Here is a 57069-nt window from a genome sequence, read left to right as displayed (position 1 = left end):
TTGAAGCCGGCGATGGAATTTTGCAACAATTCATCCGTCCGAGAGATATCAAACACAGTGAGCACAGTGCCAAAACAGCGTAAAAACGCTTAGAGAATACGTGGATAAATCCTAGTTCTTTCATAAATTTACCACCGATATTGGAATTTTTTCGATATAGTGTATAACTATCGATTAGGTCAAACCCCACATTCAATACGGGAATTGACTTACTTTAAGTTTAAAAACAAGTGAATATGTTATGATTCACTCGAACTTTTTAATTTCTACTGAGGATTAAGATATGAAAACAAAGCTACTGCCTTTAATCGCTTTTGTTTCTGCCGCAGCGATGATGCCAGCTGCAAATGCCGCTGAAGATACCAGCGGTTATGTCACTGATGCAAATGGCGCCATCGTTAAGGATAGCTCAGGCCAATGCGTACGTAGCAGCACTTGGACACCTGAAAAAGCGATTGCCAGCTGTGAAGCCAAAACGGCTGCTCCAGCTGCAGCGGCAACAACCGAAGCACCAGCAATGACTGCGGCCGCTCCGGCAGCAGCGGCCGCCGCGCCTAAGTACACTTCCGAAACCATTATGGATAACGGTATGGGTGCTTATGTTGTTGACAGCCAAGGACGTATCGTTCGTGATTCAATGAACCGTTGTGTTCGCTCTACAAGCTGGAGCAAAGATAGCGCTATCGCGAAGTGCGAAGGCTGGGTAGAAGAAAAACCAGCTCCTGCTCCGACTCCTGCTCCGGTTGCAGCACCTAAGCCTGAAATCAAGCCATTCCCGGCTCCGGCTCCTGAAGTTAAGCCAATGCCGGTTAATGAACCGATTCACTTCCAAGGTTTCTTCGATTTCGATTCAAACAACCTGAACGCAAAAGCGAAAACTCAGCTGAACGACTACGCCGACTACATGAAAGCAGTTGACGATGTCACACTGAAGATCACTGGTCACACTGACAGCGTTGGTGCTAAAGCTTACAACCAGGTTCTATCTGAGCGCCGTGCAAACGCAGTTAAAACTTATCTTGAAGAGCAAGGCATTGCCGGTGACCGTATGACGGCTATCGGTATGGGTGAATCTTCACCTATCGCCAGCAACAAGACTAAAGACGGTCGCGCTCAGAACCGTCGTGTAGAGATCGAAATCGTTAAATAATTAACCGTTTCTTCTACATAAAAAATACCCGCATTAAGCGGGTATTTTTGTTTCCGGGATACCTTTTTTAATTCGGATTAATCAGCCAGCCATAATCGCTTTGGCAATCAGACTCACACCAACTAGAATCGTCACTACTTCAAAACTGCGTTTGACCAGGCGGTTGCCTTTAACAATGGCAAAATGCGCGCCTAAATATCCACCCAAAAGCGAACCGACAATCAAAGCCGGAAGCCAGCTCCACTCAATCTCGCCAAGGATTCCCAGCGTCAAGGCACCGGAACCATTCCAGAAAATTCCAACCAGCACCAGCGTATAAGCAACCGCAGATTTATAATCCAATCCAAACCAGCGCACCAGCCAGAGCGTTACAAACAGTCCCGTTCCCGAAGTTAAAGAGCCGTTTAAAGCCCCGATAAAAAACAGCACCGCTCCGCCGATTACATAGCCGCTTAAATCACGATGCTTGGTATCGATGACCTGACCCAGTTCCGGTTTAAACCAGGAATACAGACCAAGCCCCAAAGTTAACACCCCAAGCGCACCCTGCGATATACGATCATCCACCTGCAGAATGACACTGGCACCAAGCACAACTCCGGGCAGCCCCAGCGCCAGAATGAAAGCGGCAAACTGCCAGTCCATACTCGAGGATTTCATATGCCTTGCCGTCGCCCCCAAACCGAGAAAAACGCTGGCAACCTTATGAGTCGCTAAAGCAACACCGAACGGCAACCCCAAAAAAAGCAACGCCGGCAACTGCAACAGCCCGGCTCCGCCGCCGGCCAATGCAGAGAAGAGATTGGCAATCAACGAGATAATCAATAAAACAAACTGGTCAAAAATATCCATCTAAGCTTAGATAACTCAATATAAAACGATCGGCAGGACTCACTGCCGCCCCCGATCAACAAATAAAAAAGGGGCGAACTTTCATTCACCCCCGACAAACCTTCTCCGCTAGGCCTAAGCCAAGTGGCGCCTAAGGTCAGCTTTACTCTTTTGCTTCCGAAAACAGATGAACATCCATCTGCGGATAAGGAATCGAAATGCCCGCTTCGTCGAACGCCATCTTGACCTTTTCGTTCATCTCCCACTTTACTTTCCAGTAATCAGCGCTGTTCACCCATGGTCGAACAATAAAGTCGATGCTGCTGGCGCCAAGCTCACCTAAAGCGATTACCGGCTCCGGCTCGGGAAGAACGCGCTCATCCTCGGATACAAGACGCTGAAGAATCTCCTTGGCCAGTTTAATATCATCGTCATAACTGATCCCGAAAACCATATCAACGCGGCGCGTGTCGCGGGCGGAATAATTGGTAATGGAATCACTGTAAATGGAGCCGTTCGGAATAATGATCTCTTTATTGTCCCCGGTACGCATAACGGTGTTGAAGATATGAATTTTTTCGACAACGCCCATAACCCCGCCAGCTTCGACAAAGTCTCCGGTTTTAAACGGTTTCAAAACCAGCAGCATCACGCCGGAAGCGAAATTCTGTAACGAATCTTTCAGCGCCAGACCCACGGCCAAACCGGCCGCACCGACCAAGGCCACCAGCGATGTGGTATCGACTCCGAGCTGACTCAATACTGCAATAACCAGAACCAGCAGCATAAACGCCTTGCTCAAAGAGAGAATAAACTCCGAGAGCATCGTATCGACTTTGCTCGAACGTTTGAAAACTCTTTCCATCAGAGAGAGTATGAAACCGATGACAATGCGTCCAAGCAGGAAAATCGCAATTGCCAGCGCGATATTGGTTCCCCATGGAATCGCAACGTCGTTGACCAAATGGTTTAAATCGAAATCAAAGTTCATCTCTCCTCCGAACTTTTATGAACAATCAAATTTATTCTGCCGTAATCAGGGTACCGACGCCTTCATCAGTGAAGACTTCCAGCATAACCGCATGCTCAACGCGCCCATCGACGATATGCGCGGCATTCACGCCGTTTTGCACCGCATCCAGAGCACATTGAATTTTAGGCAGCATTCCACCGTAAATAGTACCATCCGCAATCAGGCTGTCTACTGTCTGGGTATTTAACCCGGTCAACAGATTACCTTCTTTGTCCAGAAGTCCTGCAGTATTGGTCAGCAACATCAATTTTTCAGCTTTCAACGCCTCGGCGACCTTACCGGCGACCAGATCCGCATTGATATTGTAGGAATGGCCGTCCGCACCGACACCCACCGGAGCGATAACCGGAATGAAATCGCCTTGAATCAGCATTTCAATGACACTGGTGTTGATGCTCTCGACTTCACCTACATGCCCGATATCGATAATTTCCGGCGCCGACGCAGTCGGGTCGTCTTTGGTCAACGTCAGTTTTGTGGCTGTAATCAGGTTACCGTCCTTACCGGTCAAGCCGACAGAATTACCGCCGTGCTGATGAATCAGATTGACGATTTCTTTGTTGACCAGTCCACCCAGTACCATTTCAACGATATCCATCGTTTCGGTATCGGTGACGCGCATTCCCTGAATAAACTGCGATTCCTTACCGATTTTCTCCAATAGATTACCGATCTGCGGTCCGCCGCCATGCACCACGACCGGATTCATGCCGACCAGTTTCATCAGCACGATATCACGGGCAAAGCCGGCTTTAAGATGTTCGTCGGTCATTGCATTTCCGCCGTACTTGACGACGATCGTCTTGCCGGAAAAGCGTTGGATATAAGGAAGCGCTTCGGCCAAAACCGAAGCGATATTCTGAGCCTGTTCTTTATTTAAATTCATGGTCTTTTGTACTCGCATCCGTCTAATCTCTGAAGTTGTTAAACTGCAACGGCATATCGATATCTTCCAGCCCTCTGAGCAGCTGCATTACGGTCTGAAGATCATCGCGTTTTTTCCCGGTAACGCGAACACTCTCGCCCTGGATAGCTGCCTGAACTTTGATTTTACTGTCCTTGATCGCCTTAACCACTTTTTTGGCGATCGCGGTATCCAACCCTTCGCGCATCACAATATCCTGCTTGGCGCTTTTCAACTGAAGTGTCGGATCTTTCTCTTCCATGCATTTCACATCGATATCGCGGCGGTTCGCTTTCTGAATCAGAATATCCAACATCTGCTTAAGCTGAAAGTCCGATTCGGTACTCATGGTGACCGTCGTACCGTTCAAAATAAACTCGGATTCGGTTCCTTTAAAATCGTAACGTGTCGTAACCTCTTTATTTGCCTGGTCGACAGCGTTCTGCAATTCGTGTTTATCCAATTCGGAAACAATATCAAAAGACGGCATTTCGCCTCCTATTCATTTAAAATTCACCAAACCATTAATTTTACCATGAAGCTTGAAAGAGTTTTTCAAGAGGCCGCGACTTAGCGGAAATTTCAAGCATAGGAGTCCCATGACACTGCCAATCTCCCGTACCGCTGAGCAAATCGCCCCTTTTCGAGTCATGAAAATACTGGGGCAGGCCAAAGCACTTGAAGCCCAGGGCAAGGATATTATTCATATGGAGATCGGAGAACCGGACTTTCCGTCTCTTGCCTGCGTCCATAACGCGGCTATGCAGGCGGCGGAGCAAGGACTGACGCACTACACGCCGACACTGGGCCTCCCGTCTCTGCGTAATAAACTGGCGCAGTTTTACCAGCGTTTTTATCAAGCCAAGGTTCCGGAGGAGAATATCGTCATCACTCCCGGTTCATCTTCAGCCCTGCAACTGGTTCTGACCGCCATCCTTAATCCATCGGATCAGGTTTTGATGGCCGATCCGACCTATCCGTGCAACCGCCAGTTCGTCGAATTACTGCATGGCAAGGTCAAGGCCGTACCGGTCGAAGCAGATACTCAGTACCAACTCTCGCCGGAGCTATTGGAACAGCACTGGTCAGAAGAGGTCAAAGCGGTGATGGTTGCCAGCCCGGCCAATCCGACCGGCACCTTGATTGAACAGGATGCCTTGCGCGACATGGCGCAATTTCTAAGCGAGCGCGACAGCTACCTGATCGTCGACGAGATTTACCAGGGACTGGTTTACGACCGCCCGGCTGAAAGCATTCTGGCCCAGCGCGACTTGCCGGAAAATGTGATTGTCATTAACTCTTTTTCCAAATTTTTCGGCATGACCGGCTGGCGTCTGGGCTGGACGGTAGCCCCCGCGCATCTTGTCGATGTACTGGATCGCCTCGGGCAGAATCTCTATCTCAGTGCTCCGACGCCGTCGCAGTATGGCGCTTTGGCGGTACTGGAAGAAGACGCCTTGGCCGAACTGGAGCAGCGGCGACAAATTTTTCAGCAACGTCGCGACCGTCTGCATAACGCCATGCAACAAGCCGGTTTCAATCTGAAAACCCTGCCGCAAGGCGCCTTTTACCTGTACTGGGATATTTCGCAGTGGAGTCGGGATTCTGAACAATTCTGTGCCGACCTCCTGCAAGCCACCGGTGTAGCGATCACTCCAGGCACCGATTTCGGTTCCAGCCAGGGTAACCACTATGTCCGTCTGGCCTATACCAATGAACGGATTGAGGAAGCCGTGCAGAGGATTCAAGCTTTTGTTCAAACTTTACAAGCCTAATTTATTGAATCTGCCGGAGAGAGTGGGCTATACTCGGAAAAAGTTCTGGGTGGTGGCATCCGGATAAACACAGAGAACGGAAATGATGCAAGCGGTAAAAGGAATTATTCTGATTATGCTCGGTTTGAGCATTCTGCTTCGTCCGGTATTAGCGGAAGCCGTTCTGCTGCCCGACGTTCAGACATCTTCCGAATCGCCTGCTGAGATGCACTCAGCTCATGTTCATATGATGTCGTCTGAAGGCCATACTGTTCACTGCGACATGCACGAAGTACAGCAAGCGGATTCCTGCTGCGACCACCATAATCATTTCCAATCCGGTCCATGCCCGGACTGCGGCGATCATTGTGATTGCGTCAAGCATTTGCATATCGGGTCAATTACGCTACCCGAAGCGACCTCTTTTTCTTTAAGTATTACCGTACAAAAGTACGAAATCACATCTGCGCCTGCTCTACGCAGCGGCACACCCAATCTGCCTGAACGCCCGCCCCAAAGCCTGTAAACCGAAAACAGACCTTACACCGCCAATCCACCTTAGAAGATGGTAGCGGCTCTCTTTTCTTGATTTTAAAGGGCTTTAACTATGTCAGCACGAATTATCGGTGTGCTTTTTTGCGCACTCAGCCTGAATGTCTTTGCACAACAGGATACACAACAACATGCTCATTCCTCTGAAGAGCACAATGGACTTGATACACTCGGAGCGGAAAAATCCGATCATGCACCGGATACGCTATACAAATACGTCTGTCCGATGCATCCGCAGATTATCCGCGACCACGAAGGCACCTGCCCGATCTGCGGCATGGATCTGGTGCGACAGGCTTTTGAACAGCAAAGCAATCAATTACAGATTGCCAGCGGGCAATCCATGCAGGGGGACATCAAACAGGGATTTGCAATCCGTACCACCCGGGTTCAGAACACGACTTTGTGGAAATACATCCCTACCTTCGGCACCGTGGTCGCCGACGAATCGAAAGTGATTCATGTACACCCCCGAGCCAGTGGCTGGATCAGCCATTTAGCGGTTCGCGACAACGGCGAAGCGGTTAAAAAAGGGCAACTGCTGTATAAAGTTTACTCTCCGGAAATCGTTTCCGCACAGCAGGATTTCCTGCTGGCGCTGAAAAAATCACAATTGCGCCGCGGCGGAGGCGAGATTCTGGAAGCGCTCAAAAACCGTCTGCGTTTTCTGGGCATCAGCAGCGGCACCATCAAAGCGCTGGAAAAACGTAAAACGCCCTATAACGAGATACCCGTCTACGCCGAGCAGGACGGAGTGGTCGTCAACCTAAGCGTACAAAACGGCATGTATGTCCAGCCACAGACTGAGCTAATGAGTCTGCAGGATCTATCGACCGTCTGGCTGGAGGCCGAAGTGCTGCCTTTGCAGCAGGCTTGGCTGGCCGAAGACCTGACCGCAAACGTCACCTCCGATGCTTTTCCGGGACGACGCTGGGAGGGACAGATCAGCTACATTTACCCGGTGACCGATAAGAAAACCCAGGCCACCCGCGTACGAATCCCGCTGGACAACCAAGACGGCGCCTTAAGACCGAACATGTTGATGGATGTGGAAATTTTCGGCGGCCCGAAAATGAATGCACTCGCGATTCCGTTGGAAGCCGTGATTGACGACGGCCGGCAGAAACGCATCGTCAAGCGTCTGAACGACAATCAGTTTGAAGTGGTCGAGATTATCACCGGAATGCAGTCGCGCGACATAGTCGAAGTCCTGTCCGGACTGCAGGACGGTCAGGAGATTGTTACCTCAGGGCAGTTCCTGATCGACTCGGAAAGCCAGATCAAAAGTAATCTGCGCCGTCTTCTGAAAACGCAGTAGGAGATCGGAATGCTGAATCAGATTATCGAATACTCCATCCGCAACCGTCTGCTGGTAATTCTGGTGAGTGCGGCGATCGCCATTGTCGGATGGCAGTCGCTGCATAAAACGCCGTTGGATGCGATTCCGGACCTGTCAGACGTACAGGTCATTATCAAAACCAGCTATCAGGGACAGACGCCGCAAGTGGTTGAAGATCAGATCACCTACCCTGTCTCCAGCCTGATGATGTCGGTTCCCAAAGCCAAGGCCGTGCGCGGCTATTCTTTCTTCGGCGACTCTTATGTTTATGTCCTCTTTGAGGATGGAACCGATCCTTACTGGGCCCGTTCACGCGTTCTCGAATATCTGTCGCAGGTTAAAAACAGTTTGCCGGATGCAGTCCAACCCACTCTCGGACCGGACGCTTCCGGGGTCGGCTGGGTCTACCAGTATGCACTGGTTGATCACAGTCATCGACACGATCTGGCTCAGCTGCGTTCGTTGCAGGACTGGTTTCTCAAATATGAACTGCAATCCGTTGCGGGTGTTTCCGAAGTAGCCTCTCTCGGCGGGCTGTTGCGCCAATATCAGGTACAGATCGACCCGAATAAACTGCGCGCCTACGGCATCAGTCTGCAACAGGTACAGCAGGCGATTAAAAACAGTTCGGCCGAGCTCGGTGCCTCCGTCGTGGAACAGGGCGAAGCGGAATATATGGTCGCCTTCAAAGGCTACGCCACCCGCCTCGAAGACCTGCAACAGCTGAGCATCGGGGTGGAATCCTCGGCCGGCATCCCTCTGCTTTTAGGCGATATCGCCAAGGTGAAATTCGGAGCCGAATCGCGCCGGGGGATTGCCGAACTCAACGGTGACGGTGAAGTGGTCGGCGGCATCGTCGTCATGCGCTCCGGAGAGAACGCGCTCGAGGTTATCCAAGCGGTTAAAAACAAACTTGAGTCACTGAAAAAAGGTCTCCCTGAGGGCGTTGAACTAGTCGAAACCTATGACCGTTCGGCTCTGATCGAGCGCTCGATCGACAACCTTGGAGACAAACTGCTGGAAGAGATGCTGGTGGTCGCTCTGGTTTCGATTCTGTTTCTGTTCCACCTGCGCTCTGCGCTGGTCGCAATTGTCAGTTTACCGCTGGGGATTCTGGGCGCCTTTATCATTATGAACTGGCTCGGTATCAGCGCGAATATCATGAGTCTGGCAGGGATTGCTATCGCCATAGGAACCATGGTCGATGCCGCCATCGTGATGATCGAAAACACGCACAAGCAGATGGAACAGTTCGAACAGCAGAATGCGCGCCTTCCTGATCCGAAAGAACATTGGGCGCTGGTTCTCAAAGCTTCAAAAGAAGTCGGCGGCGCCCTGTTCCTGTCGTTGTTGATTATCGCCATGAGCTTCGTACCGGTCTTCGCCCTGCAGGAGCAGGCAGGCCGCTTGTTCACGCCTCTGGCTCTGACTAAAACCCTGTCCATGGCGGTGGCTGCCGGTCTGGCGATCACCCTGGTTCCGGTTCTGCTGGGATATTTCGTGCGCGGCAAACTGCCTAAGGAATCGAAGAACCCGCTCAACCGCTTTCTAATCGCGCTTTATCACCCTGTCATGGCTTTTCTTTTACGGTGGCCGAAAACCGTGATTCTGCTGGCGACACTTTCAATGGCAACCATTATCTATCCGTGGCAACAGCTTGGTTCGGAATTTATGCCGGAACTCGAAGAAGGCGATCTGCTGTATATGCCGACCACCCTGCCGGGACTGTCTATCGGGAATGCTCAGGCCCTGCTTCAGCAGACCGACCGGCTGATAAAACAGTTTCCGGAAGTCAAAAGCGTTTTCGGCAAAATCGGCCGTGCCGACACTGCGACCGATCCAGCGCCTTTAACGATGATTGAAACGACTATCCAGCTTAAGGACAAAAGCCAGTGGCGCGACGGCATGACGCTGGATAAGCTGATTGCCGAACTGAATCAGACGGTCAAACTCCCGGGCGTGACCAATGCCTGGGTGCAGCCGATCAAAACCCGTATCGATATGCTTTCGACCGGAATCAAAACCCCGATCGGCATTAAGATTTCAGGTGACGACCTCAGTCAGATTGAAAACATCGGTAAATCGCTCGAAGCGATTCTCTCCAAAATAGACGGAACGCTATCCGCTTACTCCGATCGCTCTGAAGGCGGACGCTATATCGAAATCCTGCCGCGCCGCAAACAGCTCGCGCTGTATGGACTGCAGGCAGGAGAACTGGCCGATATCGTCGCTACAGCCGTGGGTGGTAAAAAACTGCAGACGACACTCGAAGGCAGAGAACGCTACAGCATCAATTTACGCTATCCACAAACCTGGCGCGATTCGGTACAGGGGCTGCAGGAACTGCCGATCGTTACGACTCAGGGACGTCAGCTGCAACTCGGCATGGTCGCCGACATTGTCATCAAACTCGGCCCGCCGATGATTAAGTCGGAAAATGCCCGCCTTAACGGCTGGACCTTTGTCGACCTGCAACCCGGAACGGATCTGGCAGGCTACATAGAAAGGGCACAGAAAATCGTCAATGACGAGCTTCAACTCCCTGCCGGTTACAGCCTAACCTGGAGCGGTCAATATGAGTATCTGCTCAAAGCACAGCAGAGTCTGCAGCAGATCGTCCCACTGGCGCTGCTGATCATCTTCGTTCTGCTGTATGCGATCTTTAAAAACATGCTCGAAGCCTTGATGATCATGCTGGTAGTGCCTTTCGCTCTGCTCGGTTCCGTGTGGTTTATCTTCTGGCTTGGATTCGATTATTCCATTGCCGTCGCGGTAGGGATGATCGCTTTAGCCGGGGTCGCCGCCGAGTTCGGCGTCGTCATGCTGCTTTATCTCAAACAGGCGATCGAGCAGGCGCAGGCAGAAAACCGCCTGCACAACACCGAACAGTTGCGGGCGGCCATTTTGCAGGGCGCCGTACAAAGAGTGCGCCCCAAAGCCATGACCGTCAGTGTCATCGTGCTTGGTCTTCTGCCGATCATGTTTGGCCAGGGAACCGGTTCGGACGTCATGCAACGCATTGCCGCACCGATGATCGGCGGCATGATCTCGGCCCCGCTGGTTTCCATGATTCTGTTACCGACGCTTACCTATCTGCTGATGCTGTACCGCCTTAACAAGGGAACGCTACAGACTACGGAACAGAAAGGAGTTTAAAATGAAAAAAGACTTTATCCACTTAATGATCTCCGCGGCACTCGGCATCCTGGCAGGACAGGCGCACGCTTCGACCGCGGAGCAAAAGCAAGATTCCACGCTTGTACAGCTATGGCAACTGGCCGAACAGAACCATCCTCAACTGAGTTACCTGAAAGCCGACCAGGAACTCTCTTTTGGCAAGCTGCAGGAGCTGGAAGCTCAGCTTCAGCCTCAGGTCAAACTCGCCAGCGAACTCAGCTACACGGTTACAGACAACAAAGATTATCCGCGCTTCGCCAACCGACTGACCGTCAATTATCCGCTGTTTGACCCCATGCTCGAACGTGGCAAGGAGATTGCCTTAAGCGACTACCAGGCTCAGGAATATCTGTTTGCCGCCGGTGAACAGCAAATCCGTCTGGCTGTCGCCCAGACTTTCTATGCCTACTGGCAAAAGCAGGCGCAATGGGACTACCTCCATCAGGAGAAGGATTTTCTGATTGACCTGCTGTTTCAGATCGAAGAGCGCATGCAGTTGGGTCTTGAAGCGCTGGATGACCTGGCGCAGGTGGAAAGTCGCCTGCACAATAACCAGAAACAGCGTCAGCAGCTGAACAGCGAACTGGAGACCTTTCAAAACAACTTGCGCGAACTGGTGGGGATCGCCGATCGGCCGGAAATTCCTCTTCCGTCTTTACAGGCACCGCAGGAGACTGCTCCCGCGCCCTTGAGCGAAGAAGACATACTCGAAAAATATCTGTCGGCGCAGCAATTGGCCGATTTTTCCAGCGACCCCGATCACGGCTGGCTCTCGCTGGTTGAACAAAATCCCAGAGTTAAAGCGATTGACCAGCAAATCCTGAGTGCGGAGCAGAAAATCCACCAGCAAAAAGCGTTTGAGACGCCGAAAATCGAGGCGTTCAGCTCACTGGTCTACAACGAATCGGATAAACAGTTTTATGACGATATGGCCGGAATAAAAACCGGCATCCGCATCGAAGCACCGATCTATCTGGCCGGTGAAGACAAGGCAAGGGTTGCTCAGGCTCGCGCCGAACTGCTGAAATTACAGGCGATGCGCCGTAAAGAGATAAACGCTTTCAGCACCCGGGTGCACAACCTGTGGCAGCAGTTGAACAGCCGTTACCAACAACTCTCCATTCAGCAAAAAGCGCTCAAAAGCACACGCTGTTATCTCGAAGCGATTGAACAGGCGTTAAGCAGCGGAGACAGCGACATTATCGAACTGCTCGATGCCCAACGCCAAGTCGATCAGGTTCAAAGCACCTTCCCCGAACTGGAAGCCGAAATCGGCCTGCTGGAAAAACAGCTTCTATGGAGCTTTGGACGACTCGACCTCGACCGCTGAGGATTCTTAAGCGCAAGACCTTAAGTCGCGGCGGCCCATCTGTTGCGTAAACGCTGCTTATACCATTCATGGTTCAGCAACAGCAGAACCGGAAACGGAATCAGCAGCAACAGATACGCCAAGGGTACCGTCGCGGTATTGAATACGGTCTGCACCGGTGGTGCATACAAAATCAGCAGGACAAAAAGAATCTCGGTTCCTACCCCGAACCAGATCATCTTGTTGACGCCGCGTAAATTCCAGATCGAATCCTCCCAGGATCTTAAGGTGAAGACATTGGCCATCTGACAGGTAATGGCACCAAGCAGAGTCATTGTCATCGCCTGGCGGTGATATTCATCGGAGATGTCCAGATTACCGTATTGCCACCCCGACAGAAACAGAAAGCCGAGGAATGCGAACATTGCCGCAGCACCTTCGAATACCCCGTTCATAAAGTACCCGCGCTTGAAGACCTCCCAGTCGAGAATACGCTCGTTTTTGCCGACCGGCGGACGTTGCATAATATGTTTTTCCGGCTTCTCCGATCCTAAGCCCAGACCGGGAAGCTGATCGGTTCCCAGGTCGATCAATAGAATCTGGATAACGGAAAGCGGCATCGGAATTTTAAGGAAGAAAGAGAGTACATAAGGCACAATCTCCGGCACATTCGAACTGAGAATATAGGTCGTCAGCTTCTTGATATTGAAGTAAACCGTACGTCCCTCTTCAACCGAAGCGACGATCGAACGGAAATTGTCGTCCAGCAGAATCATATCGCCGGATTCCTTGGCAACATCGGTTCCCGAGCCCATAGCAATACCGATATCCGCCTGCTTCAAAGCCGGAGAGTCGTTAACGCCGTCGCCGGTCATGGCAACGACCTCTCCATTTTCCTGCAGCAACTGTGCGATGCGCAATTTCTGCGCCGAAGCCATGCGCGCAAACAGCAGGTGCGACTCGCTAAGTTTTTCGCGCAGCACTGTATCGCTCAGGTTATCTAAGTCGTGCCCGGTCAGCACTTCATCGATTTGCAGACCGATTCTTTCCCCGATCGCGCGCGCCGTCACAGGGTTATCACCGGTAATCATCATGATTCGGATGTGTGCCGAATAGCACTGTTCGATCGCTTCCTTAACTCCGCTTCGCGGCGGATCCATCAAGCCCAGCAAACCTAAAAAGACCAGATCGTTTTCGCCGTCGCCGATTTTTTTGGCGATGGCCAGCACACGGTACGCCTGCTCGGCCATTTTCTGGTTTTGCGCATTAATTTCCGTGATCTTACGCTCATCCAAGGTTTCAATCCCGTTGGCTGTTTGCCACTGCGTGCATAGCGGAAGCACCGCCTCCAAAGCGCCTTTTACCGTCAGAATCTCATCGCTGGCATTGGCCGGTTTAACCAGTGTAGACATCATCTTGCGATCGGAAGAAAAGGCATACTCTTTAACCTTTTCCCAGCCCTCAATCGACGCTGCGGATTTCTCAGCCGCCACCAGCAAAGCGATCTCTGTCGGGTCTCCGAATGCATTTTTGGCGGCATAGTCGACATTAGCACGGGTATTTACCGCAGCCACTTGTAGCAGAGCCGAAAGCATCTCGTTACCCTGTCGATCCGCTCCGGCAAAGCGCCATTCGCCTTTTTCAAAGTAACCGTTGCCGGAAACCGAACAGTGACAGCCGTCGGCAAGCCAGGCCATCTGCACCGTCATCTCGTTCTGAGTCAGGGTTCCGGTTTTGTCGGTGCAGATCACGGTTGCAGAACCGAGCGTCTCAACCGAATTCAGGTTTTTAATCAACGCCTGTCGCCGCGCCATACGCTGCGAGGCTAGCGAAAGCGACAAGGTGATCGTCGGCAATAAGCCTTCCGGAACATTGGCGACAATTAACGACAGCGCGAAAATCGCTGAAATCAACAATCCTCGATCAGAGAACCATCCCAGAAGGAAAAAGACCACACCGGCCGCCAGAGCGAGGACGGTCAGAATGGCGGTCATATGCTTGATCTCTTTTTCGATCGGCGTTTCCGTTTTACCGACTTCCGCAGTCATACGCGCGATTTTACCGAATTCGGTGGCCTCACCGGTCGCCGACACCACCGCCAGGCCGTTGCCGTTGGTGATGGATGCGCCGGCAAACACCATATTTTTGGCATCCAGTTCGCGCCGTGCATCCCCCGCTTCCAGTTTGCGTAGCGACGGCGTAGATTCCCCGTTCAGAACCGACAAATTCAGATACAGGTCATTGGCTTCAAAAAGAATCGCATCGGCAGCCACCTTATCCCCTTCGCTCAGAATCAGAATATCGCCGGGCACCACCTGGGTTGCATCAATATTGACGGTCTTGCCGTCGCGTAATACGGTTGCTTCGGAGCGCACCAGCTTAAGCAGTGCCTCCATCGCTTTGTCGGCTTTGAACTTCTGCCAGAAGGTAAAGGTCGCGTTGATAAAGACCGCGGCAAATACCGCATAAGCAAGAATATCGTTGCCTTCGCCCGGTTGAAAATAATCGGCGACCAGCGCCAGCACGCCGGCCACTTCAAGCAGAATCGGGAAAAAACTGATGTACTCTTTCAGATATTCAATGCGATAGTCTTTCTTTTTACTCTGGGCAATCTGGTTTTGCCCGAAGTCGCGCAGACGACGCATGATTTCGCCATTGTTCAGCCCTTGTGGAGAACTTTTCAGATGGGCAAAGACCCTTTCAACCGGTTCGCGAAATAGCATGGAATTATCCTTTCCAGGGGTAGAAAGTAATTGAATTGACACTGCTATGGTCACCGATCCTGTTCAGCGTGGCGGCCGGATAGACGCCCGAACGGAATACCACCAGGTCAATATTGTTTTCCACCATATAGCGCAGCAACGCTTCGGGGTCCATCGGCTTCAGAGCATTAATCACTTCCAGCTTATCGGCGGAGATTCCGCTTAGGGTCGCAATCTGCATAAAGGGGGCTGCCTGATATTTCAGGCCGGATTTGGTCGAAGCTTTGGCAAAAGCTTTTTCGGCAGAAAGATAGATTCTCCCGGACCCTTCATTGACTTTCAGAAGCCCTAGCCACATCGCATACACATGCGGATTGATATACTCGCTGGAAACCAGCATCAGCCGCTTGGCACTGCGTACATGAGAAACGTTTTTGACTTTGACGACAGCGATATCGGTCTCAATTCCGGAAGCCACAATATTTTCGCTGAAAGAGCGCAGGCGTGATTCTCTGCGGGTGGCGCAAAACAAAGTATCCACGGCATAGAGCTGGCAATAATGCTGCAGTTGCGGAACCACTTCCCCTTCGAGACGGACAAACTCGAATTCCACCTCATTCGCATTCGCCAGCTCCTGCAAAGCGTTCACCGACTGCTGCACCCGTTCTTCGGACTCTCTGCCGTTATCGACAAACAGTGCCGTAAAAGGGAGCTGCACCGCCTGCGCATAAGTAAAAGCGTAAAAACTTGCAGCTTCCGACAACAGAGAACCGTTAATCATTGACACCACTCGCATACCAGCCCCTTTTAAAGCAAAATCAAAGCTTTAAGCTAGCACCCGCAGCGATGCTTGCCTAGGCGGAAGCAAGGAAAAACACATAAGAAAATGCTAAAACTTGATAGCAATTAACTTACTTAATAAACCGTTATAAACATAGAAAAATCCTGCACAGAGCAGTGCAGAATAGAAAGACTGACGAGCCGTAATCACACAGGATGCTCAAAAGCGGGAACTGCCGTTCGGGGCACGCCTCATCGAGAAAGCAGACAGAAACGGGCGCTAAGGTAAACGCCCGTCCCGATTAAAATAAAATGCAGTTTATTTTGTGCCGGTATGCCCGAAGCCGCCCTGACCGCGTTCGGTTGCATCGCCGAATTCCTCAACCTCGGTAAAAACCGGTTGCAGAACCGGCACGATGACCATCTGCGCGATGCGCTCGCCAATTTCGACAGTATAGGCGGTATCGCCACGATTCCAGCAGGAAACCATCAGCGGCCCCTGATAATCGGAATCGATCAAGCCAACCAGATTCCCAAGAACGATACCGTGCTTGTGCCCCAATCCGGAACGCGGCAGCAGCATCGCCGCCAGACCGGGGTCGTCCAGATGGATCGCCATACCGGTCGGAATCAAGACGGTCTGTCCCGGCTCGATGGTCATCGCTTCATCAATACAGGCACGCAAATCAAGCCCTGCGGATCCTTTGGTGCCGTAATGCGGCATGTCGATCTCTTTGCCCAAACGCGGATCAAGGATTTTATATTGCACTTGAATAGTCATCGGTTACTTCCTCTAAGCGGTTACATGCAGCGGAATAATGCACTCTCCGCTGTTTTTCAGTGCCATGATTTTAGCAAACACCGAGTACTCTCTGACAGATAAACAGCGGCGATAATCAAAAACGGCAGCAGAGCAACAGGCAATTCCAGCATGGATCCGGTTCGAAACGGAAACGGGGATTTGAATGCGGTTTTAGACGGATAAAAAAGCGGCACCCCTCGGTGCGTCAACCAATCGGCAAAGATATGACTGCCATAACCGATATTAAAGGCCAATAGCGCCTGATAAGCAGCACCATTCAAGGAAAATAAGGGCGTCGTCAGTAGAACAAGTGCAATCAAGGAATGGGTCCAGGTTCTGTGCCCCAGAAGCGATAGCGGTAAAAACAGCCCGCGAATCAGCCAGAAACGCTTCAAAACCGACTGGCGCGCGTCGAGATCCGGTACCAGCGCACCGAGAATGACCAACGGAAGAAAAGCGTAGACCTCCGGATAGCCGAACCCCAGACACGGACTGCCCAACAGATAGAGCCCTGTGCCAAAGACCACATGCGAAGCTGCCAGCATCCTATTCCCTTACGAGTGCAAAAAGCAGCGCATTATAATGGCTTATCCAAAATCCTGTTACACTTTTCAAGAAAAAGTCGCCATAAAGCAAAAGCCCCGCAGCTAAATAACCGCAGGGCTTTTTTCAATAGACCGGTTTAATCGGTAATCAGGCTTCTAAAGCGGCACTGACAATCGATTTCGCCTCCAGCAGAATTTCTTCCAGATGCGCCTGACCTTTAAAGCTTTCCGCGTAGATTTTGTAGATGTCTTCGGTTCCCGATGGACGGGCGGCAAACCAGCCGTTTTCGGTGGTGATTTTCAGACCGCCGATCGCCGCCCCGTTACCCGGTGCATGCGTCAGTTTTTCGAGAATTTCCTCGCCGGCCAGCGTCTTGGCCTGAACCATCTCCGGCGACAGGTTTTTCAAAATCGCCTTCTGCTCACGATCCGCCGGCGCGTCGATTCGCGTATAAACCGGCTCCCCGAATTTTTCGGTCAATCCCTGGTACAGCTGTCCGGGATCCTTACCGGTGACCGCGGTAATTTCCGCCGCCAGCAGGTTCAGAATAATACCGTCCTTGTCGGTACTCCACGGACCGCCGTCCAGACGCAGGAAAGACGCGCCTGCGGACTCTTCGCCGCCGAAACCGAAACCACCGGTCTGCAACCCTTCGACAAACCACTTGAAGCCGACCGGCACTTCACACAGATTCAAACCCGAAGCTTTGGCGACACGGTCGATCATTGAGCTGGAAACCAGTGTCTTGCCGACCGCCGCATTCTCAGGCCAATCCGGACGATGACTGAACAGATAATCGATTGCCACCGCCAGATAATGGTTCGGGTTCATCAGACCCGCAGATTTAGTTACGATCCCGTGACGATCCACATCCGGATCGTTACCGAAAGCAAGATCGTAATCATCTTTCAGATCGATCAATCCCGCCATGGCATACGGCGAGGAACAATCCATTCGGATTTTGCCGTCTTTATCGACATGCATAAACGAGAAAGCCGCATCAACCTGACGATTGACGACGGTGATGTCCAGACCGTAACGCTCGGCGATCGGTTCCCAGAACTCAACCGCCGCGCCGCCCATCGGATCCACCGCCAGCTTCAATCCGGCGTCCTTGATCGCCTGCATATTGATCACTTTTTCCAAACCATCAATATAGGGCGTCATCAGATCGGTCGGTTCAACAAATTCCGAATCCATGGCACTGGCAAGATCCATGCGCTTAACATCCGCCGAACCATTGGCAATAATCGCATTGGCCCGTTCCTGAACCCAGTCGGTCACATCGGTATCGGCCGGCCCGCCGTTCGGCGGATTATATTTGAAACCACCATCCTGCGGTGGGTTGTGCGACGGGGTAATAATCACACCGTCCGCAAAACCGCCCTGACGTCCTTCGTTGTACATCAAAATGGCATTCGAGACGACCGGTGTCGGCGTATAACGCCCGTTACTCTGAATAATCACCTTAACCTGATTGGCCGCGAAAACTTCTATCGCGGTTGCATGCGCCGCTTCAGACAAGGCATGCGTATCCATGCCGATAAACATCGGACCGTTGATGTTTTCCAAACGTCGATAATCGACTATCGCCTGACAAACGGCCGCGATATGGGTGTCATTGAAGGTCTTCTTAGACGAGCAGCCGCGATGACCGGAAGTCCCGAAACTGACCGCCTGCGCCGGATTGGAAACATCCGGCAACAAACAGTAGTAATCGGTCATTAACTTGGGGATATTTTCCAGGATCGAAACAGGGGCTTTTTTACCCGCTAATGGCGATAGTGACATAGACTGGTCTCTGCGTTATTTTGAAAATTGATTTTGAATTCTCGTCCCGACGAGTGGGGAAACAATCATCTATATTGGCTTTTTCCCTTGCCAGATGCAAGAAAAATGCCTTGCTCCCGACGCATAAATGCCCTCTATATACGGTCATTTTCCGCAGCTGCAAAACGGTACCGGTCCATTTCGGCGCCGTTGACGCATTCCATATCCAATACACAGATTAAGTTTGCGGGCCCCACCGAAGAGTAAAATTACTCTACTCTTGACGCTTTTTATGGCCCTCTTTACTCTTAGATCAGCAAAACACTTCAGGTACGCTGTTTATCCGGCTTTTGCCGTAAAACAACAGGACTCTGAATAAGGTGGATTCTGCCTGCTTAGATCTGACGGTCCGGGCGCGACACAAATGAATCGATCAAAGGTTATTGCAAAATAAAACTGCGTTTTATTTATTTTTATAGTCTCTATCCTCTGACTAGGCAGACTGCTTAAACCTCAAAGCGGCCTGCTCTCTTTTCCCGTTTTTGATCCCCGTCTCCGATAGGCAAGGCAGCGTTTTTACACTAGAATGCTTGCAATCCATTAAAGAGAGACGCCCCCTTATGAGTCCCGTGATTAAAAAAGCATTACGCAACAGCGCCCTGCTCGCAGTTATTATCGGTGCGCTCGCTCTTTATCAGGGAGAAACCCTGCTGACTGCCGTTTTAAGTTTGATTTTCAGTTTTGCAATTATGCTGCCGGCATTCTGGCTCTCATTCCGGCTGACCGATAAGACACGCAAAAAACCGCTCAAAGACGATTAAAAACAAACCGTCAAACTCATTTAAGGATTATGTATTGCCAAAAAGCGGGAAAGTCGCCGAAAATGGATAAAGTTTCGACAGGAGAACCGCTATGTTCAAAACGCTTTCTTTTCACCGCATTCCATCCATTCTTGCCGTCGGCGTACTTAGCTTGGGACTCGGCGCCTGTAGCACTCCGGCACAGAAAGATTATAACCCGGAGGTGGATTTCAGCCGTTACCAGCAGTTGAACTATCTGCCGGAAGATAAAGCGCCGAATCCAGCCATTATCAGCTTCAAAAACCAGCATCCGCTACTGGCGCAAAGAGTCAAAACAGCCATTCAAAACAGCCTGCAAACAAAAGGTATCGGCGTTGAGAAAGACCCGGCCAACGGTTACATCAGCTATCATCTGGAAACGGAAAAATATCTGGTGCAGGATCCGGTTACCTTTCATGTCGGCGTTGGAACCTTTGGTCGTCACGGCGGTTTAATGTTTGGCGGCAGCGAACCTTTGATTGAAGAGCAGGAGTACAGACTGGTGATCGATATCTACAACCCTTTGTATGAAGTGGTCTGGCGCGGAAAAGCCGAATTCGATCCGGATCTGGCCGACACTCCGCAGGAATCCGAACAGCAGATTCAGGCTTTGGTCGATAAGATTCTACTCAACTTCCCGCCAAAACCCCAATAACCGGATCTAAGAAGACTTACGCACGGTCAGCAACACGCTGCCAAGCAGTATCGGAATCGCTCCGACCAGTTGCGACCAGTGCGGACTCTGCTGTAAAAACCAGTCACTCCACAGCAGAGTCAGCAAAGGGGTAAAGGCAAACATGGCACTGACCTTGGTGATCGGCAGCAGGTGAATCGCTTCGATCCACAGCACCTTGGCCATGACCAAAATCATGACCCCGACAAACGCCAGCTGCCAGAACTGTGAAAGCAGAAGATCCCAGCCGGGCGAAGGTTCCAGCAGCGATGCCAAAAAGTACACAAACGGCAAGGCGATGACCGAACGGATCATCAGAATCGATTGACTGGAGACATGCAACCGCGCCTGTTTCTGATATAAATTCGCAACCGGCGCAATCATCGCCGCCAACAGAACCAAAAAATCCCCCAACCTGAATTCCAGCTCCCCCGGAAAAAGCACTATCATGGCGCCAAGCATCATCATCAGCGCACCGATCAGATGGAGAAACCCGAGCTTCTCCTCTCGCCGTCTGCCTAAAAAAAGATAACCGAACAGAACCTGCAGAAACAGGATCAATGCCACATTGGTGGCGCTGGTCAACTGCAATGCGATGAAAAGCAGTATGTATAGGCTGGTGATGAGAAAGCTGGTCATAAACAGCGGCCAATACGCGGCCTTCTGACGAAGATCATGGAGTTTACCGCTGCGCCACCACCACAAAAACAGAACCATCGACGCCAGAACCAGACTGTAAAAATAACTGTGCAGAGAACCGAGCGCGACAACACTCATCGCGGCCACCACCGGGAACCAGGACTCCAGCAGCGTAAGCGCCAGACTGTAGGTTTCCCCTTTGTAGTGGCGGAAAAATTTTGGACAGCAAAAATTCAACAAAACGCCTTCCCAAGCAATGATTCTGAGCGCTATTCTAACGGTAAACTCGGTTTCACCTGAGAATAAACTTGCCCGTGAATCTGCCGGAAATCCGCAAACGAATCTTCTATGTCATAAGCCTGCATGTGTTCCGGTGCCCGGTGACGCCACTGTTGCCGCAGCGGCTTGTCGGAAAGCACATCAAGCAGCGCTTTTACCCATAAGTCGACCTCGTCGGCCGGCACAACCCGTCCGGTCTGGTTTTCCAGCACCAGACTTTGCGGGCCACCGATATCGCTGACCAGACACCCCAGACCGCTGGCTTGCGCTTCCATTACCACCTGTCCGAGGGTATCGGTCACAGAAGGAAAAATAAACAGATCCGACGAAGCGTAAACTTTGGACAGCGACTCGCCGAGTAGCGGCCCGAGAAAATAGCCATGAAAAGGCCGCATCTTATCGGTCCATTTACGATAGCGCCCCTCGCCGACCATCACCAGATCCGCCTTGAGCGGAAGATTACGCGCAATCAATGTCTGCTGAAACGCTTGCCAAAGCTCACACAGGAAGGGAATGTTCTTTTCAACATTAATCCGTCCGACATACAGGACTTTTAAGCGTTTATCGCTTAACCCGAATTCCTGCCACACCGACCGATCTTCATGCCGCGGATGGAATTTGCGCAGATCCGTCCCCGGCCGAATCACCGCCATCCTGTCGCGCGGCATGTCCAGATCGTTAGCCATCACTTCGGTGTAGGCGATCGAACGCGATAAAACCTTTTCAAAAGGCCGGTAAAATTTGGCCATCACCCGGTCGGTTCGCCGTTTCAGAAAGTGCACTCCGGTCAGATCATAGATATACGCCGGAAAATCCGTATGATAGGTTCCGATCAACGGAATGCCGAGTTTTTCCGCCTGCCGTTTGGCTTGCCAGCCGAAAGGTCCCGGCGTCGAAATATGCACCAGATCCGGCTTAAGTTCGAGTAGAAGCGCACGAATGCGACGACTGTTCGCCCAGACCAGATCCAGCTCCTGATAAAACGGCATCGGCAGACGCATCCTCGCGGGAAGATTGCGGATATTATCCAATTCCGGCAAAGGCTTGGCCGTTGAAGTGATCAGGTGCAGCTGCCAGTGATGTTCCAGCGCCAAGCCACCCATATCACTTATAAAACGGGACACGCCGTTCAAATCGCCCAATGTATCGGTAAAGAGACAGACCCGCATGACAACTCCCAGCTTAAATAACCGGTTTTAGTCTAGAAAAATCCCCGGCCGGACGGGTGACACTCATTTGACAAACTCACGACATCTCAATGACAGAGTTTAATGATCAGCATTAACTTCCGTAATCCGAGCTTTTCCTATCCTGTGTATGATGAGTTAATTCGCTGGCTCTTTCGGTAGATCATTATGTTTATCAGTATTTTCGACATTTTTAAAATCGGCATCGGCCCTTCCAGCTCTCATACGATGGGTCCGATGGTTGCCGCACGCCGTTTTATCGGCGAATTCGCCCGCCGTGAGAAGGAACAAAATGCGCTTTCCGAACAGCAAAGCGTCGCACGCATCCGCTGTCTGCTAAAAGGCTCGCTGGCCTTTACCGGACATGGCCATGCAACCGACAAAGCCGTTTTGCTCGGTATTCACGGTTATCACCCTGCCGATCTGATTGAAACCGATATCCCCGGATTGTTGCAGACCCTTGAACGCCCGACGCCGATTGTGTCACTGGCGCCGTTGAAGATTGCATTCAATCCGCAGGAGGACATTGTTTTCGATTATGACAATCCCCTGCCGCAGCACCCGAACGCCATGGTTATCGAAGCGCTGAATGCGCAAGGCCACCCCCTGTTCAGCGAAACCTATTTTTCGATCGGCGGCGGTTTCATCAGTACACTGGCTGAAATCGACTCAATACAGGCACCGATAAAGGGCGAGCCGGCCGCGCACTCGCCTTACCCGTTTAATTCTTCCGAATCGATGCTGAAGATGGCATTGGACAACAGGCTCACAATTGCCGAAATGAAGCGCAGCAACGAACAGCAGCATCTGTCTCCGCTCATCGACGAGAAAATTCAGCACATCTGGCTCGCCATGCGTCGTTGCGTAGAGTCGGGATTGCAAGCGGAAGGAATATTACCGGGCGGGCTGAAAGTGAAGCGGCGCGCCAAAAATCTCTATCAGCAGCTCATCAAGCATGACAGCAATGCCAATGTAAATGATTGGCTGTGTGCTTATGCGATGTCCGTCAACGAAGAAAATGCCGCCGGCCACATGGTGGTCACGGCACCAACCAATGGCGCGGCGGGCGTTATCCCTGCGGTACTGTATTATCTGGTGCAGCATGAAAATGCCGATGACCGACAGATTCAGGACTTTCTTTTGACCGCCGCCGCAATCGGCGGCCTGATCAAACACCGCAGTTCCATCTCGGGTGCTGAAGTCGGCTGTCAGGGGGAAGTCGGTTCGGCTTCGGCAATGGCCGCGGCCGGGCTTTGCGCTGCCAAAGGCGGCTCTCCACAGCAGATCGAGCAGGCGGCGGAGATGGCACTGGAACATCATCTGGGCATGACCTGCGATCCGGTCAAAGGACTGGTACAAATTCCGTGCATCGAACGTAACGGTTTCGGCGCAATCAAAGCCTATACGGCGGCGTCGATCGCTTTGCGCGAGAAAGGGGAAAATCTAATGTCGCTGGACAGCTGCATTGCCGCCATGAAAACCACCGGCGAAGAGATGTCGCATAAATATAAGGAGACCTCTCTCGGCGGTCTGGCGGTCACCTGGGTAGAATGTTAGACAGACAATCAGGAAGCCTCGATGACCTCGGCAATATAATCCAGTAACGCAACAGCCTGCTGTGCTTTCGAGGAGGTCGCCAACGCTTTCTCCGCGCCTGCGGTTATCAGGATCAGACGGTTCTCATCACTCTCGAAACCGAGGTTTTCGCCGACCTGATTGGCACAAATCATATCCAGATTTTTACGCTGCAGTTTATCCTGCGCGTAACCGATGACATTCTGCGTTTCGGCGGCGAACCCAACCACAAACGGTTTCGGATTCTGCCCCGCGACCCAGGCGACGATATCCGGATTTTTAACCAGTTCCAGCGTCAATCCTTCCTGCCCGGTCTGCTTTTTGATTTTCTGCTCACTGCTCTGCGCCACGGTATAATCGGCCACGGCAGCCGCACTGATAAAAATCGCATTTTGCACATAGTGCTGCTGTACGGCAGCAAACATCTGCCTGGCGGAACGCACATCGATACGCTCTACCCCTGGCGGGGTCGGAAGGTTTACCGGACCGGCAATCAAAGTCACCCGGGCGCCGAGTTGACGCGCCTGCTCGGCAATCGCAAAGCCCATTTTGCCTGAGCTGCGGTTTCCGAGAAAACGTACCGGATCCAGATCTTCAAAAGTCGGCCCGGCAGTAATCAGTATTTTTTTATCTTTCCAGAAGGCAACGGTCGGCGTCGCCGCACTGTTTGCCTCGGCCAGCAACGACTGCCAGTAGGCGAAAATCTCAACCGCTTCCGGCATGCGTCCAGCCCCGACTTCGCCACATGCCTGCTCGCCTTCCGCAGGCGGAATCAATTGAATGCCGCGCTGTTTCAGAACTGCAATATTTTCCTGCGTCGCCGGATTTTGCCACATCAGACGATTCATAGCCGGAGCCATTAAAATCGGGCGATCGGTCGCCAATAATAAGGTAGTTAGCAAGTTATCCGCCATCCCTGCACGCACCTTTGCCAGCGTATTGGCGCTGGCAGGCGCCACCACAATCCAGTCCGCCCAACGGGCCAGATCGATATGACCCATACCGGCTTCCTGATTTTCATCAAAGAGGCTGTCTCGTACCGGGCTGCCGCTTAATGCCTGGAAGCTGAGCGGCTGAATAAACGCTTTGGCACTCTCGGTCATTACAACCTGTACCTGATGACCCGCTTTAATAAACTGGCGACACAGTTCAAGAGATTTATAGGCGGCAATGCCACCGGTAACCGCTAGCAGAATTTTCATTTTCAGTTCAGTTTCATTGATTAGACTGTTCATATGATAACCGCTGACCGACCCGATCGGCAGAGATTCTCTGTATAGGAATTAACCCACCCATGAAATATTTCGATTTCTCACGCTTTAATATTCTGCACTTCAGCTTGATTACGTTCACTTTGCTGTTTGTGATTTCCGCAATCGATATCGTCCACGATTTTGAAGATATGGGAACGCTGAATCCTCATGTCATGGTGGAAATGGTGATGGGAATCATCTCTTTTATCGCGCTTGCAGTGGTATTAAATTCCATCTTCCATCAAAGCAGACAACTGGATCAGGTCAATCAAAATCTGAATAAAACGCAGCAGGCGCTCGATGACGCGACCACTCAGGCACTGAAATTGAGAGGCGAGTTTTCCAAACTCATTCAGCACCAGCTGACGGAATGGCAATTAACGCCTAGCGAAAAAGAAGTCGCCTTGCTCCTACTCAAAGGTCTCAGCCTGGAAGAGATTGCTCAAATCCGCAACACTAAAGAAAAAACGGTCCGCCAGCAGGCATCGAATCTGTACAAGAAAGCCGCCGTCTCCGGACGCCATGAATTAACTGCGTTTTTCTTTGAAGACTTACTGTTCCAGGCAGAGTAAACACATTTCGCTTATCGCATCACTCCAAACGCCGTCCCTGTTTCGTAACGATGCAATCACCGCACCTTTCACCCTTTCGTCCCTTACCCATAACGACTAGGCATAAAAAAGCCCGTGACCAAAAGGCCACGGGCTGCCAGTACAACGAAAAGAACCTTAAGCGCTAGGCAAAGGTGTCGCTGAACAGGTTGCCTGCCCAGCTGAACATTGCGCTGTAGTTGCTGCTGCTCGGCCCGCTGGCATAAGGATAGCTGGCCGTACTGACCGGCTGCATCTGACCGGTACCGCTATTGTACTCGTACACTGCGGTCAGCCAGGTCGCTTCGGTACGCGATACCGGGCTATAGCAGGCCGAATTAGTTTTCGGTGCCGGATCCGGGGCCAAACCGTTCAATGAGCGTAATACCGCATCGGCGCAGACCTTGGCTTCGGAGTTTCCGATATGCCCTGCCTTCGGCTGACCGGTTCCCTGCGAATCACCGATGATATGAATAGCTTCCTGTAAAGTCGATTCATAGGTCAGAGGGTTAACCGGCGCCCAGTTTCCGCTATTGAGACCTGCATCGAAAATGATCTGTCCGGCTTTCTGGTTTGGAATTACATTTAAAACATCGGCGTCGATGCTTTGCGTAGCGCCACCGCTGACTTGATAGGAAACAATTCGATTATCCGAATCGACCTCGGTTACTGCGGCATTAGCGACATAATGTACGCCGTATTCGTCGAACTTGGCATGGAAAGTCGCCGCCTCGACGGTAATATCGGCATTTTCGTCCAGCACGGTAATTTGCGTGTTACCGAAACCTTTGGCATTTTTCAGAAAATCCGCCACCACACAGGCTCGCTCGTATGGCCCCGGAGGACAGCGGTACGGCGCTTTAGGGATGGTCATTACAAAATGCTCGCCATCGCCCATCGCATCCAGCTGACTTTTCAGCAGTTCGGTTTGAACCCCGGCCTTCCAAGCGTGCGGAACCTTATCGAAGTCATGACCGGTAGCGGCGATAAACTCAATCCCCGGTGCCAGCACAAGACGATCGTAACTCAGCGTCTGTCCAGTGGACAAGGTAACAGTATGTGCCGCCTTATCAATCGATTCGACCATGGCATGCATCATATTGACGCCGTAAGTCTGTTGGTGACTTTGATAACCGAAAGTCAGGTTCGCGATGCTCTTTTGACCATTCAGTACCAGATTGCTGAGAATCGGCGAGACATAGCCGCTGTTCGGTTCAATCAGCGTCACTTCAACGCCTAAACCACCCCACATTTTCAAATACTTCGCTGCCGTCGCGCCGGCGAAACCGCCTCCAACAACGATCACATGCGGCAGGGTGGCGGCGCGGGTCTGCATCGCCAGAGACGGAGCGACCGCCGCCGTTACCCCGATCCCCAAATATTTAAAAAGCTGGCGACGCGAGAGTGTTTTTCCTTGAATATTTTGCTTATTCTGCTGACTCATAAATCCTCCTAGTCGTCGCTTTCGTCTTCTTCGTCATAGCCATCGCTTTCACTGTCTGACGCAAGGGATGACAGATAGGCTGCAAGATCTTCGATTTCGCTCTGGGTATAACCGATTCCCTGAGCCCCCATAATGTGCGATGTCGGGTATTCGTTCATCTCTTCGACAATTTCCCCGGCGCTTTCGCCGGCGATCGAATCCCATGAAGTGGTTGAATGGCCGTTAGTACCGTGACATTGCGCACATTGGGATGCGAGTAAACGCCCGCGCGTCACCGCATAATTCTCTACAGGGGTATAGGGGCTGCTGCCCGAACTGTTATCGTCTGATCCGTCATTGTCGCTATCGCGGTCATAGTCGTCGTCGATACCGTCGCCATCATGATCGTGATTATCTTCATCACTGCTATCCGGAGTACCGTCATTGTCGTCATCGTCGTCTTCGTGATTGTTCACGCCGTCGTGATCGTCATCTTCATAGTAATCAGGGATATCATCCCCATCGGTGTCGAGCGGATCATTCGAGAGCTGACGAACCATCAAGGCAGTGTTGTTGCCGAGATCATGCGCAAGAGGATCATCGACAACGCCATCGCCGTTACTGTCGATAACATTCTGGCCGCTGATATCGTCTACGCCATCACCATCGTCGTCTTTAGCCAGCGGTACATAGCCGAGATTCAATGCCGAGTTCAGGGCAAAATTACCGCCCGTCTCGCCGTTCGCCTGTAACTGGATTGCCGTAATGATACGGTTCTGAGCACGCTCATTAGTGGTCATAACCAGACGGCAGGCGAGACCGACCGGCAGTTCCAGTTCAAAAGGATGCTCAGCGGTGCCGTTCTGTTCGGAATGGGTGCTGAAATAGCGGCCGTCGGCGCAGAAAGCCTCGATCAAGGTTCCCGGAACGGTTCCGGAAACGGTTGCTGTATCGGCCGACAGGGTGGTTATGTCTGAACTGCTGCCTCCACCGCAAGCAGCGAGCAGCAAGCCCAACGAACTTACCGTCAAAATCGCAGGCCATTTTCGGGCATTAAGATTAGTCATAGCAGATTCCTGATTTATCATTTTGCATAGCGACCATTCCCGGCATAAAAGAACAAACAACACCGAGAGTGATAAACCATGAGTATCCGCCTGAAGAGGATTCACTACAAGGGGACAAATGTCCTATAAGACTTATGTCCCTAATTCAGCAAAAGCCTGCCTACAGGGCGTGGAGGCCGGCTTTAATTAACGTCCTTAAGCAAAACAGGAACGACGGGGGTCGCCAGAAAAAGCTGATCGACTGGCAACTAATCTTGTATGGCATCATCAAATGGTTTGAAAGCGGTCGGTTTACCGTTAGGGTTTAATGCGACGCCGATGTTTTTTGCCCTAAGCATGACTTTATCATCCGCAAGCCGAATCACTTCCTGAATAAACGCATACTTGATCCGCGATTCGCGTTGCATTTTTACCGTCACCTTAAAGGTATCGTTCGGCTTGAGCGAGGCTTTAAAATCCAGTTCGGCACGCACCAGCATCAGATGAATCTGCTGCGCCGTGTAATCGGCAAAGTTAATCCCTAAAGAATGGAGGTACTGATGACGGGCATGCTCGAGATAATTCATATAGACCGCATTATTGACCACTCCCTGCAGATCGCACTCATGATCCCTAACTTGCATTTCGACACTAAACATTATCAATAAATCCCTTTTTCAATTAATATAAGTATTCAAACGACATTTCCCCAACAGTAAATCAGGGAACCGATATGACGATTTTAGACTGGCATCGTCTGGAAAGACCCAGAGAAAAACTACTTGAGTTCGGCGCCCGCAGTTTAAGCGATGCCGAGTTGCTGGCAATATTTCTTAGAGTGGGGGTCAAAGGCATGAGCGCAGTCGATCTGGCTCAATCATTATTAAACCACTTTGGCTCGCTGGATGCCCTCTTAAAGGCCGAACATCAGGAGTTCTGTCAGGAAAAAGGGCTCGGAGATGCGAAATATGTGCAACTCCGGGCCGTTCTGGAAATGGCGCGGCGTCACTTCGAAAGCGGTTTGAAGAAAGGGGATGCCATGCAATCGCCGGAAGCGGTCGCCCGCTTTCTGGCGTTTGAAATAGGTCATCAGAATCGAGAATATTTCGGAATCCTTCTGCTCGATCAGCAACACCGATTGATTCACTACCAAACACTGTTTTCCGGAACGCTTAATCAGGCCAGCATCCATCCCAGAGAAGTTGTAAAAAGTGCGCTGGAGAGTAATGCCGCCGCCGTCATACTGGCTCACAACCATCCGTCCGGCGATCCCAGTCCGAGTGAAGCGGATATTCGAATCACCGAAACACTGTCTCAGGCTTTGCAGTTAGTCGATATCCGCACGCTGGATCATATCATTCTCGGTGATTCCGGCCGCTGGCACTCTCTGGTCCAGCTCGGCAAAATGCCATAAAACGGCGGAACCAAAGGCAAAAGTAACATTACTGTAACTTACTTGCGCCGACCCCAGCATACAAAACGCTCCGGTTTCAAAGAATTCGGATTGTCTCCCCGAATACACGTGGCATCAACAAAAAAGCTTACTCCTTCGGGCTGGTTGTAATTCAATTGCCTTCTGACAGGGCTTTGAAAACAGTGCCATAAATTAAATCCACCCCTGTCATAAAACCTTCCAATAGCTGTCAATTAGCGTTTACTTGTTTGTCACATTCTCACCCTAAGATTCTGTTCCTGCAAAACAACCAACCAAACTTTAGGGATAAGAAAATGAAGCTTAACAAACTACACTATGCCGTAACCGCGCTTCTAGCTGGTTCTTTCATAACGCTTAGTGGATGCAATCAAGACGTTTCTGACGGTGATCTGACCAGCGCAATCATGGATGCGCGTTCATTCGAATCGATTGAGTTCACCAGCACTGCGGCACCGACAACTGCTGAAAAAATGGCGACCACTTATACAGAATCTTCTGCAATCATCACCTATACGGATGGTTCGACCGAGACATTCCCTCTGACGTATAAAAAGCTTTTCGGTACCACCAGCAAGGTTGGATCTAACGCTAATCCTGCTGGTCAGCTATATGATATGGACATGAACCCACTGCAAGATTCACTGGGCATGCCTCTTGTTGCCGAAACACCGGATTCAAACAGTCTTTTGAAAGTCGGTAACAAAATTTATATGGTTTCTCACTTGGAATATGACTGGATTATTTCTGACGGAACTCGCGCGCCGAGCCGTGCACCTATGGGAATGATTCTGACTGAAATGCAACAAGATGCAAAAACAGGTGAGCTAACTGCCGTTGACCAGGCACCGATCAACTTCTCGAATGTTGACGGCCTGTGGATTCCATGTTTTGGTTCTCAAACGCCTTGGAACACCCACCTCGGTTCTGAAGAAGACTACGACATGCAGTACAACCCTCTAAACAGCAGCTACAGCAGAACGGATGCCGCGATTACGGCAATGTCCAATATGTACTTCAACAGCACACAAGTAGCTAACCCGTATCACTATGGCTTCTTCCCGGAAGTAACGGTTCATGAAGATGGCACAACAGATGTCGTCAAACACTACTCAATGGGACGCGGTACCTGGGAAGCAGGGAAAGTTATGCCTGATTCGCGCACGGTTTACTACGGAGACGACGGTACTAACGTTGCACTGTTCATGTATGTTGCCGACAAAGCGGAAGACCTATCTTCAGGAAGCCTATATGCAGGTAAATTCACCCAAAACGGTACCTCCTACAGCGGTGATTTCAGCTGGATTAAACTGGGTTCTGCAACCGATGCCGAAGTGAAAACGCTTGCCGACACCACCACCTTTGACGACATCTTCTACAACGGCACTTTCGACTCTGCAACCGAAACCTGTCCGGCTGTTGACGGTGTTCAAACCACCCGTGTTCGCGCAGGCTCTACCTTTGATGAATGTTTGGCCGTTAAGCCGGGCATGGAAAAAGCGGCCGCTTTCCTTGAAACTCGCCGTTATGCTGCATTGAGCGGCGCGACAGTCGAATTCAACAAAATGGAAGGTATCGCGGTTAACGATGCCGATAAGAAATTGTATATGGCGATTTCCTATCTGGACAAAGGGATGAGAGACAACGGTCTGCCGGCTGAGATGGAACACATCAAAATGGCTAAAATCAATGCAGGTGTCACTTTCACTCTGCCGATGACTCCTGGCCAAGTTGACGATACCGGTGCCCGAATCGAGTCAGACTATGTCGTAACCTCTATGCATGCTGAAGACAAGCTGATCGGACGAGACATCGCAACCGATGCGCTAGGTAACACGGCAGATCCTGATCACATCGCCAACACAGATAACATCTCTTTCTCTGAGAAGATGCGTACTCTGTTTATCGGTGAAGACTCTGGTACTCACGTAAACAACTTCGTCTGGGCTTATAACGTCGATACTAAAAAGCTTTCTCGCATTCTTTCCAACGTAGCCGGAGCTGAAGCAACAGGTCTGCAAGCGGTAGAAAACATGGATGGCTTCGCTTACATCATGTCTAACTCTCAGCACCACGGTGACTATATCAGCACTATGGATCCGACAATGGAAGCCGCTGTAGAAGCAACAGGTCAAATCGACAAATTTGATGGTAACTTCGGTTACATCGGCGGTATGCCTGCTATCAAATAATCCATAAACCTTGGATTCTTAAAGCCAGCTTAATGCTGGCTTTTTGCGTAGCGAACACTATGAATGGAAATTGTATGATGCCTATTAAGTTACTATTTCTACTGGCCGGATCGGTATTTGTCTTACATGGCTGCGGCAGTAGCAGCACGACGGAAGAAACCGCCCCAACGGCGCTCACCCAATCCGCCCTTACCGGTAGCTATATCAATCCCGTCGTTTTTGAGGGCAATCCCTATCCGCAGATTCCGGCACAATGCTATACCGAAACCAGTCTGGGACGCCAAAATGCCTGTCTGTTTTGCCATACAAACGGTTTATACAAATTAGGGCTCGGCAACAACAATCCTCAGGCGGGGGAAGTTCCGCTAGTTAACTTTCAACTCGATTACGGCTACGAACCCTACAGTGCGCAAGCCCCTAGCGCCGCCAAAAATTACTGGCTCAACACCCTTTCGCCAGAAACCCTATCGGCAGCCGTCAACGCAATGGGGATCGACCCCAACACCTGGATAATGCAGGATTATATTCAAGAGGATAACTGGCAGGCGGCCTACAACCAAAGATTGGGGAAAAGCACCGACTGGGACAGCGGCTATAACCAGCCGTTCCGTCTTTTACCGGGCCTGAACCCTGCAGCACTTCCGGCGGACAGCGATGGATTTATCCGTTCGAATAATGAACAAGACATCTATTTTTCGGATGAGTTTGGCGGTAATACCGGCTGGCGCGCCATTAATTTTATGCCGTATGGGATCTTCAGCCCGATGACCGGCTCGGTTTCCGGAATCTATATCCGACTGCCGGCCAAATTCATGCAAGACAATTCCGGCGACTTCAATTTAGCCACCTACAAACAAAACCTTGAATTGTTACGGGATGCGATTCAAAACCGTCTGACAGACACATCGCCGACAACCTATTATGGTGCGGCAACCGATATTGAGGTCGTTGCCGGAAGCTACCCTCAAGGCACTGAACTGGCACACCCGCTTCATTATGTCGATACCCTCGCAGACGGTACCGGCGGCAAATTACCGGGCATGCGCGCAACCCGGGTTAAAGAAGTCCGTTATATGTACAAAGATGAAGACTTTAACCCGATGGAAGCAAGACCGGACGAAGGAACGGGCGACCAGATTTACGGCAATGACGAACAGGGATGGGTAGACAACGGTTCTGGCTGGTTACTCGCGGGATATATTGAAGACAAAGACGGCGCTTTACGTCCGCAAACACGTGCCGAATTGACACAGTGTATCGGCTGTCATTCCGGCTTCCATCCGGGAACAAAAGATCCGAACTTTACCAGCGGAACCGGCAATACCGTCGACAGCACCTGGTCGTTCCCGCGTTCTTTCGATTCGGATCTAGGGTGGAAAGAAATGGATTATCTGGGCACGACGCTCGTCAACGGTTCTGCCGTATCGACAACGCCGGAGCCAATCAACCGTCATGCGAGTATCGGCGAGTTTGCCCTATTGTTGAACCATACCGTCAGTGCGAACTTATACGGGGTTATGTCGCAATCCGTAGAGGCGCAACTGAGCCAGACCATTAATACCAACAATGGCTATAGCGCGAACTGGACGGATATCAAAACAGATTCGCCGGCCAGCTTTGAACAAAGCGTTACCCAGCGTCAGACGTTATTACGAGAATATGTGCAGCGCAAGGATTACTTGAATGCCGACGGAACCATCAAAGGCTTCTTGCTTTATCCGGAAGCGAACGATGCCATTGAAAATGCCCGTCGTTATCGTCAGGTAGTTGCAACCCAGCGCTATATTTACGGTAAAGACGTTTTTACCGAAACCCCGATCAGCTACTATCATTATCGGGATGACACGATTGCAGAAGTGAAAAATGACGGAACGCCTTACCAGTTCGGAGACATCATTAGCGAGCGCTCTATCCAGTTGGATGACCCGACACGTTTTGATTACAAAGCGGGCGATGGAATCACCTTAATTGAGGAAAACAAACCCTTTGCGGAAGGCGGTACCTATCTCCCTGATTATGTACCATATCTGCAATAAAACCGATGACTGAGCAGCGGGTACAGCCAAATCCTCCGCGAGGTTTAATGAATAATTAAACTATTGAAATCCAGTTGTTTTTTCACCGGACCTTGCGGGTTTTACAGTGCTTAGAGTTAAATCATTGGAAATGATTGCAATTCATTAAATGTTCTTGTAAAATTCCGCGTTCTTATTTATCGCCGCCTTTTTGCGCGGGCCAATAAATATAGAAATATTCGAATATTTTTATTTAACGAATCCTCAATTAATTCAAGCAATTAACTGAGAATTCATATACTAGAAGGGATTGAGAAATGTCTAGAGTATGCCAAGTAACAGGTAAACGTCCTGTAGTCGGTAACAATGTTTCCCACTCTCACCGTAAAACTCGTCGTCGCTTCCTGCCAAACCTGCAGTCGCACCGTTTCTGGTCGGAAGCTGAGAGCCGTTTTGTAAAACTACGCGTATCAACTGCTGGTATGCGCATCATCGACAAGAACGGTATTGACGCTGTGATCGCTGATATGCGTTCACGTGGTGAGAAGGTCTAAGGAGACTAATCATGCGCGATAAGATCAAACTAAAGTCAACTGAGTCTGCTTATTACTATACGACTGATAAGAATAAGAAGAACATGGCTGGCAAATTCGAGATCAAGAAATACGATCCAATCGTTCGTAAACACGTCTTGTTCAAAGAAGCGAAAATCAAGTAATCTTACCCAGATTACCTTGAGAGACCCGATCCACAAGATCGGGTTTTTTTATGTCCGAAGATTATTCCCCGTAATCGGCTTCTGCCTACGAAGCAACGCCATACAACTGCATTTTAGCCAGGCGCATCGCCGGCGGAACTTTCAAATCAATGCTGCAAGCAGGCTTTTCTTCAAACTCTCTTTTAGCCTCGAAGGCATCTTCCAGAGTCGAAAAGGCAACGATTACCCGCCCCTGTTCTACGACGACGTAATCATAGCCGTTAAATTCAATATTAAACTGTCTCATGACCTCTACCTCCTATGCGGAGTTTTTTTGTGCTGTTAATTGTTATATCGACCGGAATCTCAAATCTGCCAGTCGAATTCTCATCATTCCTTTACCGGCAAATTCCGACCGGGTGACAAAATTCCAATATAATGAGCGCTTTAAAAATCATTAAGCGATTGTCATGCCAGAATTACCCGAAGTTGAAACCACCCGCCGCGGTATCGCGCCGGCCTGCGAGCAGGAAACAATCGAAGCGGTGATATTGCGCACCCCCAAGCTACGCTGGGAGATCGAACCCCGCCTGCCGGAAATACTGACCGGGCAGAAAATTCTGTCCGTCGGCCGGCGCGGAAAATACCTGTTGCTGCAGACCGCCGTCGGAACCCTGATTATCCATCTCGGCATGTCCGGAACCTTGCGCGTTCTGCCGAGAAACGCAGCGGTGCAAAAACACGACCATGTGGATATCTTGTTAACAAGTGGACAACTTTTGCGCCTGAATGATCCAAGGCGCTTCGGAGCCGTGCTCTGGCATCCTGTCGAAGCCGGAAACATCAACGACCATAAACTGCTCGGCAAACTGGCTCCGGAACCGTTTGACGACGCCTTTAACGGCAATTACTTCTATCGCAAGGTACATAATCGCCGGGTTGCGGTAAAAAGCCTGGTCATGAACAGTGAAATCGTGGTCGGTGCCGGCAATATCTACGCCAACGAATCACTGTTCTTGAGCGGCATCCATCCGCAGACGCCCGGCAATCAACTGAGTCAAAAGCAGTGCGAAATTCTGGTCGGCAACATTAAAGCCGTCCTGAACCGCGCGGTTCGCCAGGGCGGAACGACTTTAAAAGACTTTATGAGCCCGGAGGGCAAACCGGGCTACTTTGCTCAGGAACTCCATGTTTACGGCAAGGAGGGCGAAGCCTGCCCACACTGCGGGCACTGCATTCAGAAAGTAATCATCAATCAGCGCGCCAGTTTTTTCTGCCCGCAATGCCAGCCGCTGAAAAAACCACGTCGACCGAAGAAGAGTCGCGAAGCTTAATATATCTTTAAGATCGGATGACGAACGGAAAACAGGACTTGAGCGCAGGCAAGAGCGCCGCTAATATTAAGCGATAATTCCCGGAGACAGTAACAGAATGTTTAAGATTATCCGCACCCGACGGATTTTATTCGTCGCATTGTTCACGGCCCTGATCTCACTCCTTGCCGGATGCGACAAAAAATCGCAAGGGGACATCGACCAGTGGCCGACCGTCGAAAACTGCAATCTGCATAAAGGCCCTTGCACAACCGAACATCAGGGCGCCAAGGTCACTTTGCGTATTGACCCACAGCCGATTCCGATCGCCCGCCCGCTGGGCGTTCAACTGGATCTGGAGAACCTCAACCCGACCGAAGTGAAACTGGATATTTCCGGTATCAATATGTATATGGGCTACAACCGCGTACATTTAACATCAACCCGCCCGAACCATTGGGTCGGAACCTCGATGCTCGCCTTCTGCACTGCAGAGAAAATGTACTGGCAACTGACGCTGATGCTGACTCAGAACGACGGTAAACAGATCCAGATTCCTTTCCTGCTGGAAACCTCAAACCGGGCCCAATAAATCTCTATGGCGGAGTGTCTTATTCCGCCAAAGCAACCGATTTAATCAAGGCAAACAGCTCAAGCCCAGGAGTTATCTCCAGACGTCTGGCCGAATGTTCAGTAATCTCGGCAAATAGTTTCTGGCCGTCTTCCAGCTGTAGACGTACCAGCATGCGGTGTTGTCCTTCCGGAATCAGCTCCAGCACTCTGGCCGACAAATGATTGATAATACTTAGATGCTGCGGATCGGAAAGCGCCAGAGAAACGTCTCTGGCCAAAACCCGCACACGAACTCTGGATTTATGCAGTTCGCTGATGTCGGAGAGCCAAAGCGTCCGGTTGCCCATCTTCAGCGGACGCAAACCGTGCTCAATCTCTTGTGATTCGCCTTCCAGCACCGAAACAGCACCTTCGTCGTCAAACAGCGGTGAATCGGGACGTGACAACGCCTGCTGCAGAGTTTCGACACGTTCTATTCCCCCCTGTTGCATAAACACGATCCGATCGGCCAATCGCTCGACTTCAGCCGGGGCATGGGTAATATAGAGTAACGGGATCTTATAGGCCTGCAACACCTCTTCGATTAAAGTCAGCATCTCCGCTTTCGCACGCCAATCCAGCGCCGATAACGGCTCGTCCATGCACAGCAGCTGCGGACTGGTCAGCAGAGCACGCGCGATGGCTACGCGCTGTTTCTCGCCGCCGGATAGGAAATTCACCCCGCGATCAAGCTTGTCGGCAATGCCGACCCGTGTCACTATGTCGTCAAAATCCGGCTGAGCAGCACCTTTCGGCAAGCGCTTCAAGGCATACAGCAAATTCTGGCGGACCGTCATATGCGGGAACAAGGCCGCATCCTGAAACACAAAACCGATATGACGCCGTTGCGGCGCTAAGGTTTTCTTTCCGTCCTGCCAAACCTGCCCGGCAAAATGCAGGCTACCGCGAGTGTTTTTATCCAGCCCGCTGATCGCTCGCAGCAGCGTCGATTTACCCGATCCGGAACGACCGAACAGCACCGTGACGCCCTGTAACGGCAGTTCAAAGTCACCAGAGTTCAGTTCAAAGTTACCGAGCTTTAATCTTAGATTTCCGCGCAAAGTAGTCATATTTTTTCCATTTAAAAACTCAATCAAGATTACAGATAAAATTTAGCCATCAAAGTGCTCAGAGCGAAGTTCATCAATCCATCAATGAGCGCATGAGAACACAGAGGCCGAGTTTTAGCGCAATCTAGCCTACCTTGACTCCGAATCGGCGGTTAATCCCGTACACCAGCATGAGCACCAGCAGCGAGAAGATCAGCATCATTGCCGAGAGTATATGCGCCTGATCATATTCCAGACTTTCCACATGGTCGAAAATATCGATTGAAACCATCCGCGTTTCCCCCGGCACATTGCCGCCGAGCATCAGAACCACTCCGAACTCACCGACAGTATGTGCAAACGTCAGTGTCGCGGCGACCAGAAAACCACGCTGAGAAAGCGGCAGCACAATACTGAAGAAGCGATCCAAAATTCCGGCGCGCAGAGTCGCCGCTGCATCCAGAAGCTTTTGCGGCACCGCTTCAAACGCATGCATCAGCGGCTGTACGGCAAACGGCAAAGAATAGAAAACCGAGCCGACAATCAGCCCTTGCTTGGTAAAGGTCAGCTGTCCTTCGTAACCGAAAAAACGCAGAAATTCGGTAACATAACCGTTCGGGTTAAGAATAATCAGCAGGTAGAAACCCAGAACTGTCGGCGGCAAAACCAAAGGCAGAGCCACCAGCGCTTCAAGCACGATTTTCGACGAACTCTGCATCCGCGCCATCCACCAGGCCAACGGGGTACCGATCACCAGCAGGATAGTCGTTGTCCAGGCGGCGACCTCCAGAGTCAGCCAGATCGGTTCCAGACTGACCTCAACACCAAAAATTTCAACCATCTTCATTCAACCCATAGAAAAAACGAACCACGAACTTCGCAGAGAACACGACAATTGTAATCGTCCTTGCGCTCTTTGCGTTTTTCGTGGCTTCAAGACAATCTGCAATGCAGAATCTAGCTTAAGGCGTACTATAGCCGTAAGAGTGGATAATTTCTAATGCCCGCGGCGTTTTGATAAATGCCATAAAAGCTTTGACCGCTGCATTATTTTCACCGCGCTTCAAAATCAAGGCCCCTTGTTTGATCGGCGCATACTCCTGCTGCGGAACAATCCAATACTGTCCTTTCTGATAAACCGGGCTCTGCGGATCAACCAGCTGCGACAGCGCGACAAAACCGATCGGTGCATTGCCGGTAGCAACATACTGGAAAGCATGGGCGATACTTTCCCCGTTCACCAGTTTCTTTTTAACGCCATCGTACAACCCCTTGCTTTTCAAAAACGCCTGAGCACGTTCACCGTATGGCGCAGTACGCGGATTAGCAATCGCCAAGTGGTTGAATTTCGCTTGTTTGAGTACTTCCAGCGGCTGTTCTTTAACCGGGTACTGGGCGCTGTACAGAGCGATCTGTCCCTGCGCATACACAAAATAACTCTGCTTAATCCCCAGACCGTCTTCAACCGTTTTCAATGGACGACGCTCGTCGGCACCGAAAAAAGCATCAAAAGGCGCGCCATTTTTAATCTGTGCATACAGTTTACCGGTTGGCCCGAAGGAAAATTTCACGCTGTGACCGGTCTCTTTTGAAAACTGCTCACCGACTTTTTCAATGGTTTTGGTAAAGTTCGCCGCGACTGCAATCGTCGCCGTCTCGGCCATAACCAGCGCACTATAGAAAATCCCTAGAGTTCCGGCCAAAACCGCTGCTAAAAATGTCTTTCTCATCTTTCCCCACCTTTCATAACTAAAAGTTATATGTAGTTACTTATATATCGAATTTCAAAAAAATTCCCGAAACCAATCGGGAATCAGATATGCCTGACAGACAGATCGCTAGAGAATCTAGTCCGCAACCGCCAGAAGAACATGCGAAGCCTTGACCAAAGCACAAGCCTTGCCGCCTTTCTCGAGCCCAAGAGCCGAGACCGACTCGTTGGTCACGATAGCTGAAATTTTATTCCCGCCTTCAAGCTCGAGCGTGACGTCACTATTAACCGCGCCCTGCTCCATTTCTACAACCTTGCCGCAAAACTGATTTCGCGCCGAGGTTTTGAATTTTCCGTCGATATCTTCGGCAAGCAGCACCCAACTCGCTTTAATCAGCGCGTAAGCCTCGCTGCCGATATCCAGCCCCAGACGCTCAAGGCTGCTTGGCGTCACTTGGGCGACGACTTCTGTTTCCTTGCCTACCGAGAGTACGACCTCGCAGTTTACCTCGCCCTTTTTGATTGATTTGACCGTCCCATGAAACAGGTTTCGCGCGCTGGTTTTCATCGAGATTTTCCTCATAATATCAAGTTGCGACAACACTCCCGGCGAAAGCTCTTCGAGATGGCGCATCCAATGTTGCATCTGCTCCTGAAACAACAAATAAGCGTTCAGCAGCTGCTTGCCGGCATCGGTCAATTCCATACCACCCCCGCCGGAACCGCCCTTCTGCGCTATGACGATTTTTTCGCCGGCCGCTTCGGTCATCGCTTCGACCGCCTGCCAGGCACCCTTGTAACTCATTCCACACGCCTTGGCGGCTTTAGACAGAGAGCCCAGAGAAGACAGCTTATTCAAAAGTTCAAGACGGCGCTGTCCGGAACGGGTCTGCCGAGAGCCCAGCAAAAAGGACTGCACCAGATGTTCTGGTTGATGCTTATCCACTCGATATTCCCCCAAATACACAACGTTTCGTCATTATAGGGAGGCCAATAAACACATGCAAGCAAAATGCTTTATATTCAAAGCTCTAGCAGGCGATTAACCTTGTAAAGTTTTCATCCGCCTTCTAGTGGGGCTGAACAAAGCTTGATAGAATTAATCCGTTCAACGACAAAGAGATCGTTTTCGGGTAATGCACAAGGGAGCAAACAGGTGCGATTAAAGGGGATCATTAAACCGCTTACAAACCGGCGCTGGCTAATGCACCTGCACGCCTTTATGGCACCGACTTCGCGCAGAGACTCGCTGCATGAAAGGCTGTACTCATCCCTAGGCGGATTCTTCGGCGTTCTGGCCGTAGCGGTCATCAGCCATCACTGGGCCCCACCGGAGAGCGCCTGGTTGATGACCGCATCCATCGGTGCTTCGGCGGTTTTACTGTTCGCCGCGCCGCATGGTTCCATGTCACAGCCGTGGCCGGTTTTCGGTAGCCATCTGGTTTCCGCTCTGGTCGGAATCACACTGACATTGTATCTGAGCACTCTGCTCGATCCCTTGATTCTGATTGCCGCCGCCGTCAGTCTGAGCATTTTTGCCATGTACGCTCTGGGTTGCCTTCATCCTCCAGGAGGCGCGACGGCGCTAACCGTGGTTTTCGCCGCTCAATCGCACCAGATGGGGGAAATCAATTACGACTTTTTACTCTACCCCCTTTCGGTTAACCTTCTGATCTTGCTGGCGACCGGCGTGCTCTTTCACAGTTTCAGCCATAAACGCTATCCGATCTATCTGGCCTCGAATCATTTCAAAAAGAACGCCGACTCTTTGCCGATAGTCCGTCCGGAGTTGTCATACGAAGACTTCCTCAGCGCTCTGGCCAAAATTGATAATTTTGTCGACATCAATGAACAGGAAGTCAAACGTATTCTCGAGCTGACTCATCTATGGGAACCGGCACCGCCGATCGCTCCGGAAGAACTTAAAGTCGGAGCCTATTACAGCAATGGCGCAGTTGGTAAAAACTGGAGTGTACGGCAGATTGTCGAGCTGGTCGAAGACGACTTTAACGTCGGTGAAAAAGAGTTTGTGATCTTTGTCCGTAAAGCCGGACAGGAAAAAGTCCGCACCGACTGTATGCGCCGCTCGGAATTTGCCCGCTGGGCTGCCTACGAAGTCGAGCCCGCGACTTCGGGCTGGCAAAAAAAAACGCCGCAAGAGAGCGACGTTTAAACGCAATCAATATGCAACAGCCGCTTAAAACTGCTGTTTAATCCAGGCTTGCAGAGCTTCGGCAGAATCAAAATACTCGACCGATGTAATCTCCAGCGCATTCAGCTGAATCGCACTGACTTTTTCAGCCTCTCTAGGCCATGCCTGCAATTGGTTTTCGTCGTTGATGACGGCCATTTTAAAAGCGTATTTTTTCATTTTCGGCAGGGCAAACATCTTGGTAATCAGGCTCGGCATCGCCGAAACATCGGCAATGTACAGCCCTTTTTTCGCTTCAAGATCTTCCAGCCCAAGTGCATCCAAACTGTCTTTGACCAGCTTTCCGGAAGCTTTATCACTCGATAGCAGCACCCATGTCGTTTGCGCATTCAACGCGATCGGCTGCTCGAACTGATCCTGAAATTCAGTTGCCGGCACACTTTGCGCCGCAACACTGAAACTGCTCAAGCTCAATACGAGCGCCGCCATAAAACCACCAAGTTTTTGTACTGATGTCATCTGTATATCCTTGTAATCCCCTTCCTCTCATAAGCAGAGTAAGGTGTTCTTGTTATAAAAAAACCACAGCCAAGCGAACTCGACTGTGGCTTTATCAGTAACACCGGATCTAAACCGGTTTAAAACCGAGGGTCTCTGTCAATTACAGAGATTTCTTGCAGAAGTAGAAATCCACACACTCGTATTCGCCTGACGTCATACGTTGCTTCGCTTCTTCAACGGTAGCGGCAGGAGGAACGATGACCTTCTCGCCTTTGCGCCAGTTTTCCGGTGTCGCACAAGCGTTAGCATCAGACGTCTGCATCGCTTCCAGAAGACGAACGAATTCGTCGATCTGACGGCCGTTAGACATCGGATAGTAAACCATCGCACGAAGAATCCCTTCAGGATCGATAATGAAAGTTGCACGTACCGCAGAAGTATCTGCCGCCGCTTCGTGAATCATTCCGTAAGCCTTAGCCACCTTCATATCCAAGTCCGCAATGATCGGGAACTGGATATCAACACCGAATTTCTCTTTGATGTTCAGTACCCATGCGTTGTGCGAGTGGTGTGAATCGATTGAAAGACCTAGCAGTTCGCAGTTCATAGCATCAAACTTGTCTTTACGCTCCTGGAAAGCCATGAATTCGGTGGTACAAACCGGAGTGAAGTCTGCCGGGTGAGAGAAAAGGATCAGCCATTTTCCCTTGTAATCTTCAAGCGTTTTACGGCCGTGAGTCGTTTCCGCGTCAAACGCAGGTGCAGCTTCATTCAAACGTGGCAATCCGATAACAGTAGTCTCTTCCATCATTTTCTCCTTCAAGAAGTTTTGAGTAATTCGCTTTTTATATAAACCTAATTAATGCATGCATAAGAATATCCTTTTAAATCGAGGAGATCCAATTGTTTATTCTTAAACTTTTAATAGTTAAAACCTATAACAAGAACAAAACTAATAAAATTTAGTTATAAAAAAAACTCCGTGTAAAAACAGAGTTAATTGCCCAGTCTTTAAGTATTAATAAGCATACTTGATTATTTCACCTATCAAAGTGAACAAAAAGTGACACCATCACTGCAGCGATTTTTTTAAACGGTATCCGTCTGACGGAATTTTGCAAACAGGGCTTCCTGCACCTTGGGATGGACAAATTCGCTGACATCGCCGCCGAGCACGGAAATTTCGCGAACAAGAGAAGAGGAGATAAAAGAGAACTGTTCGGCCGGGGTCATAAACATGGTCTCTACATCCGGCGCTAACTTGCGGTTCATCGACGCCAGTTGAAATTCATACTCGAAATCCGACACCGCACGAAGACCACGCAGTAAAACATTGCCGTCGATACTGCGGACAAAATCGACCAGCAGCCCGCTGAACCCGATGACTTCGACATTCTGCATGCAAGCCGTAACTTCCTTCGCCAGTGCCACTCGCTCCTCGAGAGAGAAAAGCGTGTTTTTATTGCGGTTATCGGCAACGGCGATAACCAGCCGGTCGTAAAAACGGGCCGCTCGCTCAATAAGATCGAAATGACCGCAGGTAATTGGATCAAAGGTTCCCGGGTAGACAGCAGTGATACTCATAAATTTCCCAATCGAGACATTGAAATGATGCGCCTATGATACCGGAATCTGCCGACTTTGCGAGCGACATAAAAGTTTGTATCATAAGGAGAAACCTCTTCTTTCCCTTAGTGATTCAAGGAGCGCTTTATGGAATTACCGGATCATACGCTTAATGCACTCTTCGCCCAACTCGGCCTGCCTGACTCCGACAACGATATTGATAACTTTATCGAGCGTCATAAAGGCGTGGATAAAGCGACGCCTCTGGCGCAAGCTGCATTCTGGAATGAAGGACAAGCGGCCTTTTTAAGTCAGGCAATACAGGAAGATGCCGACTGGGCCGAAGTGGTCGATCATCTTGATGCGCTCTTGCGCACTTGAAAAGCGGTTACTCTTGTTTGCAAAACAGTCCGAAACGCACTTGCGAGGTGGTCTTCTCTCTGTAGCAGCGCCACTCTTCGGGTAACTGCGGCCAATCGAGCGACTTTTCCTGTTCCAGGTACAGCCAGGCATGTTCGCAATCGATCCAACCGTTCTTGAAAAGCGAATCCACAGCCGGCTGCATCAGTCCGCGGTTAAACGGAGGATCAACAAAAACCACATCAAATTGCTGTGTGGCCTGCTGATCGAGCCACTGCAAGCTGTCGCACTGATGCACCTGTCCTTTATCGCTCTTGAGAACCTGCAAATTACTGCGTAACTGCTCCGCGTTATCAGCCGACAACTCCAGAAACAGGCAGTTCTTCGCACCGCGGGACAGTGCCTCAAAGCCCAGAGCGCCGGAACCGGCAAACAGATCCAGACAATTTGCTCCGGGGATTTCAAACTGTAGCCAGTTAAACAGCGTTTCGCGCACCCGATCCGAAGTCGGTCTAAGCCCTTCGGCGCTTAAAACCGGTAGTTTACGACCGCGCCAATCGCCACCGATCAGACGGACTTCACCGACGGCAGTGGGCTGCCCGCTTCCTCGACCAGTCTGACGTCGAGAATTAGATTTGCTGGTACGTCGACGCATAATATCCTTTATCCATACTCCGGTTTACGACAACCGTTACAACCTTGACGCTTAGTCAAGCGCCTGAAAGTAATTCAATTCACTCAATTCACGCTCCAGAAATTCGGCAAATACCCGGGTTTTCATCGGCAGATAACCTCTGCCCTGATAGATCAGGCTGACCTTATAGGAAAACTCGTTCACGCCGATCTCATAATCGGGCAAAAGACGTACCAGATTTCCGCTGCGCAAGTCTTCGTTGATCAACCAGTTCGGAACCAGGGCGATCCCCATTCCTTCAATACACATTTTGCCCACCGCACTGACATTCGAAGCATAGATTGTGCGCTGAATCGGCAGCTCGACTCTTTCAGCATCTTCTTCGTACAGATTGCGGAAAAACCAGGTATCGTAATCCAGAAAGTGCAGCGCCGGAACATTCTGTACATCTTCCAACGAGTTCACCGGATATTGCTCCAGAAATTCCGGCGAAGCGCATAAATACAATTTAACCGTCGTCAGCGGCACCACGGTAAAATCCGAACTGATCTGCCCCCCGACACGAACCGCGACATCAATCCTGTCTTTATTGAAATCCAGACATTCGCCGGTAATCAGTAATTCGAGTTTAAGCTGTGGATGCAACTTGCGGAACTTTTTTAACAGCGGCACCACTTTAACCTCACCGAATCCCGGAGGCAGCGTAACTTTTAAAGTTCCCTGTACCGTATTCTGGCTGTCCAATGCCTTGGCCTGCGCGGTACGGATCATCTCAATCCCCGGCAGAATCGACTCGCAATAGATCGCCCCCGCTTCGGTTAACTGCAGATGCCGGGTGCTGCGTTCGAACAGAGGAAAACCAAGCTGCTTTTCCAATCCCTGAATGGTGCGCGAAATGGATGAGGCACTGATATTTCGTTTCTGCGCAACGGCCGCAAAACTGCCATGCTCGACCACTGCCAGCAGGATAGACAACTGCTCAAGCTTAAGTGCATCCAGATCTATTTTCATAATCGCTCCTGTTTATTCCAGCGGATACCGTTTCGCTCCCGAAATCGCATATAACTCGAGAAAGGTCTTTTTTCACAGCCATTAGCCGGAATTCCTGCGGCAGCAGTTTGGCCTCTTCCAAACGGATCCGCAACCTATTTTTACAGTTTTATCGCTCTCGCACCAGCCCCAAAACGGCTTCGTCAAGCAGTCCAAAAACCGATTGCAAACCGATTCAAGGTCTTTTCCGATGAAATCCGGGAGCTACGGCGGACTGTCATTTAAGCTTCATACCGCCTTCATACCGTCTTCACCTTCAGGAGGGACAATCTCGCTGACTAAAATGACTGTTACTGTGCGAGAAGATCATGCTACATATCGAACAAGCCATTGCGGAAAAATGGCCGAACCTTTCCTCCAAACCGGCTTATCCGCTTATCGTCAAAATGCTCAAAAAGCTGCTGCACGAAGACGAGATCAACCAGTTTATCGAAACCAACCGGCATTTGCGCGGCTTCGCTTTTCTGGATCAGGTTCTGGAGCACTTTGAGTTCAGCTATCAGGTCAACCATGCGCAACTCAACCGTATTCCGGCCGACGGCAAAGTTATTATTGTCGCCAATCACCCGATCGGCTCACTGGACGGACTGGCATTGTTAAAACTTGTGCGCTCGGTGCGTCCCGACGTGCGTATTGTCGCCAACGACCTGCTGGCCAATATCCAGCCGCTGAAAGATCTTTTCCTGCCGCTCGACAATCTTAACGGAAACAGTCATAAAGCCGCTTTTAAAGCGATGTTGCACGCTCTGGAAAACGAGCAGGCGGTGATTATCTTTCCCGCCGGCGAAGTCTCGCGGATCAGACCAAACGGCGTCAAGGACGGCCCGTGGAAAAGCGGCTTCTTGAAACTTGCCCGCAAAAGCCAGACGCCCGTCCTGCCGATCTTTATCGATGCCCGCAACTCTGCCCTATTCTACAGTCTATCAACGCTGTATAAGCCGCTTGGAACACTGATGCTGGTTCAGGAAATGTTCAATAAAAAGGCTCAGCAGATCGAGTTTCATATCGGTAAAGCGATCAGTTCAAAAACACTGTCTGCATCCGAGATTCAAGGGAAACGCCTGGCCAACGCCTTCCGTAAACATCTGTACCGCCTGGGTAAACCGAAAAAGCTCAAAAAGAAGCCCTTCCTGCCAACCATGGAAACCATTGCGCACCCGATTGACCGTAAAGCGCTGCGCCAGTCGATCATTGACGGCCAACTGCTGGGGGAAACTCAGGATCGCAAAAAAATCTATCTGTTTGATTACGACGCCAATTCACCGGTCATGCATGAAATCGGACGCTTACGTGAACTGACCTTCCGCACCGTCGAAGAAGGAACCGGAAAAACCATCGATCTGGATCATTACGACGCCCTGTACCAGCACCTTGTCCTATGGGATGAGGAAGAGTGGGAAATTGTCGGAGCCTACCGTCTGGGTAGAAACTATCTGGAATCCCAGAAACGTAATAAAACCGGTGCCGAAATCTACTGTACCAGCCTGTTCGAATTTAATGAGCGGTTACAGCAACAGTTGCCGCAGGCGCTGGAACTGGGGCGCAGTTTCGTACAGCCTAAATATTGGGGCAAGCGCAGTCTTGATTATCTCTGGTTCGGTATTGGCGCCTATCTGCAGAAGCATCCGGACATAAAATACATGTTCGGCCCGGTAAGCCTTTCCAACGCCTATCCGCAAACCGCCAAAGAATTGATTGCCGGATTCTACCTGCAACAGTTTGGCGATTTCCAGTCTTTAGCCACCGCCAGACAGCCGTTTAACATCAGCCCGGCAAGTCAGGCGATTGCCGAACAGGAATTCAGCGGCGACTACAGCAGCAGCCTGAAAAAGCTTAATGCCTTGCTTGCACTGGAGGGCGTCAAGCTGCCGACTCTGTTCAAGCAATACGCCGAACTCTGCGAAGATAAAGGTTGCCGCTTTATCGATTTCAATATCGACCCCCTTTTCAGCGATTGTATCGACGCCTTCATTTTTGTAGAAATCGATAAAATCAAAGCCAAAAAGCGTAATCGCTACATGCCGGATGCCACCACGGAAGCGCGTACCGATCAACCCGCGCCGCAAAGCGCGGTCGCCTGAACCTTTCTTTTTTTAGCGCAGAAATAAAAAAGCCCGCTGCAAGCGGGCTGAACACGCAACCTTGATCTTATTGCGGCTGACCGACCATCAACTTAAGCATTCTTTCCGGTTGAATATGTCGTTTCCAAGCAGAGAGAATATCCACTTTGGTCACTTTTTCGACCTGGTTCGGGAACCACTCAAGATAATCCAGAGGCAATCCGTAAAAACCGATCATGGAAATATAGCCGAGAATCTTGCCGTTGCTGTCGATACGTAAAGGGAAACCGCCAACCAGGTTATCCTTGATCGCCTGCAGACGCTCGTCGGAAAAATCCTGCATGAAATCCGTCAGTGTCTGGCGCACCACTTCATCGGCTTCTTTGGCGGAGGCATTCTTGGTCGACAGACCAATCATAAAAGGTCCGCTTTGCTTCATCGGCGCAAAATAACTGTACACGCTGTAAACCAGCCCACGCTTTTCACGCACCTCTTCCATCAGATAAGAGCCGAAACCACTGCCCCCGAAAAGATGATTACCGACAAACAGAGGAATATAGTCCTTATTGCCGCGCTCGATTCCGATCTGAGCTAAAGCATAATAGGTCTGCGAAGACGGAAATTCCGTTTTAACCTCTTTGGCTTCTTTCACCGCAACCGGTTTCGCCAAGGGCGCCGGTTTATCGCCCTGCGGCAAGGATTGTGAAATCTCGTCCGCCATTGCTTGCGCCTGATGGCGATCAACGTTTCCGACAATGGCGATAACAGCATTATTGGCATTGTAATAACGGCGGTAGAAAGACGCGATTTCCGCCTGAGTCAGTTTACCGACGGTCTTTTCCGTTCCGCTGACCGGGTGGCCGTATGGGTGTTGTGGATAAAGCGTCTCCCAGAGCTGATCACTCAACACCGACTGCGGTTTCATCGACTTCTGCTTGATCCCTAACAGCAGACGTTTGCGCTCGCGTTCAATAATCTCCGGCTTGAACTGCGCCTGACTCAATACATCGACATACTGCTCAAACGCCTCCTGCATAACGGCATCGCGAGTCAAAGTACGCAAATTAAAACTGGCATTATCACGGCCCGCGCCGCCGCCGAACTGTGCACCGATGCGATTGAAACGGTCGGCAATCTGATCCTCATTCTGCTTGTCGGTTGCAGTTCCGATCAGATCAGCGGTAAAAGAGGCCAATCCCCAGGCATCGCCGTCGCGAATCGCGCCGGCATCAAAAGTCACCTCAATATCCAGCATCGGCAATTCAGCGGAATGAACATACATAACCTTACTCCCTCGATCAGTCATCCAGGAGTGAATTTCAACCTCCGCCGACGCGTTCAGGGAAACGACAAACAAAACAAAGGTAATCAAGATTCGATAAGTTGATTGCAACATTAATGAACTCCTTTTCCTGGCAGAGCACCGGTTACAGGCCCGGTCGCCTCCTCTCCATTCGGGACAAGAACCGCGACGGTTTGTTGCTCCGGCGAGAAATACTTGCGGGCGACCGCCTGAATCATCTGCGGTGTGACCCGACGCAGATTCTCCACCCAGTTATCCAGCGTATCGGGCGGAAGACCGACGCTCAGCAAGGAACCGAGAATAATCGCCTGCGACTGAATAGAGTCCTGATGATAGATATACTGCGCTTCGGACTGCGCCAATACGCGATCAAGTTCATCCTGAGAGATCGGCTGCTGCTGGAGCTTTTTGATTTCCGCCCACAACTCTTGCTCGGCCTCTTGCGGCGTTTTGCCTTCATTCGGTGTAGCGTTAAGAATAAACAGCGTCTGCAAACGATCGGTCGCATCAAAATTGCTTCCGGCACTGGCGACAACTTTACTGCCGCGAATCAAATTTTTGCTGAAACGCGCCGAGTCGTCACCGGAGAGAATATCGCTTAAAACACTCAACGCATAAACTTCGGCTTTTTCTGCGTCGCTTTGTGCCGTCACCAGGGTCGGAGCGTGAAAACCGATCAACAACTGGGGCAGTTTGGTTGCGCCCCGCAGGGTGATCCGGCGCTCGCCTTCCTGTTTAAATTCTCGCTGCGGTTTAGGCGCCACAATCTCTTCCGGCTCATAGGCGCCATAGTACTTTTTCGCCAACTGATAAACGGATTGCGGATCAACGTCTCCGACTACGACCAGAGTGGCATTATTCGGCGCGTACCACTGCCGGTACCACTGACGCGCATCCTCGGCTGTGTAATGACGGATATCCTGCATCCAGCCGATCGTCGGTTGACGTGCAGGGCTGCTGACAAACGCCGCCGCTTTGAATTGTTCGTAAAGTTTTCCGGCCGGTTTATCTTCTACCCGCCAGCGGCGTTCCTCAGTAACGACATCGCGCTCTTTCTTAAATTCGTCATCGGTAATAACAATATGCCGCATGCGATCCGCTTCGAGACGCATGACCTCCTCGAGGTGCTGCTTGCCGACGGCCTGATAATATGCCGTGTAATCAGTCGAAGTGAATGCATTCTCTTCACCGCCGAGCTGCGCGACCCGCTTGGAAAATTCACCCGGCCGCAAAGTTTTCGTGCCTTTGAACATCATATGTTCCAGCATATGAGAAATTCCGGTAACGCCATTCGGCTCGTAATTCGATCCAACCTTATACCAGACCTGATGCACCACAACCGGCGCCCGGTGATCCTCCTTGACCACCACACGCATGCCGTTTTTCAGCTGATATTCGCTGATCGAGGCCAGTGCCGAACCACTCACAATCCCGAAAGCAACCAACAAAACCAGCTGTTGGCCCAATCTCTGTATGCCCTTCATTCCTGAAATACTCCCTTCGATTCGATTTTGCTTCACCGGCAAGCGCTTATCGCTCGCGGCATGCAGGATTTCATTGTGTTTTGCTTTATAATAAAGCCGCCTTACGATTTCAAGTCTTAATAAACCCTGAAACAGGAACAACTCAATGTTTAGCTTTTTCCGCAAAAAGAAACAAACACACGAAACCGAAGAAAATAACGATAGTAATGCGCTAAACGAAATTCCGGCGGAAGAGGCTCAGCCCGCCCCTGAACAAACTCGAGAAGAAATCCAAGAAGAAGCCCCGGCGGCATCCGATGCAATACGAGAAGAAGCGGCGGAAGTAGTACAAAAGACGGAATCCCCTTCTGCCGAAACGGTTCTTGCGGCAGAAACGAAGCCTGACGAATCGCTTGCGGAAACGACAATCCCCGAAAATACGCCAGAGACAGAGCCAAAGCAACCGACTCAAGCAGCGACCGCTGCTGCCGAGGAACCGCAAAAGAAAAAAGGGCTCTTTGCCCGCCTCAAGGACGGTTTGAGCAAAACACGTAAAAGCTTTACCGATAGCCTGAGCAGCCTGATTCTCGGCAAAAAAGAAATCGACGCGGATCTGCTCGACGATCTGGAGATGATCTTGCTCACTGCAGATGTCGGAATCGATGCCACCGACCGTATTATCCAGAATCTGACCGATCAGGTTTCGCGCAAGGAACTTAAAGATCCACAGGCACTGATTGACGCGCTAAAAACACAATTGCAGGAAATCATTGATCCTATGAGCCGTCCGCTGGAGATCGACGATTTCCTGAAAGCCAACGACGGCCCTTATATCATTCTGATGGTCGGTATTAACGGGGTCGGCAAGACGACTACCATCGGTAAGCTCGCCAAGAAATTCCAGATGGAAGGCAAATCAGTCATGCTGGCGGCCGGAGATACATTCCGCGCAGCGGCGGTCGAACAGTTGCAGACCTGGGGCGAACGCAACAATGTCCCGGTTATCGCACAGAAAACCGGCGCCGATTCGGCTGCGGTTATCTTTGACGCCGTTCAGTCTGCCAAAGCAAAAAACATCGATGTGTTGATTGCCGATACCGCCGGACGCTTGCATACACAATCCAACCTGATGGAAGAGTTGAAAAAAGTGAAGCGCGTTATCGGTAAAGTTGACGCCACCGCTCCGCACGAAGTCATGCTGGTAATCGACGCAGGGACCGGACAGAATGCACTTAACCAAACCAAACAATTCCACGAAGCGGTTCAGGTTTCCGGGATCACATTGACCAAACTGGACGGAACTGCCAAGGGCGGGATTGTCTACGCCTTGGCGGAACAGTCGCACATTCCGATCCGTTTTATCGGTGTCGGCGAAAAAATCGACGACCTGCGCCCGTTCGACAGCAAGGACTTTACCGAAGCCCTCTTTGATCAGAAGTAATTATGGCGATTGCGGATACCGACAATCCGGACTATCAACGCGCTTATAAAACCGGCTATCGCCTTGCCCTGGCCGGAAAAGGTCATGCGCAGATGCCGCACGACATTCGCCACGACGGTCGGATGCGCGAATATTTTGTTGAAGGTTGGCAAGCCGCACAAGACGACATGGTTCGCCAGCAGGAGTTGTTAAACAAACCTGACTGGCGCTACCGCATCGCCTGGCTGATTATCATGGTACTTGGCGGCTTGGCTACGGCCGGTGTAATGCTCAAACAAGCCCATGAACAGAACCCCCAAGTCGCCGCAGAACCTGAAACTCCGGTCCCTTCTTCTGCTATTGCGCAGACGCACTCCGAGACAATCACCCTGCTTTCCGATGAACAGCGTCGCGATATCAGTGATCAACAACGTCTGTATGCACAGCAGGAAGCGCGCAAAACGCCCTTGGCGCCATTGACAGCAAATCTGGAAGTAGAAATCGCCCAACCCCGCCTTGTCGCCGACACAGAAAACATCCCTCTCGACCTGCAGACAGATAGTGCAAACTCGATAGCGTTGCTTCCTAAGTACTTGAGAAAACTTGCATTCCATACGCAAGTCCGCTTGAATAGTGCAGGCACTCTGTTTCTGGTATGGCGTTATAATGGATTAGAGATACAGAAGCAGTCTTATGAATTGAGCGCAGGAGAGCATTCGCTTACCAGCACACAGCTCATGAGCAGCAGTCGCCAGGGACGGTGGCATATTGAAGTATTGGACGGACAGCAACGCGTATTCCAACGCATGACATTCGACTATGGGCAAAACAATGAAAGTCACTAAATCCTTATGGTTAAGCGTTCAACTGGCCACACTGGCCGCGTTGATATCCGGCTGTAGCAGCGGGCCGCCGCCGAAGAAATCTCTGGACAACATCTGCTCGATCTTCTATTACGATGACGACTGGTTTGATGCTGCGCAGGATTCTTATCGCCGTTGGGGGACTCCACCATGGGTTCAGCTGGCCTTCATACATCAGGAATCGACTTTCAAGTCCCATGCCAAACCCAAAATGGAATATTTCCTTGGCATCCCGATAGGCAGAGCTTCCAGCGCCTACGGTTATGCGCAAGCAACCGATGAAGCCTGGTACGACTATCAGAAGTCTACCGGTAAATGGAGTGCGAAACGCAACGATATCGACGATGCCTTGGATTTTATCGGTTGGTACAACTACCAATCCTATAAGCGTCTAGGGATTTCTCGGGATGACCCGTTCAAGCTTTATCTGGCCTATCATGAAGGGCATACCGGTTATAAACGACGTACCTATCTGCAAAAGAATTGGTTGCCGCCTATCGCCAAAAAAGTCGCCAACCGTTCACGTCTGTATAAAAGCCAATATCGCCAGTGCCGCTAAAGCGACAAACACTAAAACGATAAACGTCAGACATAAAAAAACCGAGGATAACCTCGGTTTTTTTATGCGCGATTTACCGCGTATTACTGACTAAGGAAAAGACGGGGAATCTCAGCCTTTATACTTTTCAAAGACCAAGCTCGCATTGGTTCCACCGAAACCAAAGCTGTTGCTCATCATTCGGTTAAGGCCGGCATTATCGATACGTTCGGTGACAATCGGCATACCTTCGCACTCAGGGTCCAAGGTTTCGATATTGATCGACGGTGCAATGAAGTCGTTTTCCAGCATGCACAGGCTATAGATAAACTCGTGCACCCCAGCCGCACCCAAAGAGTGTCCGGACATCGACTTGGTCGAACTGATCTTAGGAACTGCATCTCCGAAAACTTCACGGATAGCCGCGGCTTCTTTAGTGTCACCTACCGGAGTCGAAGTTCCGTGCGGGTTGATATAATCGACAGGTCCTTCAACACCTTCCAGTGCCATCTGCATGCAGCGTACCGCACCTTCACCAGACGGTGCAACCATGTCGTAACCGTCAGAGTTGGCACCGTAACCGGTGATTTCTGCATAGATCTTCGCGCCACGCGCCAAGGCATGCTCCAACTCTTCCACAACGACCATACCGCCACCGCCGGCGATAACAAAACCGTCACGGTCCGCATCATAGGCACGGGAAGATTTTTCAGGCGTATCGTTGTATTTGGTCGAAAGCGCGCCCATAGCGTCGAACAGAACAGACATAGTCCAGTGCAATTCTTCACCACCGCCGGCAAAGACGACATCCTGTTTACCCAGTTGGATCTGTTCAACAGCGTTACCGATACAGTGCGCAGAAGTGGAACAGGCAGAACTGATTGAATAGTTAAGCCCTTTGATCTTGAAAGGCGTTGCCAGACAAGCGGAAACCGTAGAGCCCATTGTACGGGTAACCATATAAGGCCCGATACGGCGAACACCTTTTTCACGAGCAGTTTCAACCGCACCGGTAGAGTTCGAGTTGGATCCGCCACCGGAACCGGCGATCAGACCGGTACGCGGGTTGGAAACCTGCTCTTCGGTCAGACCGGAATCTTCAACCGCCTGCTGCATCGCAATGTAAGAGTAAGCAGCCGCATCGCCCATAAAGCGCAACTGTTTACGGTCGATATGATCTTTAAAATCTAAGTTTTTGACTGCGCCATGCACCTGAGAACGAAGACCGTTTTCAGCATATTCAGGAGCAAAGACAATCCCTGATTGACCGTTTTTCAAAGAATTTGTAACTTCTTCTTTATTGTTTCCTAAACTCGAAACAATCCCAATCCCGGTAATGACGACTCTTCTCATAACTTAAAATGCATCCGTATTCGTAAATAATCCAACTTTAAGGTCCGCTGCACTATAGATCTCGCGGCCATCGACAAAAAGCTTAGCGTCAGCCAAGCCCATATAGAGCTTGCGTTTAATAACGCGCTTCATGTCAATTACGTACTCAACTTTCTTGGCCGTCGGCAATACCTGACCGTAAAATTTCACTTCACCAGAACCCAGTGCGCGACCGCGGCCCGGACCACCGGTCCATCCAAGATAGAAACCAATCAACTGCCACATTGCATCCAAACCAAGACAGCCTGGCATAACAGGGTCTTCGTTGAAATGGCACTCGAAGAACCAAAGATCTTTGCTGATATCTAGTTCCGCTTTAATCTGTCCTTTGCCGTAAGCACCACCCTCTTCAGAAATATGAGTGATACGATCAAACATTAACATCGGCGGCAAAGGCAACTGAGCATTGCCCGGGCCAAAAAGTTCACCACGGCCGCAGGCCAATAGTTCTTCTTTGGTATAACTTGATTGTTGTTCCATCCGGTCTTCCGCTTTTCTAATATTTAAACCTGGGCATTATAGCAGTTCACTCGTTTTCAGTACAATTCAAAGCAAGTTTTATCAACAAAATCATAACGCTGACAAGCTGCCATTATCGGAAACGCCGCAAGGCGTCATAATAAAACCTGCTGAACGTTAATTTACAGAGATAAAGAAAAGGTAAATGCTACATGCAAACAAAAAACCCCGTGTATTAGGGTTATACACGGGGTTTAGAATAATGGTGCCGACAGAGGGACTTGAACCCCCAACCTACTGATTACAAATCAGTTGCACTACCAATTGTGCTATGTCGGCGAGATGGTGCGTATTATAAAGGCAAAGCCGATGGTGTCAATTATTTTTTTGCAAAAAATTAGCGATTTTTTACCGACTCTACCATGTGCACCATGCCAAGCAAAACCAGATCCGGAACATAGGCAAAACGACAGTCCAAAAGAGATGCAAGCTGCACTGCATCGCCACCGGTAAGCAGCACTTTAAACTGAGTACCCACCTGATGATTCAGATCGGAAATCAGATGATTGATAAAGGACGCCGACATATAAAGGGTACCGGCAAGAATCCCGCCGGCGGTATCCTTGGCCAGCATGGTATCCGCTTCTTCATCCAAGTCGTCTTCATCAGTCATTTCCAGAAGCGCAGCACCATTCGCCAGAGAATGACGCATCGTTCTCAGGCCTGGCACGATAAAGCCGCCTTTATGCATACCGTCGACTACGGCATCGACCGTTAGAGCGGTACCCGCATCGACGACAATATAAGGCATCTGTGTCATCGAATGACCGCCAAGCATTGCCATCCAGCGATCACTGCCCAGTTTGTGAAAATCCTTGTAACCGGATTGCAGTCCACAACAGGATTTCTGTGTACTCAACTGAATTGGAATCAACTGCCACGCTTCGTGGATCAGCGACTTTAACTCTTCGACAATATGTTGATTTCCGACTGTCGAAAAATACACTTCGTCGATCTGGTTAAATTCTGCAAATAGCAGTTCATCTATATTACTGAGAAAATCTTCGGTAAGTTCCGCGCCGAGATATTCATAATGGCCATCTTCTGAAATGGCATATTTGATACGGCTGTTGCCGATATCGATAAAAATTCTATTCATAGCTTTCACAAGGTCTAATTGAGACTGATCCTGAACGATATCTGGTTAAAAGGCCATCAATGCTTACTAACAGTTCTCCCGAAGCATCAATACCCTGATAGACCCCTTTCTTCCTAGTGCCGGTATCATACACAAATAGCTCCTGACCGACAGAAAAATAATCCAGCTTTTTAAATGCGTCTATCTGCTGACCAAACAAGCCGGGTAAGAATGTTTCGGCTAATTGACACAGTTCACTGATCAGACTCGATAAGAAGGCAAGATTATGCTCAGGAGCATAATCATTGAAGCCACAACCGGATTTGAGCAACGCGGGCTTATCAGGATTATTCAATTCACTCGGTAATGAGTGCATCGCATTTTGGGCATTAAGGCCAATGCCGATAATAAGCCAACAGCCGTCGGATTGGTACTTTCTAACTTCGACCAGCAATCCGCCAAGCTTGCAAAGCACTGCCCCTAACTCACTGTTCATCGCCTTGACCACATCATTAGGCCACTTGATTCGCGCGTCAAGAGCATAATAGGCGTTCAAACACTCAACCACCTTAACACCGACAAGCTGTGACAGACCATCCAATTCGTGTAATGCCACCTTAAATGGTAATAACAGACTAAAAGTAAGATCTTCGTGCCCGCTTTGCCAACTGGCCGCTCTTTGCCCATAGCCTGCTGATTGATACCGGCAATAGCACAAACTGGGCATTACATCCTGAGTTTTTAAAAAAGCACTGGTGGAATCCAAGGACTCGTACAGGTAAAGTTCAAGATCTGGAAAAGTTTCATGTAAAGCATTTTGCAGTACGCTTAGAGACGGTAACACGATTGAGCACTCGGAATAAATAAAACAGATTGTAATGGAGATGAGGAGAAAAAACGATCAGGCATAAAAAAAGCCCGCTGGATTAACCTAGCGGGCTTTCGGGATATAAGCTTGGCGATGACCTACTCTCACATGGGACCTCCCACACTACC

General features: G+C 50.5%; 55 protein-coding genes and 1 tRNA gene (1 of these 56 only partly in view). 24 read left to right on the top strand and 32 right to left on the bottom strand.

Features of this window, described 5'->3' with window-relative positions; translation table 11 throughout:
- Together J3999_RS11270 and J3999_RS11265 are read left to right on the top strand one after the other, a co-directional pair.
- A protein-coding gene (locus tag J3999_RS11270; RefSeq protein ID WP_208127994.1) for a histidine phosphatase family protein crosses the window boundary here: on the top strand, positions 1-83 show its final stretch. 448 nt of this gene lie to the left of the window's left edge; only the last 83 of its 531 coding nucleotides appear in the window; its start codon lies off the left edge, out of view; its stop codon occupies positions 81-83.
- Positions 84-283: 200 nt separating this feature from the next.
- Positions 284-1150, top strand: a complete 867-nt coding sequence (locus J3999_RS11265) for an OmpA family protein (protein WP_208127993.1) — start codon at positions 284-286, stop codon at positions 1148-1150.
- A gap of 81 nt (positions 1151-1231) precedes the next feature.
- On the opposite strand, the gene J3999_RS11260 is transcribed toward J3999_RS11265, so the two are convergent.
- From J3999_RS11260 to J3999_RS11245, 4 genes are all read right to left on the bottom strand, one after another.
- Complete coding sequence (locus J3999_RS11260; protein ID WP_208127992.1) at positions 1232-2002, bottom strand: sulfite exporter TauE/SafE family protein; 771 nt, start codon at positions 2000-2002, stop codon at positions 1232-1234.
- A gap of 142 nt (positions 2003-2144) precedes the next feature.
- Positions 2145-2972, bottom strand: a complete 828-nt coding sequence (locus J3999_RS11255) for a mechanosensitive ion channel family protein (protein ID WP_208127991.1) — start codon at positions 2970-2972, stop codon at positions 2145-2147.
- A gap of 31 nt (positions 2973-3003) precedes the next feature.
- A complete protein-coding gene (argB, locus tag J3999_RS11250; protein ID WP_208128011.1) occupies positions 3004-3900 on the bottom strand; it encodes an acetylglutamate kinase in 897 nt (298 codons plus the stop codon).
- Between the two features lie 22 nt (positions 3901-3922).
- On the bottom strand, positions 3923-4408 hold the full coding sequence (locus tag J3999_RS11245) for a YajQ family cyclic di-GMP-binding protein (RefSeq protein ID WP_208127990.1): 486 nt from the start codon (positions 4406-4408) through the stop codon (positions 3923-3925).
- Positions 4409-4517: 109 nt separating this feature from the next.
- On the opposite strand from J3999_RS11245, the gene J3999_RS11240 reads away from it, so the two are divergent.
- The 5 genes from J3999_RS11240 to J3999_RS11220 all read left to right on the top strand — a co-directional run bounded on the left by J3999_RS11240 (position 4518) and on the right by J3999_RS11220 (position 12070).
- Positions 4518-5693, top strand: a complete 1176-nt coding sequence (locus J3999_RS11240) for an aminotransferase class I/II-fold pyridoxal phosphate-dependent enzyme (RefSeq protein WP_208127989.1) — start codon at positions 4518-4520, stop codon at positions 5691-5693.
- Between the two features lie 82 nt (positions 5694-5775).
- Positions 5776-6198, top strand: a complete 423-nt coding sequence (locus tag J3999_RS11235) for a hypothetical protein (RefSeq protein WP_208127988.1) — start codon at positions 5776-5778, stop codon at positions 6196-6198.
- An 81-nt stretch (positions 6199-6279) separates the two neighbouring features.
- Positions 6280-7542, top strand: coding sequence for an efflux RND transporter periplasmic adaptor subunit (locus J3999_RS11230; protein ID WP_208127987.1), 1263 nt, complete (start codon positions 6280-6282; stop codon positions 7540-7542).
- A 9-nt stretch (positions 7543-7551) separates the two neighbouring features.
- Positions 7552-10719, top strand: coding sequence for an efflux RND transporter permease subunit (locus tag J3999_RS11225; RefSeq protein WP_208127986.1), 3168 nt, complete (start codon positions 7552-7554; stop codon positions 10717-10719).
- Position 10720: 1 nt separating this feature from the next.
- Entirely contained in the window at positions 10721-12070 is a 1350-nt protein-coding gene (locus tag J3999_RS11220; protein WP_208127985.1) for a TolC family protein, read from the top strand.
- 20 nt (positions 12071-12090) lie between these two features.
- On the opposite strand, the gene J3999_RS11215 is transcribed toward J3999_RS11220, so the two are convergent.
- The 5 genes from J3999_RS11215 to pgm all read right to left on the bottom strand — a co-directional run bounded on the left by J3999_RS11215 (position 12091) and on the right by pgm (position 18670).
- Entirely contained in the window at positions 12091-14772 is a 2682-nt protein-coding gene (locus tag J3999_RS11215; RefSeq protein ID WP_208127984.1) for a cation-transporting P-type ATPase, read from the bottom strand.
- A 4-nt stretch (positions 14773-14776) separates the two neighbouring features.
- Positions 14777-15547: a universal stress protein gene (locus J3999_RS11210; RefSeq protein ID WP_208127983.1), complete on the bottom strand. Its 771-nt coding sequence runs from the start codon at positions 15545-15547 to the stop codon at positions 14777-14779.
- Positions 15548-15850: 303 nt separating this feature from the next.
- A complete protein-coding gene (gene dut, locus J3999_RS11205) occupies positions 15851-16312 on the bottom strand; it encodes a dUTP diphosphatase (RefSeq protein ID WP_173283983.1) in 462 nt (153 codons plus the stop codon).
- Between the two features lie 56 nt (positions 16313-16368).
- The gene (locus tag J3999_RS11200) at positions 16369-16878 is read right to left on the bottom strand and encodes a metal-dependent hydrolase (protein WP_208127982.1); all 510 of its coding nucleotides are present in this window, start codon (positions 16876-16878) and stop codon (positions 16369-16371) included.
- Between the two features lie 148 nt (positions 16879-17026).
- Positions 17027-18670 (bottom strand): phosphoglucomutase (alpha-D-glucose-1,6-bisphosphate-dependent), encoded by a 1644-nt coding sequence (pgm, locus tag J3999_RS11195; RefSeq protein ID WP_208127981.1) that lies wholly within the window; start codon positions 18668-18670, stop codon positions 17027-17029.
- Positions 18671-19269: 599 nt separating this feature from the next.
- Here pgm and J3999_RS11190 point away from each other — a divergent pair.
- On the top strand, positions 19270-19470 hold the full coding sequence (locus J3999_RS11190; protein ID WP_208127980.1) for a hypothetical protein: 201 nt from the start codon (positions 19270-19272) through the stop codon (positions 19468-19470).
- A gap of 91 nt (positions 19471-19561) precedes the next feature.
- On the top strand, positions 19562-20143 hold the full coding sequence (locus J3999_RS11185; protein WP_208127979.1) for a DUF4136 domain-containing protein: 582 nt from the start codon (positions 19562-19564) through the stop codon (positions 20141-20143).
- A gap of 6 nt (positions 20144-20149) precedes the next feature.
- Here the strand turns inward: J3999_RS11185 and J3999_RS11180 are convergent, their stop codons facing one another.
- Together J3999_RS11180 and J3999_RS11175 are read right to left on the bottom strand one after the other, a co-directional pair.
- On the bottom strand, positions 20150-21040 hold the full coding sequence (locus J3999_RS11180) for a DMT family transporter (protein ID WP_243755466.1): 891 nt from the start codon (positions 21038-21040) through the stop codon (positions 20150-20152).
- Between the two features lie 29 nt (positions 21041-21069).
- On the bottom strand, positions 21070-22248 hold the full coding sequence (locus J3999_RS11175; protein ID WP_208127978.1) for a glycosyltransferase family 1 protein: 1179 nt from the start codon (positions 22246-22248) through the stop codon (positions 21070-21072).
- A 186-nt stretch (positions 22249-22434) separates the two neighbouring features.
- Here J3999_RS11175 and J3999_RS11170 point away from each other — a divergent pair, with 186 nt between their 5' ends.
- Entirely contained in the window at positions 22435-23823 is a 1389-nt protein-coding gene (locus tag J3999_RS11170; protein ID WP_208127977.1) for an L-serine ammonia-lyase, read from the top strand.
- 8 nt (positions 23824-23831) lie between these two features.
- On the opposite strand, the gene coaBC is transcribed toward J3999_RS11170, so the two are convergent.
- Positions 23832-25043, bottom strand: coding sequence for a bifunctional phosphopantothenoylcysteine decarboxylase/phosphopantothenate--cysteine ligase CoaBC (gene coaBC, locus J3999_RS11165; protein WP_208128010.1), 1212 nt, complete (start codon positions 25041-25043; stop codon positions 23832-23834).
- A 92-nt stretch (positions 25044-25135) separates the two neighbouring features.
- Here coaBC and J3999_RS11160 point away from each other — a divergent pair, with 92 nt between their 5' ends.
- Entirely contained in the window at positions 25136-25666 is a 531-nt protein-coding gene (locus tag J3999_RS11160; protein ID WP_208127976.1) for a LuxR C-terminal-related transcriptional regulator, read from the top strand.
- Positions 25667-25829: 163 nt separating this feature from the next.
- Here the strand turns inward: J3999_RS11160 and J3999_RS11155 are convergent, their stop codons facing one another.
- The 3 genes from J3999_RS11155 to J3999_RS11145 form a co-directional block, all read right to left on the bottom strand.
- Positions 25830-27128 carry an FAD/NAD(P)-binding oxidoreductase gene (locus J3999_RS11155; RefSeq protein WP_208127975.1) on the bottom strand — a complete coding sequence of 433 codons (1299 nt, stop codon included), beginning with the start codon at positions 27126-27128 and terminating at the stop codon, positions 25830-25832.
- Between the two features lie 8 nt (positions 27129-27136).
- Positions 27137-28174: a hypothetical protein gene (locus tag J3999_RS11150; protein ID WP_208127974.1), complete on the bottom strand. Its 1038-nt coding sequence runs from the start codon at positions 28172-28174 to the stop codon at positions 27137-27139.
- A gap of 248 nt (positions 28175-28422) precedes the next feature.
- Complete coding sequence (locus J3999_RS11145; protein WP_208127973.1) at positions 28423-28812, bottom strand: thioesterase family protein; 390 nt, start codon at positions 28810-28812, stop codon at positions 28423-28425.
- Positions 28813-28886: 74 nt separating this feature from the next.
- Between J3999_RS11145 and radC the strand changes: the two genes are divergently transcribed.
- From radC to rpmG, 5 genes are all read left to right on the top strand, one after another.
- Entirely contained in the window at positions 28887-29567 is a 681-nt protein-coding gene (gene radC, locus J3999_RS11140; RefSeq protein WP_208127972.1) for a DNA repair protein RadC, read from the top strand.
- A gap of 314 nt (positions 29568-29881) precedes the next feature.
- Positions 29882-31777, top strand: a complete 1896-nt coding sequence (locus J3999_RS11135; protein ID WP_208127971.1) for a PhoX family phosphatase — start codon at positions 29882-29884, stop codon at positions 31775-31777.
- A 77-nt stretch (positions 31778-31854) separates the two neighbouring features.
- Complete coding sequence (locus tag J3999_RS11130; protein WP_208127970.1) at positions 31855-33813, top strand: hypothetical protein; 1959 nt, start codon at positions 31855-31857, stop codon at positions 33811-33813.
- Between the two features lie 296 nt (positions 33814-34109).
- The gene (rpmB, locus tag J3999_RS11125) at positions 34110-34346 is read left to right on the top strand and encodes a 50S ribosomal protein L28 (protein WP_173283970.1); all 237 of its coding nucleotides are present in this window, start codon (positions 34110-34112) and stop codon (positions 34344-34346) included.
- Positions 34347-34357: 11 nt separating this feature from the next.
- Complete coding sequence (gene rpmG, locus J3999_RS11120; RefSeq protein WP_173274019.1) at positions 34358-34510, top strand: 50S ribosomal protein L33; 153 nt, start codon at positions 34358-34360, stop codon at positions 34508-34510.
- Positions 34511-34595: 85 nt separating this feature from the next.
- Here rpmG and J3999_RS11115 read toward each other — a convergent pair whose 3' ends face one another.
- On the bottom strand, positions 34596-34796 hold the full coding sequence (locus J3999_RS11115) for a hypothetical protein (protein ID WP_173283967.1): 201 nt from the start codon (positions 34794-34796) through the stop codon (positions 34596-34598).
- Between the two features lie 163 nt (positions 34797-34959).
- Between J3999_RS11115 and mutM the strand changes: the two genes are divergently transcribed.
- On the top strand, positions 34960-35823 hold the full coding sequence (gene mutM, locus J3999_RS11110; protein ID WP_208127969.1) for a bifunctional DNA-formamidopyrimidine glycosylase/DNA-(apurinic or apyrimidinic site) lyase: 864 nt from the start codon (positions 34960-34962) through the stop codon (positions 35821-35823).
- 97 nt (positions 35824-35920) lie between these two features.
- Complete coding sequence (locus J3999_RS11105; RefSeq protein WP_208127968.1) at positions 35921-36394, top strand: hypothetical protein; 474 nt, start codon at positions 35921-35923, stop codon at positions 36392-36394.
- 19 nt (positions 36395-36413) lie between these two features.
- Here J3999_RS11105 and modC read toward each other — a convergent pair whose 3' ends face one another.
- The 4 genes from modC to J3999_RS11085 form a co-directional block, all read right to left on the bottom strand.
- Complete coding sequence (gene modC, locus J3999_RS11100) at positions 36414-37484, bottom strand: molybdenum ABC transporter ATP-binding protein (RefSeq protein ID WP_208127967.1); 1071 nt, start codon at positions 37482-37484, stop codon at positions 36414-36416.
- 124 nt (positions 37485-37608) lie between these two features.
- On the bottom strand, positions 37609-38304 hold the full coding sequence (modB, locus tag J3999_RS11095) for a molybdate ABC transporter permease subunit (RefSeq protein WP_208127966.1): 696 nt from the start codon (positions 38302-38304) through the stop codon (positions 37609-37611).
- A 121-nt stretch (positions 38305-38425) separates the two neighbouring features.
- Positions 38426-39193: a molybdate ABC transporter substrate-binding protein gene (modA, locus tag J3999_RS11090; RefSeq protein ID WP_208127965.1), complete on the bottom strand. Its 768-nt coding sequence runs from the start codon at positions 39191-39193 to the stop codon at positions 38426-38428.
- Between the two features lie 117 nt (positions 39194-39310).
- Entirely contained in the window at positions 39311-40120 is an 810-nt protein-coding gene (locus tag J3999_RS11085; RefSeq protein WP_208127964.1) for a TOBE domain-containing protein, read from the bottom strand.
- Positions 40121-40378: 258 nt separating this feature from the next.
- Here J3999_RS11085 and J3999_RS11080 point away from each other — a divergent pair, with 258 nt between their 5' ends.
- Complete coding sequence (locus tag J3999_RS11080; RefSeq protein ID WP_208127963.1) at positions 40379-41347, top strand: HPP family protein; 969 nt, start codon at positions 40379-40381, stop codon at positions 41345-41347.
- A gap of 24 nt (positions 41348-41371) precedes the next feature.
- Here the strand turns inward: J3999_RS11080 and J3999_RS11075 are convergent, their stop codons facing one another.
- The 3 genes from J3999_RS11075 to coaD form a co-directional block, all read right to left on the bottom strand.
- Positions 41372-41845 carry a hypothetical protein gene (locus tag J3999_RS11075; protein WP_208127962.1) on the bottom strand — a complete coding sequence of 158 codons (474 nt, stop codon included), beginning with the start codon at positions 41843-41845 and terminating at the stop codon, positions 41372-41374.
- A gap of 142 nt (positions 41846-41987) precedes the next feature.
- Positions 41988-42635: a peroxiredoxin gene (locus J3999_RS11070; protein ID WP_238843396.1), complete on the bottom strand. Its 648-nt coding sequence runs from the start codon at positions 42633-42635 to the stop codon at positions 41988-41990.
- 281 nt (positions 42636-42916) lie between these two features.
- A complete protein-coding gene (coaD, locus tag J3999_RS11065) occupies positions 42917-43411 on the bottom strand; it encodes a pantetheine-phosphate adenylyltransferase (RefSeq protein ID WP_208127960.1) in 495 nt (164 codons plus the stop codon).
- 129 nt (positions 43412-43540) lie between these two features.
- On the opposite strand from coaD, the gene J3999_RS11060 reads away from it, so the two are divergent.
- Entirely contained in the window at positions 43541-43774 is a 234-nt protein-coding gene (locus J3999_RS11060) for a DUF2789 domain-containing protein (protein ID WP_208127959.1), read from the top strand.
- Positions 43775-43781: 7 nt separating this feature from the next.
- Here the strand turns inward: J3999_RS11060 and rsmD are convergent, their stop codons facing one another.
- Positions 43782-44408 (bottom strand): 16S rRNA (guanine(966)-N(2))-methyltransferase RsmD, encoded by a 627-nt coding sequence (gene rsmD, locus J3999_RS11055; RefSeq protein WP_208127958.1) that lies wholly within the window; start codon positions 44406-44408, stop codon positions 43782-43784.
- A 51-nt stretch (positions 44409-44459) separates the two neighbouring features.
- Entirely contained in the window at positions 44460-45398 is a 939-nt protein-coding gene (locus tag J3999_RS11050) for a LysR family transcriptional regulator (RefSeq protein ID WP_208127957.1), read from the bottom strand.
- Positions 45399-45745: 347 nt separating this feature from the next.
- Here J3999_RS11050 and J3999_RS11045 point away from each other — a divergent pair, with 347 nt between their 5' ends.
- Positions 45746-47518, top strand: a complete 1773-nt coding sequence (locus J3999_RS11045) for a GNAT family N-acyltransferase (protein WP_208127956.1) — start codon at positions 45746-45748, stop codon at positions 47516-47518.
- A 67-nt stretch (positions 47519-47585) separates the two neighbouring features.
- On the opposite strand, the gene J3999_RS11040 is transcribed toward J3999_RS11045, so the two are convergent.
- Together J3999_RS11040 and J3999_RS11035 are read right to left on the bottom strand one after the other, a co-directional pair.
- On the bottom strand, positions 47586-48893 hold the full coding sequence (locus J3999_RS11040) for a pitrilysin family protein (protein ID WP_208127955.1): 1308 nt from the start codon (positions 48891-48893) through the stop codon (positions 47586-47588).
- Positions 48893-50284, bottom strand: a complete 1392-nt coding sequence (locus J3999_RS11035) for a pitrilysin family protein (RefSeq protein ID WP_208127954.1) — start codon at positions 50282-50284, stop codon at positions 48893-48895. Before J3999_RS11035 ends, J3999_RS11040 begins: the two co-directional genes overlap by 1 nt.
- 145 nt (positions 50285-50429) lie before the next feature.
- On the opposite strand from J3999_RS11035, the gene ftsY reads away from it, so the two are divergent.
- From ftsY to J3999_RS11020, 3 genes are read left to right on the top strand one after another with little or no spacing between them, the layout of a single operon-like run.
- Positions 50430-51704 carry a signal recognition particle-docking protein FtsY gene (gene ftsY / locus J3999_RS11030; protein ID WP_208127953.1) on the top strand — a complete coding sequence of 425 codons (1275 nt, stop codon included), beginning with the start codon at positions 50430-50432 and terminating at the stop codon, positions 51702-51704.
- 2 nt (positions 51705-51706) lie between these two features.
- Positions 51707-52528 carry a DUF2914 domain-containing protein gene (locus tag J3999_RS11025; RefSeq protein ID WP_173283947.1) on the top strand — a complete coding sequence of 274 codons (822 nt, stop codon included), beginning with the start codon at positions 51707-51709 and terminating at the stop codon, positions 52526-52528.
- Positions 52515-53105 carry a hypothetical protein gene (locus tag J3999_RS11020; RefSeq protein WP_173283946.1) on the top strand — a complete coding sequence of 197 codons (591 nt, stop codon included), beginning with the start codon at positions 52515-52517 and terminating at the stop codon, positions 53103-53105. The genes J3999_RS11025 and J3999_RS11020 overlap by 14 nt, the downstream gene beginning before the upstream one ends.
- A gap of 111 nt (positions 53106-53216) precedes the next feature.
- Here J3999_RS11020 and fabB read toward each other — a convergent pair whose 3' ends face one another.
- The 5 genes from fabB to J3999_RS10995 form a co-directional block, all read right to left on the bottom strand.
- Complete coding sequence (gene fabB, locus J3999_RS11015; protein WP_208127952.1) at positions 53217-54437, bottom strand: beta-ketoacyl-ACP synthase I; 1221 nt, start codon at positions 54435-54437, stop codon at positions 53217-53219.
- 3 nt (positions 54438-54440) lie between these two features.
- On the bottom strand, positions 54441-54956 hold the full coding sequence (gene fabA / locus J3999_RS11010; RefSeq protein ID WP_208127951.1) for a 3-hydroxyacyl-[acyl-carrier-protein] dehydratase FabA: 516 nt from the start codon (positions 54954-54956) through the stop codon (positions 54441-54443).
- A gap of 242 nt (positions 54957-55198) precedes the next feature.
- Positions 55199-55274: transfer RNA gene (locus J3999_RS11005), tRNA-Thr, on the bottom strand.
- A gap of 58 nt (positions 55275-55332) precedes the next feature.
- Positions 55333-56094 (bottom strand): type III pantothenate kinase, encoded by a 762-nt coding sequence (locus J3999_RS11000; protein ID WP_208127950.1) that lies wholly within the window; start codon positions 56092-56094, stop codon positions 55333-55335.
- Positions 56087-56917 carry a biotin--[acetyl-CoA-carboxylase] ligase gene (locus J3999_RS10995; RefSeq protein ID WP_208127949.1) on the bottom strand — a complete coding sequence of 277 codons (831 nt, stop codon included), beginning with the start codon at positions 56915-56917 and terminating at the stop codon, positions 56087-56089. The genes J3999_RS11000 and J3999_RS10995 overlap by 8 nt, the downstream gene beginning before the upstream one ends.
- Positions 56918-57069: the final 152 nt, after the last annotated feature.

The organism is Thiomicrorhabdus sp. 6S3-12, assembly GCF_017571475.1.
Classification (GTDB): Bacteria; Pseudomonadota; Gammaproteobacteria; order Thiomicrospirales; family Thiomicrospiraceae; genus Thiomicrorhabdus.
Note: the sequence above shows the minus strand (reverse complement) of the source record. Positions and strands in the feature narration are given on the sequence as shown.

What these genes read in the sequence shown, in the direction of transcription:
- J3999_RS11265 (WP_208127993.1), top strand. Translation starts at nt 284, where the DNA reads ATGAAAACAAAGCTACTGCCTTTAATCGCTTTTGTTTCTGCCGCAGCG.
- J3999_RS11260 (WP_208127992.1), bottom strand. Translation starts at nt 2,002, where the DNA reads ATGGATATTTTTGACCAGTTTGTTTTATTGATTATCTCGTTGATTGCC.
- J3999_RS11255 (WP_208127991.1), bottom strand. Translation starts at nt 2,972, where the DNA reads ATGAACTTTGATTTCGATTTAAACCATTTGGTCAACGACGTTGCGATT.
- argB (WP_208128011.1), bottom strand. Translation starts at nt 3,900, where the DNA reads ATGAATTTAAATAAAGAACAGGCTCAGAATATCGCTTCGGTTTTGGCC.
- J3999_RS11245 (WP_208127990.1), bottom strand. Translation starts at nt 4,408, where the DNA reads ATGCCGTCTTTTGATATTGTTTCCGAATTGGATAAACACGAATTGCAG.
- J3999_RS11240 (WP_208127989.1), top strand. Translation starts at nt 4,518, where the DNA reads ATGACACTGCCAATCTCCCGTACCGCTGAGCAAATCGCCCCTTTTCGA.
- J3999_RS11235 (WP_208127988.1), top strand. Translation starts at nt 5,776, where the DNA reads ATGATGCAAGCGGTAAAAGGAATTATTCTGATTATGCTCGGTTTGAGC.
- J3999_RS11230 (WP_208127987.1), top strand. Translation starts at nt 6,280, where the DNA reads ATGTCAGCACGAATTATCGGTGTGCTTTTTTGCGCACTCAGCCTGAAT.
- J3999_RS11225 (WP_208127986.1), top strand. Translation starts at nt 7,552, where the DNA reads ATGCTGAATCAGATTATCGAATACTCCATCCGCAACCGTCTGCTGGTA.
- J3999_RS11220 (WP_208127985.1), top strand. Translation starts at nt 10,721, where the DNA reads ATGAAAAAAGACTTTATCCACTTAATGATCTCCGCGGCACTCGGCATC.
- J3999_RS11215 (WP_208127984.1), bottom strand. Translation starts at nt 14,772, where the DNA reads ATGCTATTTCGCGAACCGGTTGAAAGGGTCTTTGCCCATCTGAAAAGT.
- J3999_RS11210 (WP_208127983.1), bottom strand. Translation starts at nt 15,547, where the DNA reads ATGCGAGTGGTGTCAATGATTAACGGTTCTCTGTTGTCGGAAGCTGCA.
- dut (WP_173283983.1), bottom strand. Translation starts at nt 16,312, where the DNA reads ATGACTATTCAAGTGCAATATAAAATCCTTGATCCGCGTTTGGGCAAA.
- J3999_RS11200 (WP_208127982.1), bottom strand. Translation starts at nt 16,878, where the DNA reads ATGCTGGCAGCTTCGCATGTGGTCTTTGGCACAGGGCTCTATCTGTTG.
- pgm (WP_208127981.1), bottom strand. Translation starts at nt 18,670, where the DNA reads ATGTCACTATCGCCATTAGCGGGTAAAAAAGCCCCTGTTTCGATCCTG.
- J3999_RS11190 (WP_208127980.1), top strand. Translation starts at nt 19,270, where the DNA reads ATGAGTCCCGTGATTAAAAAAGCATTACGCAACAGCGCCCTGCTCGCA.
- J3999_RS11185 (WP_208127979.1), top strand. Translation starts at nt 19,562, where the DNA reads ATGTTCAAAACGCTTTCTTTTCACCGCATTCCATCCATTCTTGCCGTC.
- J3999_RS11175 (WP_208127978.1), bottom strand. Translation starts at nt 22,248, where the DNA reads ATGCGGGTCTGTCTCTTTACCGATACATTGGGCGATTTGAACGGCGTG.
- J3999_RS11170 (WP_208127977.1), top strand. Translation starts at nt 22,435, where the DNA reads ATGTTTATCAGTATTTTCGACATTTTTAAAATCGGCATCGGCCCTTCC.
- coaBC (WP_208128010.1), bottom strand. Translation starts at nt 25,043, where the DNA reads ATGAAAATTCTGCTAGCGGTTACCGGTGGCATTGCCGCCTATAAATCT.
- J3999_RS11160 (WP_208127976.1), top strand. Translation starts at nt 25,136, where the DNA reads ATGAAATATTTCGATTTCTCACGCTTTAATATTCTGCACTTCAGCTTG.
- J3999_RS11155 (WP_208127975.1), bottom strand. Translation starts at nt 27,128, where the DNA reads ATGAGTCAGCAGAATAAGCAAAATATTCAAGGAAAAACACTCTCGCGT.
- J3999_RS11150 (WP_208127974.1), bottom strand. Translation starts at nt 28,174, where the DNA reads ATGACTAATCTTAATGCCCGAAAATGGCCTGCGATTTTGACGGTAAGT.
- J3999_RS11145 (WP_208127973.1), bottom strand. Translation starts at nt 28,812, where the DNA reads ATGTTTAGTGTCGAAATGCAAGTTAGGGATCATGAGTGCGATCTGCAG.
- radC (WP_208127972.1), top strand. Translation starts at nt 28,887, where the DNA reads ATGACGATTTTAGACTGGCATCGTCTGGAAAGACCCAGAGAAAAACTA.
- J3999_RS11135 (WP_208127971.1), top strand. Translation starts at nt 29,882, where the DNA reads ATGAAGCTTAACAAACTACACTATGCCGTAACCGCGCTTCTAGCTGGT.
- J3999_RS11130 (WP_208127970.1), top strand. Translation starts at nt 31,855, where the DNA reads ATGCCTATTAAGTTACTATTTCTACTGGCCGGATCGGTATTTGTCTTA.
- rpmB (WP_173283970.1), top strand. Translation starts at nt 34,110, where the DNA reads ATGTCTAGAGTATGCCAAGTAACAGGTAAACGTCCTGTAGTCGGTAAC.
- rpmG (WP_173274019.1), top strand. Translation starts at nt 34,358, where the DNA reads ATGCGCGATAAGATCAAACTAAAGTCAACTGAGTCTGCTTATTACTAT.
- J3999_RS11115 (WP_173283967.1), bottom strand. Translation starts at nt 34,796, where the DNA reads ATGAGACAGTTTAATATTGAATTTAACGGCTATGATTACGTCGTCGTA.
- mutM (WP_208127969.1), top strand. Translation starts at nt 34,960, where the DNA reads ATGCCAGAATTACCCGAAGTTGAAACCACCCGCCGCGGTATCGCGCCG.
- J3999_RS11105 (WP_208127968.1), top strand. Translation starts at nt 35,921, where the DNA reads ATGTTTAAGATTATCCGCACCCGACGGATTTTATTCGTCGCATTGTTC.
- modC (WP_208127967.1), bottom strand. Translation starts at nt 37,484, where the DNA reads ATGACTACTTTGCGCGGAAATCTAAGATTAAAGCTCGGTAACTTTGAA.
- modB (WP_208127966.1), bottom strand. Translation starts at nt 38,304, where the DNA reads ATGGTTGAAATTTTTGGTGTTGAGGTCAGTCTGGAACCGATCTGGCTG.
- modA (WP_208127965.1), bottom strand. Translation starts at nt 39,193, where the DNA reads ATGAGAAAGACATTTTTAGCAGCGGTTTTGGCCGGAACTCTAGGGATT.
- J3999_RS11080 (WP_208127963.1), top strand. Translation starts at nt 40,379, where the DNA reads ATGCACCTGCACGCCTTTATGGCACCGACTTCGCGCAGAGACTCGCTG.
- J3999_RS11075 (WP_208127962.1), bottom strand. Translation starts at nt 41,845, where the DNA reads ATGACATCAGTACAAAAACTTGGTGGTTTTATGGCGGCGCTCGTATTG.
- J3999_RS11070 (WP_238843396.1), bottom strand. Translation starts at nt 42,635, where the DNA reads ATGGAAGAGACTACTGTTATCGGATTGCCACGTTTGAATGAAGCTGCA.
- coaD (WP_208127960.1), bottom strand. Translation starts at nt 43,411, where the DNA reads ATGAGTATCACTGCTGTCTACCCGGGAACCTTTGATCCAATTACCTGC.
- J3999_RS11060 (WP_208127959.1), top strand. Translation starts at nt 43,541, where the DNA reads ATGGAATTACCGGATCATACGCTTAATGCACTCTTCGCCCAACTCGGC.
- rsmD (WP_208127958.1), bottom strand. Translation starts at nt 44,408, where the DNA reads ATGCGTCGACGTACCAGCAAATCTAATTCTCGACGTCAGACTGGTCGA.
- J3999_RS11050 (WP_208127957.1), bottom strand. Translation starts at nt 45,398, where the DNA reads ATGAAAATAGATCTGGATGCACTTAAGCTTGAGCAGTTGTCTATCCTG.
- J3999_RS11045 (WP_208127956.1), top strand. Translation starts at nt 45,746, where the DNA reads ATGCTACATATCGAACAAGCCATTGCGGAAAAATGGCCGAACCTTTCC.
- J3999_RS11040 (WP_208127955.1), bottom strand. Translation starts at nt 48,893, where the DNA reads ATGTTGCAATCAACTTATCGAATCTTGATTACCTTTGTTTTGTTTGTC.
- J3999_RS11035 (WP_208127954.1), bottom strand. Translation starts at nt 50,284, where the DNA reads ATGAAGGGCATACAGAGATTGGGCCAACAGCTGGTTTTGTTGGTTGCT.
- ftsY (WP_208127953.1), top strand. Translation starts at nt 50,430, where the DNA reads ATGTTTAGCTTTTTCCGCAAAAAGAAACAAACACACGAAACCGAAGAA.
- J3999_RS11025 (WP_173283947.1), top strand. Translation starts at nt 51,707, where the DNA reads ATGGCGATTGCGGATACCGACAATCCGGACTATCAACGCGCTTATAAA.
- J3999_RS11020 (WP_173283946.1), top strand. Translation starts at nt 52,515, where the DNA reads ATGAAAGTCACTAAATCCTTATGGTTAAGCGTTCAACTGGCCACACTG.
- fabB (WP_208127952.1), bottom strand. Translation starts at nt 54,437, where the DNA reads ATGAGAAGAGTCGTCATTACCGGGATTGGGATTGTTTCGAGTTTAGGA.
- fabA (WP_208127951.1), bottom strand. Translation starts at nt 54,956, where the DNA reads ATGGAACAACAATCAAGTTATACCAAAGAAGAACTATTGGCCTGCGGC.
- J3999_RS11000 (WP_208127950.1), bottom strand. Translation starts at nt 56,094, where the DNA reads ATGAATAGAATTTTTATCGATATCGGCAACAGCCGTATCAAATATGCC.